Raw genomic sequence first — 56,556 nt, forward strand, 5'->3', positions numbered from 1 at the left:
CCCGACATCGCCCGGACGAGGCCGTGAGCGGGCGGGCTTTCAGCCGATTGGGACGAGGTCTTGGCCATGGGCCGGCATCCTTCGGAACCGCGTCGAAGACGCATGGGATGGCTGTCGCGCCTGGCAGGCCCAAGCAATCGGCGAGAGCAGCCAAGCGTCGTTATGCCGGTCCCGGCAGGAGGGCGGATGAGCAGGGAATCCCAAAGCTAGTCATGGAATCCCGTTTTTCGATTTCGGGCGCAGCGCCGGCCGCTTGGGGCTGGCGTCAATGCGGCGCGGCGCGGAGGATCTGGCCGAGGAATTTCTGCGTGCGCTCGTTCTTCGGCGCCAGGAAGAACTGCTCCGGCGGCGCGACTTCGACGATCTCGCCGGCATCCATGAAGAGCACGCGGTCGGCGACCTTGCGGGCAAAACCCATCTCATGGGTCACCACGAGCATGGTCATGCCGCTTTCTGCGAGCTCGACCATGACGTCCAGCACCTCGCTGACCATTTCCGGGTCGAGCGCCGAGGTCGGCTCGTCGAACAGCATGATCTTCGGGTTCATGCAGAGCGAGCGTGCGATCGCGACGCGCTGCTGCTGGCCGCCGGAGAGCTGGACCGGGTATTTCATCGCCTGCTCGGGAATATGCACGCGCTCCAGGATCATGCGTGCCGCCGCCTCGGCCTCGGCCCTCGGGACGCCGCGCACCTTCATCGGCGCCAGCGTGCAGTTCTCCAGCGCCGTCAGGTGCGGGAACAGGTTGAAGCTCTGGAACACCATGCCGATCTCGCGGCGAACGTCCTCGATGCCGCGCAGATGGGCATGCACCTCGGTGCCGTCGACGACGATCTTGCCGGCCTGATGCTCCTCGAGCTGGTTGAGGCAGCGGATCAGGGTCGATTTTCCCGATCCGGAGGGCCCGCAGATGACGATGCGCTCGCCGCGCGCGACGGTCAGGTCGATGTTCCGCAGCACCTGGAAATCGCCGTAGAACTTGTCGACCTTGCGCATCTCGATGATCGCGTCTCCGGCCGCATTGGCGGCGGCCGCCCCGGTCGCTGGTGTGGTCATCGGTCTCGTCTCGTTGCTTGCGAATTCTGCGGTGCGCCCGGCACGAGGCCGGGCGCACCGTCAAGAGGTGCTCAGAACTTCGGCATCGGCGGCAGCTTGGTCAGCTCGATGCCGAACCAGCGCTTGTTGATGGCGGAGAGCTCGCCGTTCTTCTCGATCTCGGCGATGAACTTGTTGGCGAACTCGGCCAGCGCCGTGTCCGACTTGCGGAAGGCCATGCCGTTGGCCTGCTCGCGCATCGTCAGCTTCGGCTCGATGTTGAGCTGCGGATAGTCCTTGTTGAGCTGGGCGAGGATGGTGTTGCTCGCGCCCATCGCCTGGACCTGGCCGGAGATCAGGGCCTGCAGGGCCGTGGCGTCATCGTCGAAGCGCTTGATCTGCGTGCCCTGCGGCGCCGCGGCGGTGATCGCGGTGTCCTGCGTCGAGGCGCGGGCGACGCTGATCGTCACCGGCTTCAGGTCGTCCGCCGTCTTGATGTTCAGGCTCTTGGGCGCCAGCACATAGATCGTCAGCGAGCTGTAGGGGTTCGAGAACAGCACCTGCTTGGAACGTTCGGCGGTGATGCCGAAGGTCGCGATCAGGACGTCGACCTTGTTGGTCAGCAGATAGGGAATGCGGTTCGGCCCGGTCACCGGGACGAGCTCGAGCTCCACGCCGAGCGCCTTCGCCATCAGCTTGGCGACGTCGGCATCGTAGCCGGCCGGCTGCTGCTGAGCGTCGGTGCCGCCGAAGGGCGGATAGTCGGTCAGAATGCCGACCATGAGCTTGCCGCGCGCCTTGATCTCTTCGGGCGTGGCGGCGCTGGCCGGGGCGGCGCCGAGGGTTGCGGCGGCGAAGCCGGCGAAAACCAGCGCGCCGAGGCTGCGGCGGACGATGGACTTGAACGGGGACATTGGACGTTTCTCCTCATACTGCTTTTGGGTCGGGTCTTGCGTCGCCGCGCTCAACGTGCGGCGACCAGGAGCTTGCGCTCCATTCGCTTGCTGTAGGCCGAGAGCGGCCAGCAGATCAGGAAATAGGCGAGCGCCACCAGCGCGAAGATGGTGAAGGGCCGGAAGGTCGCATTGTTGATCACCTGGGCGGCGCGGGTCAGCTCGACGAAGCCGATGATCGAGGCGAGAGAGGTGCCTTTGATCAGCTGCACCAGGAAGCCGATCGTCGGCGGAATCGAGATCCGCACCGCCTGCGGGACGATGACCAGCGCCATTTTCGGGATGTAGCGCAGGCCCAGCGAGGTCGCCGCCTCCCATTGCCCGCGCGGCACGACCTCGATGGCGCCGCGCCAGATCTCGCCGAGGAAGGCGCTGGCATGCAGCGACAGGCCGAGCGCCGCGGCCGTCCAGGGGTCGACCGACCAGCCGAACAGCCCCGGCACGAAGAAGGCGAGGAAGAGCTGCATCAGCAGCGGCGTGCCCTGGAACAGCTTGATGTAGCCGTTCGCCGCCAGCCTGAGCCATTTGAACTCGCCGGTGCGGGCGAGCGCGATCAGCGCGCCGCCGACCGCGCCGCCGAGGAAGGCGACGAGCGAGAGCAGCAGCGTCCAGCGCACCGCCATAAGGATGTAGATGATTTCGTTGGGTCCAAGTTCGCGCATCGTCTTGGCCTCAGCGGGTTGGCTTGCGCAGGAAGCTGCGCTCGATCATCGCGAACGCGCTCCAGAAGAAGACGGACAGGCCGAGATACATGCAGGTGACGATGAAATAGACCTCGAAGCTGCGGAAGGTGCGCGACTGGATGTCGCCCGCGACGGCGGTCAGCTCGTTCGCCGCGATCACCGAGCAGACGCTGGAGTTCAGCATCAGCAGGATGAACTGGCTGGTCAGCGACGGGTAGATCGCCTGGATCGCCGGCTTGAAGATGATGTAGCGGAAGATCTGCAGCGGCCGCATGCCGAGCGACTTGCCGGCCTCGACCTGGCCCTTCTGGATGCTCTCGATGCCGGCCCGGATGATCTCGATGCCATAGGCGCCGACATTGACCACCAGCGCGATCAGCGCCGCGGTGTTGGACGAGAATTTGAGGCCCAGCGAAGGCAGGCCGAAATAGATCATGAAGATCTGGATCAGGAACGGCGTGTTGCGGATCAGCTCGATATAGCCGTCGACGATCCAGCGCAGCCAGTTCGGGCCGGAGGTCTTGGCGAGGGCGCCCGCGACGGCGACGATCATGCCGATCGCCATCGCAGCCGCCGAAAGCACGAGCGAATTGATCAGCCCCTGGAGCAATTCCGGCCAGGCTTCGAAGACGGCCGCGAAATCGAACTCATAACTCATGCAGCGCGCCCCATATGGGGATGAGCAAATTGTCTGCAGTCATTGCGTCCCCTTCTCCCTATCCATCGAACGGCGATCGCCTCCGCGGCGGCGAACCTAGCTACAGCCGCGGAATCAGCAAGCCGCCATCGGCATTGATCACCGTGCCCGTGGCATAGGCGAAGCTGCCCCCCGCCAGGCCGACCACGCAGCGCGCCACGTCCTCACCCTCGCCCCAGCGCCCGGCCGGGATCAACCCCTCGGCGATGCGGGCGTCATACTTCGCCGCGACCTTGGCGGTCATCTCGGTGCGGATCACGCCGGGCCGCACCTCGAAGACCGGGATGCCCTCGGGCGCGAGCCGCACCGCAAGCGCCCTGGCCCACATCGAGAGGCCGATCTTGGAGACGCAGTATTGTGCCCGGTCGATCGAGACAAGCTCGGTGCTGGCCGAGGTGATGAACACGATCGCCGGATGCCGGCTTTTCCCGTGGCCGATCATCGTCTTGGCGACTTCCTGGCTCAGGAAGGCGGCGCCGCGCAGATTGACCCCCATGACGAGATCATAGGATTCCGGCGTGATCTCCAGCATGTCGCCGCGCATCGGCGCGCCGATGCCGGCATTCGAGACGAACAGGTCGAGCCAGCCGAACTCGCGCAGCACGGTTGCGACCAGATCGGCATGGCTTTCGATCGCGGTGACGTCGTGCCGCATGAAGAGCGTGCGGGCGCCGGCCTCCGTAAAGGCGGCCTTTGCCTTGGCGACCTCGTCGTCCTCGGCGATGTCGGTGAAGGCGATGTCATGGCCCGCCTGCGCGAGGCCGAGCCCGATGGCGCGGCCGATGCCGCGCCGCGCGCCGGTGATCAGGGCAACGGGACGTACCATCTCACGAACCCCGATAGCTTGGTGGACGCTTGTCCTTGAAGGCGCCAACGCCTTCCTTGACGTCGTCCGTGTAGGAGACGAGCGAGGTCGCCAGCGTCTCGAGGACCGCGGCGCGGTCCTCGTCCTCGGCGGCGTTGATCAGCTGCTTGGCCACCATGTTGGCCACCGGCCCGCGGGTCAGCACGCGCTCGGCCACGCGTTTCGCCGCCGCCAGCGCGCCGCCCTTCTCGACCACCTCGTCGACGATGCCGAGCGAAAGCGCCGTCTCGGCCGTGACGATCTCGCCGGTCAGCGCCAGGCGCCGCGCGACGCGCCCGCCGAGCCGCTTGACCAGCCGCTGCGTGCCCGACCAGCCGGGGATCATGCCGAGCCCGCTTTCGGGCAGGCCGATCTTGGCCTGGACCTCGCAGATTCGGATATCGGCGGTGACGGCGAGCTCGAGCCCGCCGCCGAGGGCATGGCCGTTCAGCGCCGCGATCATCGGCGGCTTCATCCGGGCGAGCTTGTCGAAGACGCGATGGCCGGAGCGCACCCAGCCCTGGCCCATCTCCAGCGGCGAGAGCCCGCCCCAGGCGACGATGTCGCCGCCGGCGCAGAACGCCTTGCCTTCGCCGGTCAGGATGACGGCCCGGACCGAGCGGTCGGCGTCGATCGTCTCGGCATGGCGGCCGAGCAGTTCGATCATCGTATCGTCGAGCGCGTTGAGCTTCTCCGGGCGGGCGAGCGTGATGATCGCCAGCCCATCGGCGATATCGAGGGTGACGGGATCGCTCATGCTGCCCTCCGCGGAACGGTAAGGCCGAGCAGGGCGTCCTCGAACAATGCCGCGTCCATCAGCTTCGGCGGCTGCGGTACCAGCAGGGGGAATTCCGACTGGGCCAGGATGTCGCGCTGGAGATCGACGCCGGGCGCGATCTCGCTGACGACGATGCCGTCGGCGGTCAGCTTCAGCACGCAGCGCTCGGTGATGTAGGTGATGTCCTGGCCCTGGGCGATCGCGCGCGGTCCCGAGAACGAGATGTGCTCCACCGCCTCGACCAGCTTCTTGACCTTGCCTTCCTTCTCGATGACGAGCTTGCCATCGGCGATGCCGAGCTTGGCGCCGGCGCTGAAATAGCCGGAGAAGACGATGCGCCTCGCCCGCGCGGTGATGTCGATGAAGCCGCCGGCACCGGCTGTGACATGCGGGCGGACACCGAGCTTCGAGACGTTGACCGAGCCCTGCTTGTCGATCTGCAGGAAGGAGAGCAGCGAGAGATCGAAGCCGGCGCCCTGAAAGTAAGTGAACTGATAGGGCGAGGGCACGATCGCCTCGGCATTGGAGGCGCAGCCGAACTGGAATTCGAGCAGCGGCACGCCGCCCACCGCGCCCTGCTCGATCACCCAGGTGACGGCGCCATGCTGGCCTTCCTCGATCAGGATGCGCGGCACATTGGCCGAGATGCCGAAGCCGATATTGACCGCATCGCCATGGCGCAGCTCCTGCGCCACGCGGCGCGCGATCACCTTGGCGACGTCGAAGGCCGGCGTCGCGAAGCTCGACAGCGGCCGGGCGACCTCGCCCGAGATCGCCGGATCGTAGACCGTCTGCGTCGTCTGCATCTGGTCGGGCGCCACGACGATGGCGTCGACCAGGATGCCGGGCACGAAGACCTGCTGCGCCTTCAGGCTGCCGGCCGCGACGACGCGCTTGACCTGCGCGATGACGATGCCGCCATTGTTGCGGACGGCGAGTGCCTGGTCGAGCGGGCCGAGATAGCCGCCCTCATGCTCATAGGAAAGATTGCCGCGCTCATCGGCCGTGGTCGCGCGGATGATCGCGATCTGGGGGATGATACTGCGGAAATAGAGCCAGTCCTCGCCGTCGAAATCGACGCGGGCAACGATCGGCTCGGCCGCGGCGCGCTCGTTCATGGCGCAGCCCTGGTTCCGGGGGTCGACGAAGGTCTCCATGCCGATCTTGGTCAGCACGCCCGGGCGCTTTGCCGCCGCCTCGCGATGCATGTCGAACAGGATGCCGCTCGGGACGTTATAGGCCGGGATCTCGTTGCCCGTGACCATCTTCCAGATCGCCGGCGGCTCGGCGCTCGACGGTCCCGACGGATAGGAGCCGCCGAGGATGCGGGCCAGCAGGCCGGGCCTGGCGAGATGGTCGATGCCCTTGACGCCCCACATGTCGCCGGCGGCGATCGGGTGCATCGTCGTCAGGTTCTTCGGATGGCCGCTGGTCTCGAAGCGGCGGCCGATCGCAGCCAGCACGGCATCCGGGCAGCCGAGCCCCGAGGACGAGGAGACGGTAACGATCGCCTCGTCCGGGATCAGGGCTGCGGCTTCGTCGGCGGTGAGGATGCGGGGGAACGCCATCGTGCTTTCGTCCGGTTGGGTGAGGGGTTCAGCCGGCCGCCGTCAGCGCGTGCTGATAGGCGCCGCAGGATTCGCGGATGACGAGATCGGCCGGGCCGACATGGCTGGTCGGCGGGGCCGAGCGGTTGGTGATGCGTTCGAGCAGCATGGCCGCTGCGCGCTCGCCGAGGCCGACGGCATCGACGGCGATCGTGGTCAGGGCGGGCGAGACATGGCGCGCCTCGCTGGTGTCGTCGAAGCCGACAATGGCGATGTCGCGCCCGACGACGAGCCCGCGCTTGGCGGCGGCGAGCATCGCGCCGATGGCGACGACGTCGTTGTAGCAGACCACGGCGGTCGGCCGGCCGGGCAGCGCCAGCGCCGAGCTCATCGCGCTGAAGCCGCCATCGCGCGTCGGCATGCTTTCGAGGTTGAGGCTGGCATCGATCAAGAGCCCGGCCTTGGCCATCGCCTCGCTGAAGCCCCGATGGCGATCCTGCCGGACCACCATCGAGCTCATGCCGCCGAGATAGGCGATGCGCCTGTGCCCGAGATTGAGGAGATGGCGCGTGATCCGGGCCGAGCCCGCGACATTGTCCGGCACCACGGAGCTTGCCGCCACGCCCGGCAGGCGGCGGATCGCGACGAGCAGCGCCGTCTCCTGCCCGCTGGCCAGCGCCAGCTCTTCGGGCGTGCTGTCGAGCGCCGGGCAGAGGATGATGCCTCCCGCTCCGTGCTCGCGCATCATCCGCATCACCTGCGCCTGCCGCACGACGCTTTCGGAAGTATTCGCCATGAAGGCGACATAGCCGGCCATCTGCAGCACGGTTTCGACGCCGATCGCGAACTCGGCGAAGAACGGATTGGAGAGATCGTTGAGGACGAGGCCGACGATCTTGGAATGGGTGTTGCGCAGATTGGCGGCGCCGCGGTTGTAGACATAGCCGAGCTTGTCCATCGCCTGGCGGATGCGCTCGCGCGTCTCGGGCTTGACGCTGCCGCGGCCGGTCAGGACGAGCGAGACCGTCGATTTCGAGACGCCGGCAGCGTCCGCGATCTCGATGATCGTCACCTTTTCCCTGCTCTCCGCCCGCTGCGGCATGGTTCCATCCCGTTCGCCCTGGGGCGCTCCTAAATTTGGAACGTTCCATATCATCGTGAAAAAGAGATGGCAATATCTCTCTTTAAATCAGCCAAAGAATGAATTATAGCCAATATCAGAAGCCAATAAGTGGAACGTTCCATTAAATCGGGAGGAAGCGATGGCCCTGATCACCCTGCCGCAGGCCGATGGCGGCACGGAGCGCTACACGCTGGCGCCGCCCTCGCAGTTCCCCCGGAAACACGCGCCGTCCCGGACGCGGACCGTTTTCGCGGCGGCCCATGTCGTCGCCGATCCGCGCCGGCTGAACGAGCCTTGGCGGGTGCCGGCTCTCGATTGGGACGCGACGCTGGCTTTCCGGCGCCATCTCTGGGGCCTCGGCTTCAAGGTCGCCGAGGCGATGGATACTTCGCAGCGCGGCATGGGGCTCGACTGGGGCAATGCCGCCGAGCTGATCGCGCGCGTGCTCGCCGAGGCGAAGACGGTGCCGGGCGCCGACCTCGCCTGCGGCGCCGGCACCGACCAGCTCGACCTTAACGCGGTGAAGACGCTCGACGAGGTGATCCGCGCCTATGAGGAGCAGATCGCCCATGTCGAGAAGCATGGCGGCAAGATCATCCTGATGGCGAGCCGGGCGCTCTGCCGGGTGGCGAAGGGGCCTGACGACTACCTTGCCGTCTATGGCCGCCTGATCGGGCAATGCCGCGGCAAGGTCATCCTGCACTGGCTCGGCGAGATGTTCGACCCGGCGCTCGCCGGCTACTGGGGCAGCCGCGATTTCGAGCCGGCGATGCAGGCCGTGCTGACGCTGATCCGCGAGCACGCCGCAAAGATCGACGGCATCAAGATCTCGCTGCTCGATGCCGGCAAGGAGATCGCGATGCGCCGGCTCCTGCCCGAAGGCGTCGCGATGTATTCGGGCGACGACTTCAACTATGCCGAGCTGATCGGCGGCGACGAGCAGGGCTTCTCGCATGGCCTGCTCGGGATTTTCGACCCGATCGCGCCGGCCGCCGCGGCCGCGTTTGCGCGGCTCGATGCCGGCGACAAGCAGGGCTTCCATGCCATCCTCGACCCGACAGTCGCCTTGTCGCGCAAGCTCTTCGAGGCGCCGACCCAGTATTACAAGAGCGGCGTCGTCTTCCTCGCCTGGCTGAACGGCTTCCAGGAGCATTTCCGCATGGTCGGCGGGGCGGAATCGGCCCGCGGCATCCTGCACTATGCCGATCTCTTCCGCCTGGCCGACCAGTCCGGGCTCTTCGGCGATCCGGAGCGCGCGGCCGGGCGCATGGGCCATTTCTGCGCCCTGAACGGCATCGCCTGAACCACGGGGAGAAGATCGCCATGCACGCGCCGCTCCAGGACGCCGCGCTCTATGAGCAGATCCGCGACACCGCCCGCCGCTTCGCCAACCAGGTGGTGCGGCCGGCAGCCGCCGAGCTCGACCGGAGCGAGGCCTTCCCGGCCGAGATCTATCGCCAGATGGGCGAACTCGGCCTGTTCGGCATTACCGCCGATTCCCAACATGGCGGCGCCGGGCTCGACGCCTATGCCTATGCTCTCGTCATGGAGGAATTGTCGCGCGGCTATGCCTCGGTCGCCGACCAATGCGGCCTCGTCGAGCTGATCGGTACGCTGCTGACGCGCTATGGCACGCAAGAGCAGCGCGCCCGCCATCTGCCGGACATCCTGCTTGGCAAGACCCGCGTCGCCTATTGCCTGACCGAGGCGGAGGCCGGCTCCGACCTTTCCAATGTCAGGACCACGGCGCGCGAGACCGCCGACGGCTACGTCATCGACGGCGGCAAGCTCTGGATCCACAACGCGCCGGTCGCCGATCTCGGCTTCGTGCTGGCCTCGATCGACCCGGCGGCCGGCCATCGCGGCATGAGCATCTTCATCGTCGACCTCAACGCGCCCGGCGTCTCGCGCGGCGCCAAGGAGCACAAGATGGGCCAGCGCGCGAGCCAGGTCGGCGCGCTGAACTTCGACGCGGTCACGGTGCCGCGCGAGGCCCTGCTCGGTCCGAAGGGGCGCGGCTTCCACATCATGATGAGCGTGCTCGAGAAGGGCCGGGTCGGCATCGGCGCGCTCGCCGTCGGCATCGCCCAGGCCGGGCTCGAGGCGGCGCTCGGCTATGCCCGCGAGCGGCGCCAGTTCGGCAAGCCGATCCTCGAGAACCAGGGCCTGCAATGGATGCTCGCCGACATGGCCAAGGACATCGCCGCCGGCCGGGCCTTGGTCGAGCGCGCGGCCCTGCTGATCGACCATGGCGCGCCGGCGACCTCGGCCTCGTCGATCGCCAAATGCTTCGCCAGCGACATGGCCGTGGCCCAGACCGCGAACGCCGTGCAGATCTTCGGCGGCTCCGGCTACATCCAGGGCTTCGAGGTCGAGCGGCTCTATCGCGACGCCAAGATCACCCAGATCTACGAAGGCACCAACCAGATCCAGCGCACGATCATCGCCAGGGAGCTGATCAGGAATGGCTGCGGCGCCGAAGCCTAGTTCGCCGGGCGCAAGCTCGTCAGGAGCGCCTTGCTCCAGAGCCAGAGCGTGATCCGATCAGGTTGAATCAACCTGATCGGATCACGCGTGCTCTAGCAATCCTGGCCGCTTCCTTCGCCCAGCGGGTCGCGGCCTTCCTGCCGGTCCCGGTAGAGCGTCGTCTGCACCAGCAGCAGCAGGGTGACCGGCGTGGTGACCGTCACGAAGAGCCCGATCAGGATCTCGTGCACCACCGGGCGCGTCTGGCCGATCGAGAAGTACAGGATCGAGGCGAGGAGGATGCAGGCCATGCCCAGCGTCGCGCCGAGCGTCGGGGCATGCACGCGCTCGTAGAAGCTCTTGAAGCGCAGCAGGCCGAGCGAGCCGATCAGCGCGAGGCTCGAGCCGGCGAGGATCAGCAGGGCGGTCAGCACCGCCGCCCAGGCGGGCAGGTCGTGGAGCGTGATCATTCGATCACCTCCCCGCGCATCAGGAACTTCGCCATCGCGACCGTCGCGACGAAGCCGAGCAGGCCGATCGCCAGCGCCGCCTCGAAATACAGCGTCGTGCCGGAGCCGATGCCGAAAACCAGCAGCAGCAGCATCGCGTTGAGGTAGAGCGCGTCCATGCCCAGGACGCGGTCCTGTGCGCGCGGCCCGCGCAGGATGCGATAGGAGGCGGCGACCATGGCGAGAGCCAGCAGGATCTGGCCGGTGATCAGGGCGAAGGCGAGGATCGCGGCGCTCATTCGAAAATCTCCAGCAGCAGCCGTTCATAGCGCCACCCGATGAGCGCGGACCAATCGTCGCCCTCGCTGAGGTCGAGCACATGGATCACCAGGATGCCGGTGGCGGGATCGTAGCTGACCCAGCTCGTGCCCGGAGTGGCGGTGATGATGCAGGCCAGCGCCGCCAGGCCATAGGGCGAGCGCAGCCGCAACGGAATCCGCGTGAAACCGGGCGTCCGCCCGGGATCATCGCGCAGGATCGTCCGCGCGACCTTGAGATTCGAGCGCACCATATCGGCGCCGAACGCGCAAAGGAGCCGCAGGATCGCGTCCGGCCGAGCAAGCTTCAGCGGCGGCGCCTCCAGCCGCCTGAGGATCAGCGGCCCAAGCAGCCCGAGGATGGCGCCGAGCAGCAGGTGCCCCGGCGAAACGCTCTGGTTCAGCAGCAGCCAGAGCGCCAGCAGGCCCAGCGATGTCGCGGGAGAGGGCAGCCAGCGGCTCATGGCCTGCCTCCGCCGGCGGCCGGCGCGGCGCCAGGCGCGGCCAGGACCCGTTCGATATAAGCTTGCGATCCGTCCAGCCCGGCCGCCGTCACCTGCATGAAGCGCATCGCCGGGCCGGCCTGCAGGGTCAGGGTCAGGCACAGGAAGAGCAGGATCGCGACCGGCGCCAGCTCGATCACCCGGACGCGCGGCGCCTCGCGCTCGATCACCGCCCAGAAGGAACGGATGCCGGCGCGGACCATGGCGATCAGCGTGACGAAGCCAGAGAGCAGCAGCAACGCCACCAGCGTCCAGGCGACCAGCGGGACGCCGCTCCCGTTCGCCGGGACGCTCCCGGCGAGTGCGCCGGCCAGGATCGCGAATTTGGCGACGAAGCCGGAAAGCGGCGGCAGGCCGGAGAGAAGCAGCGCACAGGCGATGAAGGCCGCTCCGAGCACGCCCAGCATCGCCGGGACGGCGACACCGGCATCGCTGTCTTCGCCCGGCTCCTCCTCGTCCTCGATGCCATAGGCCTCGAGCGTGACGGCAAGGACGTCGTCCGCCGGCGCCCGGCCGCGCTCGATCAGCTCGACCAGCAGGAAAAAGGCGCCGATCGCCAGGGTCGACGAGACGAGATAATAGAGCGACGCGCCGATGATCGCCGGGTCATTGGCGCCGATCACGGCCAGCATGGTCCCCGACGAGACCACGACGCCGAAGCTTGCGAGCTTGGCCAGGTCCTGGGCGGCGAGCATGCCGATCATGGCGAAGATGACCGTGGCGACGCCGCCGGCGAGCAGCCAGCTCCCGCCGAACTGGGCCGAGCCAGCGGCCACTTCCGGCCCGGCCAGCAGGAAGCCGAGGCGAAGCACGGCATAGATGCCGACCTTGGTCATCACCGAGAACAGCGCCGCCACCGGCGCGCTCGCCGCCGCATAGGTGCCGGGCAGCCAGAAGCCGAGCGGCCAGGTCGCCGCCTTCACCAGAAAGGCGACGCCGAGGATGCTCGTGCCGACCTCGAGCAGGGCGCGTTCGCGGGCCGGGAGGCCGGGGATCCGGGCGGCAAGGTCGGCCATGTTGAGCGTGCCGGCTGCGCCGTAGATCAGGCTGACGCCGACCAGGAAGGCCAGCGCAGCCACGAGGTTGACGGCGATGTAGTGCAGCCCGGCGCGGACGCGGGCAGGGCCGGAGCCGTGCAGCGCCAGGCCGTAGGAGGCGGCGAGCAGCACCTCGAAGAAGACGAAGAGGTTGAACAGGTCGCCGGTCAGGAAGGCGCCGTTCAGCCCCATCAGCAGGAACTGGAAGAGCGGGTGGAAATGGCTCCCGGCGCGATGCCAGCGCGCCAGCGAGAAGACCAGGGCCGAGCAGGCGAGAATCGCCGTCAGCAGCAGCATCAGGCTCGACAGCCGGTCGGCGACCAGCACGATGCCGAATTGCGCCGGCCAGTCGCCGAGGCGATAGACCTTCACGGCCGCGGCGGGATCGGTCCCGGCGCTGGTCATGACCAGGTTGATGGCGATGGCGAGCAGGGCGAAGGTCGAGGCGAGGTTGAGCACGGCCGCGACCGTCCGGCTGCGCCCGTCCAGCAGCAGCATCGTCGCGCCGGCGACCAGCGGCAGGACGATCGGCGCGATGACGAGGTGGTCCTGCCAGTTCACGAACCGCCCTCCCGGCCGTCGACATGGTCGCTGCGGGTCACCCCGCGCGCGGCCAGCAGGACGACGAGGAAGAGGGCGGTCGTGGCGAAGCCGATGACGATCGCCGTCAGCACCAGCGCCTGGGGCAGCGGGTCGGCATAGGCCGAAATGTCTCCGTTCGCCGCGGGGTCGAGCACCGGCGGAGCCCCGACGCGCAGCCGCCCCATCCCGAAGATGAAGAGGTTGACCGCATAGGAGAGCAGCGCGAGGCCGATGATCACCTGGAAGGTGCGCGGCCGCAGCAAAAGCCAGATGCCCGATCCGGCGAGCACGCCGATGGCGAGGGCGACCACGAGTTCCATCAGCGGCTCCTGCCGGTTGCCGCCGCGGCGCGGGCGGCCGTGGCGCGGTAGACCCGCAGCGACTGGTGCGCCAGCGCGATCAGCATCAGGACGGTGGCGCCGAGCACCAGGGCGAAGACGCCGAAATCGAAGAACAGCGCGCTGGCCAGCGGCAGCTTGCCGAGCAGCGGCACTTCGGTATAGGCGAAGGCCGAGGTCAGGAAGGGCCGGCCGAACAGCCAGGCGCCGGCCCCGGTGCAGGCAGCGACGAGCAGGCCCAGCCCGATCCAGCGCATCGGCAGGATGCGCAGCCGGGCTTCGACCCAGCGCGCCCCGCCGGCCATGTATTGCAGGATGAAGGCGATGGCGAAGGCCAGGCCGGCGACGAAGCCGCCGCCCGGCTGGTCATGCCCGCGCATGAACAGGAACACCGCCATCATCGCGATCACCGGGAACAGCAGGCGCATGACGAGGCCGGGCACCAGCAGGTAATGGGCGGTGATCGGATCCTTGCCGCTGCCCTGGATGTCGGCGTCGTAGAGGTTCTGGAACTGCTTCTGCTCGGGCAATTCGATGCTGTCGCGGGCCGGGCGGAAGCGGCGCAGCAGGGCGTAGACCGTGATCGCCACCACGCCGAGCACGGCGATCTCGCCGAGCGTGTCGAAGCCGCGGAAGTCAACGAGGATGACGTTGACGACGTTGCGCCCGCCGCCTTCGCTATAGGCGCGCTCGAGGAAGTTGCTGGAGATGCTGCCCGCGAGCGGCCAGGTCATCACGGCATAGGACAGCGCAGCCAGCCCGGCGCCGCCGGCGACCGCGATGGTGAGGTCGCGGAAGCGGCGCAGCCGGGCGGAGAACGCCGATTCGGAGCTGATCCCCTCGATGCGCTTGGGCAGCCAGCGCAGGCCGAGCAGGAGCAGCACGGTGGTGACGATCTCGACGAGGAGCTGCGTCAGGGCGAGATCGGGCGCCGAGAACCACGCGAAGGTCAGGCAGGTCGCCAGGCCGGTTCCGCCGGTCAGGATGACGGCAGCGAGGCGATGGTACTTGGCCTGGTAGGCGGCGCCGAGCGCGCAGGCCCCTCCGACGACCCAGACCAGCATGAATGCCAGCTCGGGCGGCTGCGTTCGCTCCGGATCCAGCGAAACCGGCCACCCCAGGGAGTTCCATGCCGCGAGCATGATGGCGACGCCGATCAGGAGCCGCATCTGCGGCTGCAGCCGGGCGGTGCTGACGATCAGCTCCAGGCTCTTGGCCCAGCGCCAGGACAGGAACACGATCGCCCGCTCGAAAAGGCGCTTGCCTTGCAACTCGCGCAGCACGGGCGCGCCTTCGATGTTGCCCGACAGATAGCGCAGCATCGAGAGATAGATCACGATGCCGCCCGCGAGCGCGACGAAGCTCATCAGCAGGGCCGGCGTGAAGCCATGCCAGACGGCCAGGCTGTAGCTCGGCGTCTCTCCGCGCAGCACCGACTCGACGGCGACGGCGAGGACGCCGCCGACCGTCTGCGTCGGCGCGATCCCGACCAGCAGGCAGATCAGCACCAGCAGGCCGACCGGCAGCAGCATCCAGAAGACCGGGTCATGCGGCTTGCGCGGCAGGTCGGTCGCCGGCGGGCCGAAGAAGACCTGGTGGATCAGGCGCAGCGAATAGGCGACGCTGAACATGCCCGCGACGGTGGCGATATAGGGCAGGGCATGGTCGAGCGCGGTGTCGACATGCTCCTCGATCGTCTCGGTGAAGAACATCTCCTTCGACAGGAAGCCGTTGAGCAGCGGCACGCCCGCCATCGCCGCCGCGGCGACCATCGCCAGCGTCGCCGTGATCGGCATGGCGCGGTAGAGGCCGCCGAGGCGCCGGACATCGCGGGTGCCCGCCTCATGGTCGATGATGCCCGCCGCCATGAAGAGCGAGGCCTTGAAGGTCGCATGGTTCATGATGTGGAAGATCGCGGCGACGGCCGCGAGCGGGCTGCCGAGACCGAGCAGCAGGGTGATCAGGCCGAGATGGCTGATGGTCGAATAGGCCAGCAGCCCCTTCAGATCCTGCTGGAACAGCGCCAGGAATGCGCCGATCACCAGCGTCGCGACGCCGATCGGCGCCAGCACCCAGAACCAGTATTCGTGGCCTGCCATCGCCGGCCAGAGCCGCGCCAGCAGGAAGACGCCAGCCTTCACCATGGTGGCGGAGTGCAGATAGGCCGAGACCGGCGTCGGCGCGGTCATCGCGCGCGGCAGCCAGAAATGGAAGGGGAACTGGGCGCTCTTGGTCAGGGCCCCGAGCGCGACCAGGATCAATGTCGTCAGGTAGAGCGGATGGGCGACGATCTTCTGGCCCGAGGCGAGCACGACATCGAGATCGTAGCTGCCGACGATATGGCCGAGCAGCAGCATGCCGGCGAGCAGGCACAGGCCGCCGGCGGCCGTGACGGTCAAGGCGATGCGCGCGCCATCCCGCGCACTCTGGCTATGATGCCAGTAGGCGATCAGCAGGAAGGAGAACAGGCTGGTCAGTTCCCAGAACAGCACGATCTGGATGAGGTTTCCGCTCAGGACGATGCCCAGCATCGAGCCCATGAAGGCGAGCAGGAAGGAGAAGAAGCGCGGCACAGGATCGGCCGGCGACATGTAGTAGCGCGCATAGAGGACGACGAGCAGCCCGATCCCGGCGATCAGGACGACGAAGCTCCAGGCCAGCCCGTCGAGCCGCAGGACGAAGTTGAGACCGTATTCCGGCAGCCATTCGAACTGCGTCCGCAGCACCGCGGGCTCGGCGACGGTCGGCCACAGCACCGTGGCGATGACAAGGATGCACACCGTGACGATGCCGGCCAGCCAGGCCTCGGCATTGCGGGCATTGCTCGGCAGGACTGCAGCGAAAAGACTGCCGATGAACGGCAGGGCGACGATCAGGCTGAGCAGTAGGGCATCGTCCGGCATGATCGACGGGGGATCCTCTCAGTTGGACTGCCGCAAACTCCAGCCTTGCCCGAATCCGTCCATTATGGTTGACTCGGGTCGCCGAAGGCAATGGGCTAACGCCATGAATCTACGTCCTGAACTGTGTCGCGCCGCGCGCGGGCTGCTCAACTGGACCCAGGACCGGCTCGCCGCTTCTGCCGGTGTCTCGCGCAGCACGGTGCGCGATTTCGAGCGCGAGCGTCACGAACTCCAGCGCGCATCGGAGGCTCTGGTCCTCGCCGCCTTCGAGCAGGCCGGGGTCCGCTTCCTGCCCGGCAATCGCGAGGGGCCGGGCGTGCGGCTGCGCCGGACCCAGGAACGGATCTGAAATAAGCTGCCTGAACGCGCGTCCCGGGCACGTATGGTGACCGCGCCGGCCCCGGCCTCGGCTGCGAAGATCCGCCGCAGCAAGAAGCCTTGGCCCGCGCCCGTCAGATGGCGTCCTGCGGCGGCTTTCGCCGGCTTGGCTTCTGCGGGTGTGGCTTTTGCGGGTTTGGCTTCGGCACGGCCTCGATGGGCGGCGCGATGCCGAAATCCTCGGGCCTGAGGGCAAGGTCGGCCAGCGTATAGCGGTCGAGCGTCATGACGAAGGCGTTCAGCGCCTCGTTGAGGACGCCGCGCAGACGGCAGCGCGGCGTCACCAGGCAGCGATTATCGGCGCCGAAGCACTCGACCAGGGCAAAATCCGGCTCCGTCGCGCGCAGCACCGCGCCGACTCCGATCTCGCGCGGCGGCATCGCCAGCGCCAGGCCGCCGGTGCGTCCACGAATGGACTTCAGGAACCCCGCATGCACCAGCAGGTTCGCGACCTTCATCAGATGCGCCCGGGAAATGCCGTAAGCGGCAGCGGTCTCCTCGATGGTGACCAGCTTGCCGTCGCGCGTCGCCGCATACATCAGGAGGCGCAGCGAATAGTCGGAGAAGTTCGTCAAACGCATTGCGGCTTCCGACGGGTTCGTGAGCAGCGGCAGCTGGGCGGCTCCGAAAGATGCAGGCGAGCCGCATCTTTCGCAACCGCCGGGGCGCCCCGGACAAAGTCTGCGCCGACGGCTGCCAGCGCTGCTGCCGATCGCGCGGCGCGTGCTCTAGGCGGAGCCGGCCGGAAGGCTCGGCCGGCTCGGCAGATGCAGGGCCTTGTCGCCGATGTTCAGGCCGATCTGCAGGCTGTCGGCGACGCGTCTCGCACGTCCGATGAAGAGGGCGGCGGCGGGGCCGGCGCAATGGGCAGCGACGACGCCCTCGAACAGCGCGAGCCAATGTTCGAAATGCACCGGGGAGAGCCCCAGGCCGAGATGCGCGATATGGGGTTTGCCGCCATAGCGGCCGCTCATCAGGGTTAGCGACGACCAGAAGTCGACCATGGTGGCGAGATGGGCGTCCCAATTGCCGATGCGCGCCTCGAAGATCGGCCCGAGCAAGCCATCCTGCCGGACGCGGTCATAGAAGGCGTAGACGATCTGCGCGACCAGCGGTTCGGAGACTTCCTGCGGCAGGGCCGGGGTCAAGGCGATAATCCTTAAGATGCATTATAGATGCATCTTTTATAGATCGACGGAACGGCGCTGTAAATCCACCCCGTCGCTGCCAAGCGCCGGCGAACGCCGGGGCAGCCGGTCATCGTGGCCGAATCTTGTTTCGTATGGCGGTGGGCAGGGTGACGTGACAGCGCGTCCGTGCAACAATATACAGTCAATTCCCGAGCCGCCTTTTTCGTGCCGGAGCGAGTGCGAAGCGAATGGTTGACTGGACGCCCGACCTGACGCGCAGCGACAAGCCGCGCTATCTGGCGATCGCCGAAGCGATCGCCGAGGACATCGGCAATGGCCGGCTTTCGGCCGGGGACCGGCTGCCGCCGCAGCGCCAGCTGGCCGCCAGGCTGGCGATGGATTTCACCACCGTGGCGCGCGGCTATGTCGAGGCCCAGCGCCGTGGCCTGGTGGCCTCGCGCGTCGGCCAGGGGACTTTCGTCAAGGCGCCGCTCCGCCAGCAGAGTACGGCGCGCGGCGGGGTGCCGGCACTGGCCGATCTCTCGATGAACCTGCCCCCCGAGCCCGACGATCCGGCCCTGCTCGCGCGGATGCGCGAGGGGGTTGCCGAGGTCAGCGCCGATCTGGTCGCGCTGCTGCGCTATCAGGGCTTCGGCGGCTCGCGATCCGACAAGGCGGCGGCAGCGTCCTGGCTTGCCCGGCGCGGGCTTGCGCCCGCACCCGAGCGCCTGTTCGTGGTGCCGGGAGCCCATTCGGCGCTGCTCGGCATTCTAAGTGTTCTGGCCCGGCCGGGCGATGTCGTCCTGGCGGAGGCGCTGAGCTATCCCGGCATCCGCTTGATCGCGGCCCAGCTTGGTATCCGGCTGGTCGGGCTCGCCATGGATGGCGACGGTGTCGAGCCCGGGGCCTTCGACGAAGCCTGCCGGACGCTGCAGCCCAAGGCGCTGTATCTCAACCCGGTCCTGCACAATCCGACGACCCTGACGGTGCCGGAAGCGCGGCGTGCCGAACTTGCGGCAATCGCCCGGCGCCATCGCATCGCGATCATCGAGGACGACGCCTATGGCTTCGTCCCCGCCGCCCCGCCGCCGCCTCTGGCCGCGATCGCCCCGGAACTGACCTGGCATGTCGCCGGCCTGTCCAAATGCATCGGTGCCGGCCTGCGCATCGCCTATGTCGTGGCGCCGGATGCGCGCTCCGGCTGGCCCTTCGCCGCGGCCTTGCGCGCCGCGAGCGTCATGGCCTCGCCGCTGACGGCGGCGATCGCGACGCACTGGATCGAGGACGGTACCGCCGACGCGATCCTGCGCTTCCTCCGCACTGAGACCGCCGCCCGGCAGAGGCTCGCGGCGGAGATCCTGGCGCCCGGCAGCTATCGTGCCGATCCGTTGAGCTTCAACCTCTGGCTCGAGCTCCCGGCTCCCTGGACGCGCTCGGCCTTCGCCGGCCACATGCAGTCCACCGGCATCGGCGTCGTCGCCAGCGATGCCTTCGCCGCCGATGGCAACCCGCCCGAGGCGGTGCGGGTCTGCCTGGGTGGACCGCAGGGCCGCGACGCCATCCGCGGCGCCCTGGAGTTCATGGCCCACGCCCTTGGACACCCCCCGGAGGTCAGCTCGACCTTCCTCTGATCGGTGAGGCATAGGGTCGCAAGTCTCTCTGAGGCGAGATTGAGTGCATACAATATCGGCAATGACTGCTATGGTACGGTCATTGCCGATAGAGATTTGCACGCTCGCCCCGGAGGGGAACATGGCTACTCGCGATTGGCCCAAGCTGTCGCCGTTCAAGACCGGACTGCGCGGGCGCTGCCCGCGCTGCGGCGAGGGCAAGCTGTTCGACGGCTTCCTGACGCTGAAGCCGCGCTGCGAGGCCTGCGGCCTCGACTATGGCTTCGCCGATCCGGCCGACGGCCCGGCCTTCTTCGTCATGATGTTCGTCTGCATCCCGGCGCTGTCCTTCGCGCTCTGGCTCGAGCTCGCCTATGAGGCGTCGGTCTGGGTGCATCTGGTGACGACGCTGCCGATCGTCCTGCTGACCTGCATCCCGCCTTTGCGACCGCTCAAGGGCTGGCTCGTGGCGTCGCAGTTCTTCTTCAAGGCCGAGGAGGGCCGGCTCGCCGTCGCGCCGCGCCCCGTCGAGTTGCCCGTGCGCCGCTAGAGCATCGGACCGAAAAGTGGAATCCCGCTTTTCGGAAGAATCCGATGCTACAACAAAGAGATAGATCGCCACTGCGCGTCCGGTAGGACGCGCGGCGATCCAAAGGCGCATCATTTCCGCAGCGAGGCGATGATCTCGATCGCGCGCTCGACATCGCCGGCGCTGACGTCGAGATGCGTGATCATCCTGACGGTAGTCGGCCCGAACGCGCCGGCGCCCAGACCCTTGGCCTTGGCCGCCGCCACAAAATCGAGCGCGTCATAGCCGGCTTCGGCGACGTCGAAGAAGACGATATTGGTCTCGATCCTGTCGTCGGCGAGCTTGATGCCGGGCAGTTGCGCCAGCCCGGCGGCGAGCGCTTTGGCATTGGCGTGGTCCTCGGCCAGCCGTTCGACATGATGGTCGAGGGCGTAGAGCCCGGCCGCCGCCAGGAAGCCGGATTGCCGCATCGCGCCGCCGAGCCGCTGCTTGAGCCGCCAGGCCTCCTGGATGAAGTCCCGTGATCCGGCCAGCACCGCGCCGACCGGCCCGCCGAGACCCTTGGTCAGGTCGATCCAGGCGGAATCGAAATCCTCCGCATAGTCGCGGGCGCTGACGCCGGAGGCGACGACGGCGTTGAACAGCCTTGCCCCGTCGAGATGGGCGGAGAGGCCGCCGGCGCGCGCCGCCGCCACGACTTCCCGCACCGTCTCGAGCGGCCAGACCGAGCCGCCGCCGAAATTCGAGGTCTGCTCGACGCAGAGCAGCCGCGAACGCGGCATGTAGCGGCTCTCCGGCCGGATCGCGCCGGTGACGTCCCTGGCGCAGAAGATGCCGCGCTCGCCGTTCAGCCCCCTGAGCATCACGCCGGCGAGCGCGGCCGGGCCGCCGCCCTCCGAATTGACGATATGGCTGGACTGGTCGCAGAGCACCTCGTCGCCCGGCCGGCAATGCACGGCGAGCGCGATCTCGTTGCACATCGTCCCCGAAGGCAGCAGCACCGCCTCCTCCTGCCCGAGCATCTCGGCGACGCGCTCGCAGAGCCGCGTCACCGTCGGATCCTCGTTCTTCTGCTCGTCGCCGACCTCGGCCGCCATCATCGCCGCGCGCATGGCGGGCGTCGGCCTGGTCTTGGTGTCGCTGTAGAAGTCGAGGAAGGCGGTCGTCATGGTTCGGCCTTTTCGGAAAGGGCCCGGCTGGGGCTGGCTGGCTGGACCTGGTTCGCCGAGCCCGGCCCCGGCTGGCGCGCGATCTCGGTTGGCGGGATCATGAAGCTGTCGAAGAACGCGCTGATCCGATCATGCGCGTCCAGAGGCAGGACCTGCGCGACGTACTGATCCGGCCGAACGACGATCAGGCAGCCCGCCTCCCGGTCGATGCCGCGCAGGTCGAAGATGTCCTGACCGCCGGAAAGGTCGGGGCAGAAGACCTTCTCGTAATCGCGCAGGCCGTGGCGCCCCTTTCTGGGAAGGAGCAGCGCGTGCATGCTCGGAAGGTCGAGATCGCGATGGCCACGCTGGAGGATGGCGCGGATATCGACCAGCGCGTCGATGTCGTCGTGCTGTCGCGTGTATTTCCTGGCCGGCGAATGGCTGGATTCGGCGAGGAAATCGCACAGGGCGCCGATCCGGCCTGTGGGCGAGGCCTGGTCCTCGGCACCGGCGAAGGCGAAAAGGCGCCAGCGGCCATCGGCCTTCGCCACATGCCCGAGATGGACGGGCCTTGCATCCGCCAGGCGGATGACCGGTGCGGAGTGGAAGCGGGCGCCTACCGCAAAACCCCTGGCGAGTTGCTGATGTGAGGAATCGCCGGTGAGGAGCGACGGCGCATAGCGTGTCGCCGTTCCCGCCGTATAACGTCCGTGCTTGACGAAGTAGTCCTGCACCTCGGCGGGCTCGACACCTTCGCTGCTGGGATCATCGGCGGCTTTCAGCGGCGCGCTGAGCATCTTGGCCCATTCGCGGTCGAAATCGATTAGCTCCCCGGCGATGGACTGGCGTTCTGCCGAATAGGTATGCAGCAGCTCCGGGGGGCTGCTGCCTTGCAGGACGGATGCCAGTTTCCAGCCGAGATTGAAGCTGTCCTGCATCGACACGTTCATACCCTGCCCGGCCTTCGGACTATGCGTGTGGCAGGCATCGCCGGCGATGAAGATGCGCGGCAGGCGTTCCGCGACCTGCTCTTCCGGCACGTCGTCGAACTTCTCGCAGAGACGCTGGCCGATCTCGTAGACCGACCACCAGGCGACCTCCTTCACCTCGATCGCATAGGGATGCAGGATGCGCTGCACCGCGGCGATCAGGTATTCGATGGTGATGTTCCGGCTGCCGACGCGCTCGTTCTCGTTCAGCTTGTCGAGCTCGACATAGATCCGGACGAGGTAGCCGCCCTCGCGCGGAATGAGCACGATCGTGCCCTCGTTCGCGGACTGGATCAGCGCCTTCAGCCGGATGTCGGGAAAGTCGGTCACGGCCAGCACGTCCATGACGCCCCAGGCGTGATTGGCAGCGTCGCCATGCAGCGAGCGCCCGATCGATTTCCGCACGACGCTGCGCGCGCCGTCGCAGCCGACGACATAGCGAGCCTTGACCATCTCGATCTGGCCGGCATGGGATGGGTCGAGGCGCTCCAGCCGCGCCGTGACCGGGTGGGATGAGCCCGCCCCCGGCTCGGTCGCGAGATCGAGCAGGCGCCGCGCATAATGCGGCTCGAGCCGGCTCGGCGCATTGCGCATGGCTTCGAGATAGAAGTCGTGCACCCGCGCCTGGCTCAGGATGACATGGGGGAACTCCGACAGGCCGTCCTCGACATCCTGGACCCGCCCATGTCGAACGATGCGTTCCCTTTCGACGGCATGCGGCTTCCAGAACGAGGTCTCGTTGACCCAGTAGGCTTCCTTCAGCACCTGTTCGGCAAAGCCGAAGGCGTGAAACATCTCCATCGTCCGACAGGCGATTCCGTCGGCCTGGCCCATCTGCAGCGGGCCATCCTTCTGATCGACGATGCGCGTCCTGATCTCGGGAAAGGCCGCCAGTTGGGCGGCGAGGGTCAGGCCGGCCGGGCCGCAGCCGATGATCAGGACGTCGACTTCATCGGGGAGGGAATCCGGGCGCGAGAATGCCGGATCGCGATCGGAAGCCTGGGCCACCGCCGGATTCCCGGTTCGGAATCCGTTGAGATGGAACTGCATGCTGCACCCACTGAATCAGGACAAGGAGCTGGAAGGCAGCTGACCATAGCCGCCGCGTCGTCGATAGGGTCTTCGATCAGCGCCGGTTGAGCAGGATCATCTTCTCCTGCGTCATGTCGCGCATGGTGTAGGGGATGCCGCCCGTGCCGTAGCCGGATTCGCGCCGTCCGGCGAAGGGCATCCAGTCGGTCCGGAAGGTGGTCGGGTCGTTGACCATCACGGCGGAGGCGTCGAGCCGCTCGGCGGCGCGCAGCGCGACGTCGATGTCCTGCGCGAAGACGCTGGCCTGGAAGGCGACCGGCAAGGCGTTCGCCCGGGCGATCGCCTCGTCGAGCTTCGCATAGGGGTAGACGCAGACCACGGGTCCGAATATCTCGAGCTGCGAGACCTTTGCGTCGGCTTTCGGGTCGAGCAATACGGCCGGTTCCAGCGTCGTCTCCGAGAGCCGCTTGCCGCCGGTCGCGAGCTTCGCGCCGCCCTTGACCGCTTCATCGATCCATTCGGCGACCCGGTCGGCCTCGCGCGGCTGGATCAGCGGGCCGATTTCGGTCTCCTTCAGGGTCGGGTCGCCGACCTTGAGCTTCCTGACGCGTGCGACCAGCCGCTCGGTGAATGCGCTCGCGATCTCCTGGTGGACGAAGATGCGCTGTGTCGACACGCAGACCTGGCCGGCATGGTAGTAGCCGCCCTTGACCATCGGCTCGATGATCCTGTCGAGATCGGCGCTGCGGTCGACGATCGCCGGCGCCACGCCGCCATGCTCCAGCGCCGAGCGGGCGCCATGGCTGAGCTTCGAATGCAGGTACCAGCCGACCTTGGCCGAGCCGATGAAGCTGAGGAAGGCGATGCGCCTGTCGGTCGCGAGCTTCTCGGCGAGCTCGGTCGTCTCGGGAATGAGCGTCTGGCACCAGGCCTCGGGAAGCCCGGCCTCGTGCACCAGCGCGACGAAGTCGCGGCAGCATAGCGGCGTCGTCCCGGCCGGCTTGACGATGACCGGGCAGCCGGTCGCGATCGCCGGTGCGACCTGGTGCACGATCAGGTTGAGCGGGTGGTTGAAGGCCGAGATCGCCGCGACGATGCCGATCGGTTCCCTTGTGGTGAAGGCCCAGCGCCCGGCCGCGGCCGCCGACAGCCCCATCGGGATTTCGCGCCCGGCGAGATTGCGCAGTTCGTCGGCGGCGTTGTGGACGCCGTCGATGGCGCGGGTGGTCTCGACGATCGCATCCGCCAGCGGCTTGCCGCCCTCGCGGGCGATCTGGCGGGCAAAATGCTCGCGCTTGCCGTCGAGCAGGGCGGCGAGCCGGCGCAGGATCGCCATCCGCTCATGCGGCTTCAGCCAGCCGTCGCGGTCGCGGAAGACCTTTTCCGCCGCCTTCAGCTTGGCTTCGAGCGCCGCAGCGTCATCGGTCGCGATCTTCTCGACCGGCGCCCGGTCATAGGCCTGTACGACTTGCAGCATCGTTTCCTCCTCAGTATCCGAGCACGTTGCTTTCCCGGGGAACCACAGCGTCATGCCGGACAAGCGGCGAAGCCGCGTCGCTCGGAATCCATCATAGAACGCCGGGGCACTACGATGGATTCCGGCGCTCCGCGGAGTTTATCCTTGGGCTGGCCAAAGGCCGGACCCGAGGGCTGCGGCCGGAATGACGATCGGTTCCCGGGACGCGAAACTGACTCAGGCGCATTCGACATCGGGCCTGCGGTTGCGCAGTTCCTCGACCAGCACGCGGGTATTCTCGGAATAGTCGATCGGCACCTCGACGAGATGGACGCCGCCGCCCGCGAAGGCGGCCTCCAGCATCGGCGCCAGTTCCTCGACCGCGCCGACCCGCGAGCCCTTGGCACCATAGGCCCGCGCATAGGCGACGAAATCCGGGTTGCCGAAGGTCATGCCGTAATCGGGGAAGCCGTCGACCGCCTGCTTCCAGCGGATCATGCCATAGGCGCTGTCGTTCAGGATCACCACGACGAGGTTCAAGCCCAGCCGGACGGCGGTCTCCATCTCCTGCGAATTCATCATGAAGCCGCCATCGCCGCAGACCGCCATCACCCGGCGGCCGGGATTGAGCATCGCCGCCATCATCGCCGAGGGCAGGCCTGCGCCCATCGTCGCCAGTGCATTGTCGAGCAGCAGCGTGTTGGCGACATGGGTGCGGTAGTTCCGCGCGAACCAGATCTTGTACATGCCGTTGTCGAGACAGACGATGCCGTCCTCCGGCATGACCTTGCGGACGTCGTGGACGATACGCTGCGGCGTCGGCGGGAAGCGGTCCTCCTCGGCGCGGTCGTTGATATGCGTCAGGATCTTCTGGCGCAGCTCCAGCAACGCCGGATCGGCCTCGAGCTTGCCGCCGAGCCGTTCGGCGAGTGCGCTGACGGTCGTGCCGATATCGCCGATCACCTCGGCGTCGGGATGGTAGACCTGCTCTACGCTCGCCGATTGATAGCCGACATGGATCACCTTCGGCCCGCCGGCGCTCTTCATCAGGAAGGGCGGCTTCTCGACCGTGTCATGGCCGATCGAGAGGACCAGGTCGGCCTGGTCGACCGCGCGGTGGACATAGTCGCCCTCGGAGAGCGCGGCGGTGCCCATATAGAGATTGGAGCCGCCGGTGACCGCGCCCTTGCCCATCTGGGTGTTGAAGAAGGGCAGGCGGGTGCGGCTTACGAAGGCCGACAGCACCTCGACGAGGCGCGGCCGGTTGCCGGCGGCGCCGATCATGACGAGCGGGTGCTTGGCGGCGAGGATCAGCGCCGCTGCCCGGTCGAGCGCCGCCGGATCGGCGATCGGCCGCTCCAGCGGGTGCACCGGGATCAGCGGAACCTCCTCGATCTCCTCGGCCGCGATATCCTCCGGCAGTTCGAGATGGACGGGACCCGGCCGCTCCTCCATCGCGACGCGGAAGGCATCGCGCACCACGGAAGGAATGCTGGCGGCGCTGACGATCTGCCGCGTCATCTTGGTCAGCGGCTTCATCGAGGCGACGACGTCGACGATCTGGAAGCGCGCCTGCTTGGCGCTCATGATCGGCTTCTGGCCGGTGATCAGGATCATCGGCATGGCGCCGAGATGGGCGTAAGCGGCGCCGGTCGAGAAGTTCAACGCGCCGGGTCCCAGTGTCGCGATGCAGACGCCGGGCCGGCCGGTCAGCCTGCCATGGGTCGCGGCCATGAAGGCGGCGGCCTGCTCGTGCCGGGTCAGGATCAGCTCGATCTTCGACTTTCGCAGCGATTCGACGACATCGAGGTTTTCTTCGCCGGGCACGCCGAAGATGCGGTCGACGCCCTCGTTCTCGAGCGCCGCAACCAGGAGGTCGGATCCCTTCTTCATCGCCCGCAGCCTTTCCCAGTCGCATCGCCTCTTCGAGCCGAGGCTAGGCGCTTGCGCGGCGCCGGAAAAGCGCGGCGCGGTCAGGGGGAGCCTGCGCCGGTCGCGGGGAGCAGTCGGATGGCAATGACGAAGCATTTGCGGGGAGCTGCCCGGAAGCTGTCAGATTGCTTTCCCCATTCGTCGTAGCCCGGAAGAACCTGGTCTGGCAGGGTTTTCGGAGGGATCGAGGATTCCGCCTGTCGCCGACGCCGGCTGCTCATCGGAGGTACCCCTCCTGACGCGCACAATGTATTGGCTGCGCGACTCCTCGATGGAGCGTGTTGAATTTCAATTTGTAAAATATATATAAATTGTCCTATAATTTGTGGTAGATTTTTACCAATTCATGGCAACATGCCAAGGATGATGACGATTTTTAGGTGACAAGTATGCCTGATTTACTTGGGGTTTGATTTGAGGGTCGAGGCGTTAAGATTTTCATACCGTGATTCGTATTCAATCTGAGTACCAAGGTTGACGCTGCATATTAATTCAATCTTGCAGCGCTGAATATTAATATTTTAATCAATTATTCGTGTTCGGGGCAGGGCAGACTTGTCAGAAGCCTTCGAGGGGGATATTTTTCGGTAATTATAAAATAGTATAGTAGATGTTAATACATGCGGAGTTTGAGATGCGGTAGTAAGAGGGGCGTTCCATGAGTGGGGTAAGAACTGCTTTCATCGACCGATGTGCTCTTTTTTCCGAGGGCGTACGAGAGATACTGGGGAACAGGGGGTTCGATATCGTAGCATCTACGCATGATTTCGAAAACTTTGTTCGCGATTATAGTAAGCTTGATAATATATCGCTCATCATTATTTGTATAAGCGATGATTATGAGGCTATGGAAAGAAATATCAGGAGCTTTAGAGAGAAATATCCGTTTGCAAAAATAGTGATACTATCCGATGACTATAACATGCAGCAAGTTCAGATGGCTTTCAGGCTTTCTGTCTGCGCATATTTGCTTAAAAGAATTAATTTTGTGACCCTTGTGAAGTCCCTTGAGCTTGTAATGCTCGGGGAGAGTCTGTTTCCGGCGGATGTGCTGATGGAGATCGGGAAGGAGCATGGCGTCGAAATCCAGGTCGAGAAGGAAGTGATCGCCTATTCTCCGCCGTCCTCGCATTCGGGCCGTGGTCTGTCCACCCGCGAGACGCAGATCCTCAAATGCCTGATCCAGGGCGATTCAAACAAGGTGATCGCCCGTCGCCTGCAGATCGGCGAGGCGACGGTCAAGGTTCACATCAAGGCGATCCTGCGCAAGATCCGGGTTCAGAACCGGACCCAGGCGGCGATCTGGGCGGTCAGCCATCTCGAAGCGGCACCGCCCGTCGAAATGAGCGGGTTCGTCAATGGCGGCGGCGCGATCGCCGCGGCCCTCTGAGCATCGGACCGAAAGTGAAATCCGTTTTCGGAAGACTCCGACGCGACGATAAAAGGATAGATCGCCGTTTCCACGTCCGGGCGGACGCGCGGCGATCTAGAGCAGGATGCGAAAAAGTGGGAACCGGCTTTTCGCAAGAATCCTGCTCTAAGCTTTTGATAAGAGCCGGGTGCTTTCAGATGGAAGCGCTTCGCGATTCCATCTGAAAGCACCCGGCTCTAGCAGGAACCTCCGCTGAGGAACTTCAGGCTCACTTCGCCAGGTAGAGTTCCCGGAGCTGCGCGGCGATCGGCGTCCAGTCTCCGATCTGGATGGCCATCGCATAGGCTCCCAGCGCCGTGTGCCGCCAGCCCTGTTCGGAGAGCAGGGAAGCCTTGTGAAAAGCTTCCGCGACCGCGCACGCCGTCAAGCTGTGCATGACGATGCCGGCATTGGCGCTGGCGACCTGTCCCGCAAGCCCGGTTTCCTGCGAAACCACCAGCGGAAGCCCGGCCAGCGCCGCTTCCAGCGCCGCGATCGGCACCCCGTCGAAGCGCGAGGGTTGCACGAAGAAGTGCCACTCGGCCATCTTCCGGCGCTTCTCCTCGCCGAAGCAGGGCCCCTGGATTTCGATCGCATCCGCCACGCCCAGCGTCGTCGCCATGGCTGTGAGCACGTCCCGCGCCGGGCCGGTCCCGATGAGGACGAGGCGGCCGCGGCCGCCTTCCCGGCGATAGGCGGCGAAGCCCTCGACGAGCAGGTCGAGCCCCTTGTGCAGGATCTCGTAGCGGCCGCAGAAGCCGAAGACCGGAAACTTCGCGAAGCCGACGACACGCTCCGGTCGCGGCGGAGTGCCGTCGAGCAGGCTGGAATAGGCGGCGTTGGGGACGACGCGAACCCGCGCGCCGGGCGCCAGTCGAGCGATGATCTTCGCCTCCGCCACCGAAACCGCCTGGACGAAGCGCGCCTGCACGAGCGCCCGGCGTTCGACCAATCGCAGATAGGCCGCCGTTCGCCAGTTCGCGATGCGCCCATTCGATTCGAAGACATGGGAATAGCGGCCGTGAACGGTGACGCCGAAGGGGAGCCCGCGCCGGCTCAGCGCCCGCGCCAGCGAGGGCAGCAGCAACTGGCGTGCGGTATGGATGTGGAAGATCGTGGCGGGGCCGGCCCCCGCTGCCATGGCCGCGACGATCGGCTCGGCCAGGGTGAAGACCCGCCCGGCGAGACGTGGCCCGTCGAGCGGGAGGATCAGCGTCGGCAGGTCGACCGCCTCGCCACCGCCGTCCTGGTCCGGGCTGCGCAGGAAGAGGATTTTCGCATTGTCGCCGGCGGCGATCTGCTCGCGCGCCATGCGGCGCACGACATGGTGGACGCCGTTGGCGGCCGAGGGGTGCGGCCCGGCATCGTCGATGACGACATGACGAATCTCGAGACTGGCGCGGGCCGGCGCCGGCGGCGCCATGCCCGACGCCTCAGGCGACAGAAGGTCGGCCATGGGCGATCATCCTCGTCAGGAACCAGTGTGCGATCAGCAGTCGAACCAGATTGGAGCCGCCGAGCGCCGCGCAGCCGCCGGCCAGCCCGTAGCGCTGCGTCAGCGGCAGGAACAGCGCGGCGGCGGCGAGCGTTCCCGCGGTGCTGACGAGGAGCGCCAGCCGGGCGGCATCGACGCCGTGCATGAAGGAGCAGATCATGTCGGCGCAGTAGCCGAGGAGCCAGCTGACCGCGAGAATGCGGATCGGCAGGATCAGGCCCAGATAGGCCGAATCGGGTCCGTAGAGCAGAAGCAGGACGAACCCCGGCGCGCTCAGCAGCGCGACATAGCAGGGCAGGAGCAGCAGCGTGCCGACCAGGGCGTAGTCCCGTGCCGCCTTCCAGGCTGCACGGAAGCCCTCCCCGGATTTGCGGGCGGCCGCCTGGGGAATGACGTTGCACAGCCCCAGCAGGACCGGGTTGGCGAGGTTGACCACGTTGAGCGCGGCCTGGAAGGCGGCGGTCGCTGCGGCGCCGAACATCGCGGTCAGCCCCCAGAGAAAGAGCTGGATTCGCAGGGCCCCGACGAAATTATTGGCCAGTGACCAGCGCCCGAGCGACCAGAATTCCAAAAATGTCGGCCGCAGCGAAGCCAAAGGCGGGATATCGGCCCGCACCTGCCGGCAGGTGACCAGCATCGCGATCGCCGACGCGGCCGCCATGCAGGTGAAGACCTCCGGGAGCGCCAGCGTTCCATGCCGGAGCAGGAGCAGCACGCCGAGGGGGGCGCCGAGATAGGCGATGCCGTCCCCGGCGAGCGCGTCCCGGTGGCGGAACTCGCCGAACAGCACGCGTCGCAGGGCTTCCTGTCCCTGCCAGGCCACGAGATAGAGGCAGACCGGGCCCGCAAGGTCGGAGCGGCCCAGCGCGACGAGCCCGGAGGCGACGAGCAGCAGCAGCGGCAGCAACAACAGCGGCAGCAGGCAGAGGCTGCGTCCGGCAAGGACCGCGCGCCCGTCTTCGGGCAGCTGCGCGATGCGGATCGACATCGGATAGAAGATCACCGAGCTGATCGAGAGCTGGACCAGCAGCAGGATGCCGAAGATCAGCGCGAAGATCCCGTACTCGACCGGCGCGATGTGGCGCGCCAGCGTGATGTTCAGCAGAAATGCGCCAAGGCTGACCACGCCTTGATCCAGCAGCGTCCAGGAGGCGTGGCGCAGCAAGGGCCTAGCTCGCCTTGGCCAGCTTTGCCGGCGTTGCGGGGGGCGAAGCTGCATGGCTGCGCGCAGCTTCGCCGGCGCGGCAGAGATCGCCATAGGCCCAGCGCAGATAGGCGCCGGTGATCGCCATCCCTTCCGCGAAGCCATGGCGCGGCCGGTAGCCGAGCAGGCGCATCGCCTTGTCGTTGCTGGCCAGTGCCTGGGCCTGGTAGAGCGCGAGGATGCGTGGATCGGGCAGGTGGCGCATGCCGAAGCGGCGCCCGCCGCCGCCGCCGAAATAGGCCTGGGTGACGAGCTTGTGGAGGCCGGCGGGCAAGGCGTCATAGCCTGCCTGCAGGGCCTGGCGCGCCGGCGGCCAGCGGACGATGATCTGGACCAGGCGCTTCGGGTTGGCCAGCACGGCCTTGATGTCGCGAACCACGCCGCTGTTCTCGCCTTCGATCCGCGCGCTCGGCCAGTGGACCGGCGGCGCGACCTGGAGGGCCTGGGCGATCGAGGCGAAGAACTTGCCCCAGCTCACCGGCTCGGGTCCGGAGATGATGAAGCGCTCTCCCACCGCTTCGCGGCGTTGCGCGGCGAGCAGCAGGGCGTCGATCAGGTCCTCGATGTAGAGCGCGTTGCAGATGCCCTCGCCCGCATCGGGCAGGACGACCTCGCCGGTGATCAGCATCTGCGCCGGCGCGTCCGCCCAGGGCCGCGAGAACGGGCCGTAGACGACGGTCGGCTGGACGATGCTGGCGGGAATCCCTTCCTCGCGGGCGGCCTTCAGCGTGCGCGCCTCGAGGTCGAGCTTGTTGCGGGCATAGGGCCAGGAGACGTCGCCGTCGCGGGTCTGCTCGGTCAGCTCCCCGTCCGGAAACGGCTCGTAGACGGAGAAGCTGCTGAGATAGACGAAGCCCTTGGCCTTGTGCCGGGCCGCGCCGGCCAGCAACTGCTCCAGCCCATCGAGATTGGCCTTGCGCGAGCGGTGGTCATAGGCGCAGTGGAAGACGTAATCGACGCCCTCGAGCGCGCTGGCCGTAGCCCCGGCCTCGCCGAGCGCGCCGTTGATGATCTCGACCGGCAGCCGGGCGAGGCGCGTGGCCTGCCCGAAGCTGCGCACGAGGCAGCGCACCTTGACGCCCTGCTCGACCAGCCGCTCGGCCAGCCTTCCGCCGATGAAACCCGCCGCGCCGGTGATCAGCGCCGTGCTTCCCGCCGGCAGGCGGGGGCTGTCGTCCCGGTCGGCGGCCGCGTCGGCGCGCCAGTCCAGGACCAGCGGCTCGCGGCTGGCATAGCAGCGCTCGATCAGCGCGACCGCGCGCGTCCCTTCGACCCCGGTCACGCCGGCCGCGGTCTCGCCGGCGACGCTGCGGGCGAAATCGCGGAGCTCGCTGTCGAACAGCGCGGGAAAGAGCTGCAGCGGAAGATCTGCCGCCGATCGTCCCTCGAAGCGGAAGGCCAGGGCATTGGGCGAGCCGGCCAGGACGAGGTTCTTCGAGACATGCAGCTCGACGAAGCCGGCACTGCCATGGATCTGGATCGTATCGCGCAGATCGCGGGTACGGCTGAGCTCGACCGTTCCGGTCGCGCCCGAGGCCATCCGGCAGTCGAGCAGGCAATCGGCCTCGACGCCCTGCGCCGCGTCATCGCGATAGCTCAACTCGGCGACGTCCCCCAGCCACCAGAGCAGCAGGTCGAGCGTATGGACGCCGGTATCCATCAGCACGCCGCCGGCGGCCAGTTCGCGCCGCAGCAGCGCGTCGGAGCTGGTGGCCCAGTTGAAGACGAAGCCCTCGCGGATGCTGAAGCTGCGGATCGTGCCCAGCGTGCCGGAATCGAGCAGCGCCTTGAGCCAGCGCGCGCCATGCAGATAGCGCCGCAGCAGCCCGACCCTGAGCGTCAGCCGGCGCGCCTCGGCTTCCCGCACCATCGTTTCGCATTGCGCCAGCGTCACCGCGAGGGGCTTCTCCATGAAGAGATGCTTGCCCGCCGCGAGCAGTTCCGTGCCGATCGGGCCGTGGAAGACATGGGGGACGGCGACGATGGCGGCGTCGAAACGGTCGGCCGCCTCGTGCCAGTCGGCGACGCGGACGATCTCGCGGCCATGTCGGCCGAGCTTGCCGGCGAGCAGGGCCAGCCGCTCGGGCGAGCGGTCGACCAGCACTGAAGGCAGCCAGCCGATGCGGCGCAGCGCGGGCAGGATATGGTGGTCGACGACAGCGCCGCAGCCGATGATGGCGAGGCGCTGGGGGGTGCCAGGGCTCATGCTCGTATTCCTCAATGGACCGTGTGGAGCGCGGACAGGAGCGTTCGCGCCGGCGCCGTTGCGCGCGCGTCGAGCGCACGTTCGTATTCGGCGAGCGCGCGCTCGGCCGCGTTGTCCCAGGTGAAATGCTGGGCGACCCGGGCCCTGGCGCGCTCGCCCATCTTTGCGAGCCGGTCGCGGCGGCATGCCAGGGCGGCGAGGGCCTCCCGGAGCTGGCGCACATCGCCGGCCTCGACCAGCTGGCCGCTGCCCGGATCGAGCTGGTGGGGGATGCCGCCGACGCGCGAGGCCAGCACCGGCACGCCATGCGACATCGCTTCCAGCACCACGAGCGGAAAGGTGTCGGCCAGGGTCGGGAAGACGAAGAGGTCGGAACGGCGAAACAGCGCCTGCACCTCGCGGTCGGACAGGCGCCCGGTCACGATGATCCGCTGATCGGCCCGGCGCGTCAGGGCAGCCAGGGCGTAATCGATCTCGGCGCGCTTCTCGCCGCCGACGATCAGCGTATAGGGGCAGGTCAGCCCGTCGAAGGCCTCGAGCAGGACGGGCAGGCCCTTGTTCGGCGTATGGTTCGCCAGGAACATGCAGGTCATCTCGCCGGCCCGGCGCCCGGGCACGCCGAGCCGGGCGCAGGCGGCAAAATCCTGGCTGGGATCGAACGGGCCGGGCAGGGAGACGCCATTCGGCACCACCGCGAAACTGCCGGCAAAACCCATCGCACCGACGATCTCGCGGTCCGCCGGCGACAGGCCCAGCACGGCCGCCGCCCCGCGGACCGCCTGTTGCACCGGCCGCGTCACCAGCGCCTGCCAGACCAGGCGGCGCAGGCGGCCGAAGCCATAGATGCGGGCGCCGTTGGCGATCTCGTTGAAGCCGTGGGTGGAGACCACATAGGGGACGTTGGCGCTGCGGCAGGCGCGGGCGATCCGCGCCATTTCCAGGGCCGGCATCGGGTTGTGCAGGTGCACGAGGTCGAAATCGCCGGAGCGGATTCTGTCCGGGATGTCGGAGCTGTAGAACAGGGTGCGGTAGCGGTTCGGGACGCGCTGCCAGGGCAGGAGCGGCGGCAGCCTCACCGCGACCGGCGCGCGGCGGATTCCGGGTGCTTCGGCTTCCCGCGTCTGCGCGCCCATCATGCTGGCGACGGTGATGTCGCAATGCCTGGCGAGCGCGAAGCTGAGTTGCTCGGCTGCCCGGCCGGCGCCGCTGACGCTCAGATGCGGCGGCGCCACGATCGCGGCGAGAACCTTGATCATTGATATTTCTCCACCAGGGCGCTGGCCAGATCGGGTGCGCGCCACAGGTCGCGCAGCGCGTCGTCGATGGTGAGGGCCGGGGTCCAGCCGAAATGCCGGCGGATCTGCGTGGTGTCGGCGGCGAGGAACGGACGATCGACAGGCCGGACCCGGCTGCCATCCTGCTCCAGCTCGAACTCGATCTCGGCGATGGCGCGCAGCTTGTGAAGGATCTCCTCGACCGAGTAGGGCTGCGACGTGCCGAGATTGACCGTGACCGTGCTCTCCGGCTGGAGGCGCCTGGCGGTTGCGATCGTGGCGAAGCCGCGCGCCGCATCCTCGACATGGATGTAGTCGCGCTTCGGCCAGAGATTGCCGAGGCGGACCACCCGGCGGCCGGCCTTGAGCTGCGCGACGATCTCGGGCAGCAGATGCGGATTGGTCTCGCCCGGGCCGACCACGTTGAACAGCCGCACGATGACGGCGGAGAGCGAGCGCTGCTGCGCCAGATAGCGGACATAGTGCTCGCCATGCAGCTTGCTCAGCCCGTAGATGTCGTTCGGCTCGAGCGCCGCGGAGCCTTCGCAATGCGGGGCGAGGTCCGGCTTGTAGACGGCGCCGCTGCTCGCATAGACGAAGCGCGTGCCCGGCTGCGCCGCCAGCAGGACGCTGGCGAGGCCGAGCAGATTGGTCCGCAGCGCGAGCATCGGATCGTTTTCGCATTCCGGGATGTAGTGGACCGCGGCCAGATGGACGATGACATCCGGGCGGAACTCCCGGGTAAGCCGTGACATCGCCAGTTCGTCGGCGATGTCCAGCCGCTCGAAGCGGATGCGTTGGAGATCGGCCGGCGTGAAACGGATCTCGCCGTAACGGAGATTGTCGACGACGCAGACATCGTGCCGCTCGTAGAGCTGGCGGGTCAATTGGCGGCCGACATAGCCGTTTCCGCCGGTGATGATGATTCGATCGCGCAGGCCCAAGATCGCCTCCCGGCATTCAGTCGAAATTGGCGTAGTATTTGCGAACCCTGTAGGCGGAGGAGGGCGCGCGGAAGCTGCGGAAGCTTTCGTAGCGCACCATGTCGACCTGGGTCAGGATGACGCCGTGCACCCTGACCGCCCCGTCGCAGAGCCGCTTCAGGGCTGCGCCGACGGAAGCCTTCGGCGTGTCATGCCAGCGTGCGGCATGCAGGACGATATCGGCGAACTGGGCGAGGATCAGCGCGTCCGCGGCCAGCAGCACCGGCGGCGCCTCGATCAGGACGACGTCGAAGGCGGAGCGTGTCTCCGCGACCAGGTCCGCCAGTGCCGCGGGCGCGAAGGCCGTCGCGCCGTCCGAGAGGCCGCCGCGACGCTGCACGATCGACAGATGGCACGGCTCGCCGACAGCAACCGGCACGCGCCGCCGCAGCAGCGGGTTGCGTGGCGCCATCTCCACCGGTGTCCATTGCGAACCGCTTTCGAGGGCCCTCTTTCGCGCGACGCTGCCGGCGATCATGTCCTCGAGGGCGACTTTGCTGGTGCCGTCCGGCTCGCTGCGCGGTGACGCATCGACGACCAGGACGCGACGTCCCATCTCCATCAGGCAGCGGGCGAGCCCCTCCAGTACCTGTGTCTTCCCCTGTTCCGGCAGTGCCGATGTGATGAGCACGACCTTGGCGGTTCCCGGTTCGGCGAGGCGCTGGGATGCGATGACCGCCCGTAGTGTCTCGCGCTGCGTGGCGGCGTTGACGCGGGCGTCGCCCGGCTGCACGGCCGGCAGGAGCCCGATGCAGGGACAGCCGGTGGCGGCCAGGACATCCTCCTCCTTGCGGAAGCCGAGATCCCGGCGCTCGAGCAGAAAGGTCAGGACGACGCCCAGCGCCGCAGCGGCCAGCCCGGCAAGGCCCAGGATCAGCCCGGTCCTCGGGCCCGACGGGATCCGGTTCGGCTCCGCCGCCGCCATGATCTGGGCCGCGACGGGCTTCAGCTCCGACAAGGCTCGCGCCTGCATATGGCCTTCGTTCAGGCTCTTGAGGCGTGCGCGGAGTGCCTCGACCCGGCCCTGCAGGGTCCGCAGCTCGGCTTCCCTGCCGCGCGTGTCGATCAGCGCCGCCTTGGCCTTGCCGGCGCCAGCCTCCAGTTCCTCCTCGATCCGGCGGGCGTTCTTCACGTCCTCGGAGAGGCTCGCCAGCGCATTGGTGACTTCCTCCTGCAGGCGCGTTTCCGCCTCCTGCAGCAGCGTCCGCGCCTGCACGACGGCAGGGTGGCGCTCGCCGGTCGCGGCCGCGAGCCCGCTGGCCTGCCGGCGGGCGGTTTCGCGGCTTTCGATCAGCCGCTGGATTTGCGGCAGAGCCGCGATGTCGGAGGGGATATTGCCCTCGGCGACGGTCTGCCTGGCGCGCTCGAGCCGTGACTCCTCGTTCACCCGGGCCAGCGTCGCCGCGTTCGCCTGGCTCGAGATCTCCCGCATCCGCTGCTGGAGCAGGGCCGCCCCCTCGGTGCCGGTCTCGACGATGCCCGTGTTGCGGCGATATTCGGCGGCGGATGCCTCGGCCTGTTCGAGGCTCTTCCGGCTTGCCGCGAGTTGGTCGGCATACCATTCGGCCGCCCGGCGCGCCGAGGCCGAGCTCGTTTCGCCGCGGTTGGCGAGATAGGTGTCGGCGAAGCGGTTGGCGATCTCGGCCGCCTTCTCCGGCGTGTTCGCGGTATAGCCGATCTCGATCAGATAGGAGCGGCTGTCGTTGCGGACCGAGAGGTCGCGCATCAGGCGCTGGAACTGGGTTTCGATCTGGGCCGGTTCGGAGCCGGCTTCGTTCGTCTGGATGCCGGGCTTCGCCCGGGCTTCCGCCGCGAGTTGCTCGGCCACCTGCCGGGCGATGGTGCGCGAGCGGACGAACCTCGCCTCCGTCTCGACGAGCGCGCTGGCGTCCAGCGGCAGGCCGGCATTGCGGCCGCCCCCGGCCGGATCGTCCCGGTTGAAATCGATCTGGACGAGCGCGGTGGCGGTATAGCGCTTTTCGCTCGCGAACAGCACCACAGCCGCGACGAGCAGCGCGAGCGCGATCAGGCCTGCGATCATCCGCCGGTGGCGCCACAGGGCAAGGCCGGTCTCGTAGCCGACATGCTCGAAATGCCGGGGCGCGGTGTCTTCCAGTCTGATGGGGGTCTGGAATGCCCAGTTCATCACCTTCACGAGGTCCTCTGCGAGGAAGCAATGCGCTTGCCGGGGTTGAATGGAACGGCTTGCGGAGCCGGATGTAAAAGACGCTGTGGAGGTAGTCCGAGCGGGGCGGGTCCCTCCCGCGCGCGCTCCATGCGGGTCCGAACGCCTGCAAGGGCGCGGGGCGTGTCCATGTTCATGCGCGCTGATAGATGTCTTCGAGGCGGACGATGTCGTCCTCGCCGAGATAGTCGCCGCATTGCACCTCGACGAGCTCGACCGGCGTGTTGCCCGGGTTCTCGAGGCGATGGATGGCCCCGAGCGGGATGTGGGCGTGCTGGTTCGGGGTCAGCAGGCTGACCTCGTCGCCGACCGTCACCTGCGCGGTGCCGCGCACCACCACCCAGTGCTCGGCCCGGTGGCCATGCTTCTGCAAGGAGAGCCGCCCCTTGGGGTTGACGACGATACGCTTGACCTGAAAGTCGTCGCCGTGATCGGTGACCTGGTACCAGCCCCAGGGGCGGTGGACCCGGCAATGGCTGTCGGCTTCCTGACGCCCGGTGCGGCGCAGGCCCTCGACGATCTGCTTGACCTCGCCGCTGCGGTGACGGTCCGCCACCAGGATCGCGTCCCGGTTGACGATGACGATCAGATCCTCGACGCCATGCACCGAAGTCAGCGGGCCGTCGCTCGAGACGAAGCAGCCATGGGCGTCCGAGAGGACGACCTCGCCCTGGCTGACATTGCCCGCCAGGTCCCGGTCGCTGACCGACCAGAGCAGATCCCAGTTGCCGACATCCGACCAGCCGCAGGCGAGCGGGATCACGGCCGCCCGCGAAGTCCGTTCCATCACGGCATAGTCGATCGAAAGCTGCTCGGCCTCGGCATAGGACGCCGCATCGAGCGCAAAGACGCCGGAAGAAATCGCGCCTCGCTCCACGGCGAGCCCGACGGCGGCGGCGCTCGCCGGCTGATGCAGCGCGTATTCGTCGATCAGCGTCCGGGCGCTGGCCATGAAGTTCCCGGAATTCCACAGGAACCCGTCCAGCACATAGCGCCCGGCGCGCTCGGCATCGGGCTTCTCGACGAAGCGCCGGACGGCTCGCGCGCCGCTCGCCAGCTCTTCGCCCGGCTCGATATAGCCATAGCCCGTGGCAGGCTCGGTCGGCCTGATGCCGAACGTCACCAGCCGCCCGTCCTGGAGCGCCGGCAGGCCGGCCAGCACCGCGGCGCGGAAGGCCTCGCCGTCGCGGATCTGGTGGTCGGAGGCGAGCACCAGCAACGGCACGTCGGGATCGGCCCGCCCGGCCACGGCCGCCGCGGCGATGATCGCCGGTGCCGTGTCGCGCCGCGCCGGTTCGAGCACGAAATCGGCCAGGATGTCGATCTCGGCGAGCTGCTGCTCGGCGATGAAGCGATAGGCCTGGTTGGTCATGATGAGCGGCCTGCCGAACTCCGGTCCCGCCACCCGCAGCAGCGTCTGCTGGAAGATGGAATGGCCGTCGACCCGCAGGGCGAATTGCTTCGGGAAGGATTCGCGCGACATGGGCCACAGGCGCGTGCCCGCGCCGCCGCACATGATCAGGGGCCGGATTTGGCAGCTCATGTTTCGCTCCAGGGTTGAGGGAGGCGGAATGGGTTGGGTCAGCGCATCGCGGCGGCCGTCGGCGCGATGCCCGGCTCGGTCTCGCGCAGCCTCTCGACCCGGAGGATGTCGCCCGGCTCGAGCAGCGCGCCTTCGACGATCGGAAAGGTCTCGCTGCGCTGGTCGACCTGGCGCGTCACGAACAGGGCGCGTCGCGGCACCCCGCCGGCATCCTCGACGAAGCCGACCTGGCGCAGCCGGAGTTCGCGGGTGAGGCGTGCGGCCGGCAGCGTCGCGTCCAGCTCGGCGAGGCGTTGCAGGCCATCCTGCATCTCGGTCCAGACGCGGCGCTGGAAGGCTTCCCGCGCTTCCCGGATGCGCAGGCCGAGCTCGCCGATGGCCAGCCCGATATTCGACATATCGGCGTTGAAGCGCGCGATGTTGCCGCGATTGCGCGCTTCCTCGCGCTGCAGCTCGATCCCCGTATAGCGCCGGGCCAGCCCCGATTTCAGCAGCGCGTTGTAGTCGAGGAGATGCTGCTGGATCAGCTCGAGCTGGCGGTTCTCGGCGTTGAGCTGCTCCTGCACAAAGCGCTTGTTCTCCAGAAGCTTCGGCTCCTGCTGCTGCAGCATCTCGATCTGCTGCTTCAGGGCGGCGGTCTGGAAGGCGTGCAGCTGCGCCTCGCTCGCCTTGACCTGGGCCAGGAGCTCCTCCGAGCCGCGACCGGCCTCGAGGCTGCTGAAATCCGGCTCGCGCCCGTCGCGCTGGGCCTCGAGGCGGATGCGCCGCGCCGTCAGCGTCAGCCGGGTCGCCTCGAGCGTCCGCACGCGCTCGTCGGCCTGAACGAAATCGGCCCGCAGCGTGGCCCGGGCCTGCTCCTCGGAAACGGCGAAGCCGCCGGCGAGGGCAACGGCGCCGATCACCGAAACGCCGTAGCGGTAAGGGAAGCTGCCGGCGACGCGGACATCGCCGACGACATAGATCGGACGCGGCTCGGTGAGCCGCACGGAGACGACGGGGTTCTGCAGATAGCCTTCGGACAGGCTCTTGGCGATGCGCTGCTCGATCTCCTTGAGGGTGAGCCCGCGCACCGATACCGAACCGACCAGGGGCACCGCGACGCTGTAGGTGGCGTCGATCATCGTCTCGCCCGACATGTCGGCCTGGCCGAAGACGGTGATGCCGATGCGGTCGCCCGGCGCCACGCGATAGGCGACGGCCTCGGCCGCTGCGGCCGGGGATACCGGGGATGCATGCAGCGCGATCGCGCAGAGTGCCGCCAGCCAGGGCAGCCGCGGCGTTCCGGCCCTGATCCGCAGCGGGACCGTTGCAAACGGCTGGGGACCGGCCGCCAGGTCGATTTTCTGGGAGACGGACATCGCTCGAGCCCTTCCTGAGGTGCCGCCGGGCCGGCAGGGTCATCGCCTGAAGCCGGAGCAACCTGGTGCCTTCTCGGTATCCGGTCGTCATGGCGACGCCGGATGTCCTGGGCACGCTAGAGCACTGCGTGGGGTTCGATCAGGAGCATTCGGGCGAAGACGAAGGCGCGAAAGGACTACCCCTCCTTCGGGTTCCGGCAAGCGACTAGAATCGTTGGCTTGTTGGTCCCTCGCATCATGTCCCGACAGCGTCGGGATGCGGAATCCGGCGACCCTGGTCGGCGGGTTCGGCAGGGCTCCGCCATTGCGCCTCCCCCAAAGGGGCGGGCGCCTCGCAGCCGGTGCGATGAGGTACCTCCCAAGACGGGCGTCGCCTGGTGGGCATGCCTCGAAATAGCAATTGTAGAACTTCGAATTTCTAAATACTTAACAAGCGGTTAATCAAAGTAGAAAATTGAATTATCGCGTCAAGCAGACAGAAGAATCTCCAGAGATCAATTTTCTGAGACTCAGCTGTTTATCGCTCTATAGAGCGAGGCGACGCATCAACAGGAACAATCCGGAGAGAAAAATGAAACGGGTTATGGTTTCTGGAGGAGCTGGGTTTCTAGGTTCTCATCTCTGCAGGAAGTTGCTGGCTCAGGGAAACGAGGTCATTTGCGTCGATAATTATTTCACAGGGACGCGAAACAATGTTTCAGAGCTATTCGATAACAAAAATTTCGATATCCATCGGCACGACATAACCTTTCCGCTCTATATCGAGGTCGACGAGATTTACAATCTCGCCTGCCCGGCGTCTCCGATTCATTATCAGCATGACCCGGTCCAGACGACGAAAACGAGCGTGATGGGCGCGATCAACATGCTTGGCCTCGCCAAGCGCCTGCGCTGCCGCATCCTCCAGGCCTCGACCAGCGAAGTCTATGGCGATCCGGAGGTCCATCCGCAGCGCGAGGACTACCGCGGCCTGGTCAACATCAACGGCCCGCGCGCCTGCTACGACGAAGGCAAGCGCTGCGCCGAGACCTTGTTCTACGATTATCAGCGCCAGCACGGCATCGGCGTCAGGGTCGCGCGGATCTTCAATACCTATGGCCCGCGCATGCACCCGCAGGATGGCCGCGTCGTCTCGAACTTCATCATGCAGGCGCTGCGCAACGAGCCCATCACGCTCTATGGTGATGGCAGCCAGACGCGCTCCTTCTGCTATGTCGACGATCTGGTGGATGGCCTCGTCAGGCTGATGAACGTCGACGGCGACCTGGTCGGCCCGGTCAATCTCGGCAACCCGCACGAGATCAGCGTTCGCGAGCTCGCCGACATCGTCATCGAGCTGACGGGCTCGCGATCGGCCATCGACTTCCGCCCGCTTCCTGCGGACGATCCGCGGCAGCGCTGCCCCGATATCGGCCGTGCCTCCGAGCTCCTGCACTGGAAGCCGCGGGTCGAGTTGCGCGAGGGGCTCTCGCGCACCATCGCCTATTTCGACGAACTCATGGCCAGGACCCCGGCCCCTCCGCAATCGCTGGAGTGGAAGGTCGTGGCATGAACGCTCCGATATCCCGCCCCACCTTGCCGCGCGCCGACATCCTCGGCGTCCGGGTCGCCGCGATCGACCTGCCCAAGGCTCTCGACACCATCGAGTCCTGGATCGCCTCGGGCAAGCACCACTATGTCTGCATCACCGGCGCCCACGGCGTCATGGAAAGCCGGCGCGATCCGACCCTGCGGGCGATCCACAACCAGGCGGGGATGGCGACGCCGGACGGCATGCCGCTGGTCTGGATCTCGCGCCTGCTCGGCCATGCCGGCACGAAACGGGTCTATGGGCCCGACCTGATGCGGGCGCTCAGCGCGCTTTCGGCAAAGCGCGGCTACCGGCAGTTCTACTATGGCGGCGACACCGGCGTTGCCGACGAGCTCGCCGCGACCCTGACCCGCAGCAATCCCGGCCTGGTCGTGGCGGGGACGCTCTGCCCGCCTTTCCGCCCGCTGACGAGCGGCGAGGATGACGATGTCGTCGCCCAGATCAACGCGGCCAAGCCCGACATCGTCTGGGTCGGGCTGAGCACGCCGAAGCAGGAATACTGGATGGCGAGCCATGGCGCGCGTCTCGACGCGGCGGTCCTGATCGGCGTCGGAGCGGCCTTCGATTTCCTGGCCGGCCGCAAGGCGCAGGCGCCGCTCTGGATGCAGCGCAGCGGCCTCGAATGGCTGTTCCGGCTCTCGCAGGAGCCGCGGCGGCTCGGTGGGCGCTATCTGCGCATCGTGCCGGGCTTCCTCGCGGCGGCAGGCGCGGACCTCGCCAGGCGCAGCGCAACCAGCTTCTGGGCCGGGACGAGGCGCCGCCTGCGCCGCCTCATCGCCGGCTGAGCCCCGACAGAAAATCCTCATCCAAGTCGTGGAGATCGACATGCCTGACAAGATCGCACTGGTCACCGGCGCCGGCGGTTTCATTGGACACCACCTCGTCTCATACTTGGTCGAGCAGGGCCGGCAGGTCCGCGGCGTCGACATCAAGGCACCGGAATATGCGCCGAGCCGGGCGCAGGAATTCGCGCTGCTCGATCTGCGGATCGCCGGCAATTGCGAGAAGGCCGTCGCCGGCGTGGACGAGGTCTACCACCTCGCGGCCGATATGGGCGGCATCGGCTACATCACCTCGTCCCATGCGGCGATCACGCTGCACAACACGCTGATCAACGTGAACATGGTCAAGTCGGCGCGGGAGGCCGGCGTCGGGCGCTTCCTGTTCTCCTCCTCGGCCTGCATCTATCCGCAATACCTGCAGCACAAGCCCGATGTGACGCCGCTGCGCGAGGACGACGCCTTCCCGGCCGATCCGGAGGAGGGCTATGGGCTCGAGAAGCTCTACATGGAGAAGATGTGCCAGTACTTCACGGAGGACTGGGGCTTTCCGACCCGCACCGTGCGCTTCCACAACGTCTATGGGCCGCTCGGCACCTATGAGGGCGGCCGCGAGAAGGCGCCGGCGGCGATCTGCCGGAAGATCGCCGGGGCAGAGGACGGCGCCACCATCGAGATCTGGGGCGACGGCCAGCAGACGCGCTCCTTCATGCATGTCGACGACTGCGTCGAGGGCATCGTCAGGATCATGCAGTCGGACTATGACCGGCCGCTGAATCTCGGCACCGACGAACTCGTCTCCATCGACGAGCTCGTCGACATGGTCGCCGAAATCGCCGGCAAGCGGATCGTCAAGCGCCATGACCGCTCGCGCCCCCAGGGCGTGCGCGGGCGCAACAGCGACAATTCCCGCCTGCGCGAGGTGCTTGGATGGGAGCCCCGCATCGCGTTGCGGGAAGGTCTCCAGCCGACCTATCGCTGGATCGCGCAAATGCTCGCTGAGAAGGCCGACGCCCCGCAGGTGCAGGCGGCGGAATAGCGCGGGCAGCCGTCAGGGGAAGCTCCAGGGCAAGCAGGAGGAAGCGCGTCATGCCTCTCGCCGCATCATCGGCGGCCTCGCCGGAACTGAGCGCGGCGCGGCGCCCGCCGGTTCCGCGCGAAGCGCGACGGAGTGGCCAGTGGTCGCGACGCCGGGTCGCGGTGATCGCCGGGCTGGTGACGGGCGATCTGCTCGCGACCGGGCTTGCGGTCGCCCTGACGGCGCAACTCGCGCCGGCGACGAGCTGGAACGCCTGGGATGGCGGCCTGGCCGTCCTGGCCATGATGGTTCCGCTGCATGCCCATCTCGGCCTCTATGGCTGCTGGGGTCCATGCCCGATCGAACGGCTGCGGCTGCGGGCCCAGGCCGCGCTCATGCTCGCCGTCATGGCCGGCCTGGCGCTCGCCGTCTGGAAGACGCCCGAAAACCTGGCTGCCGCCGCGCTGCTCGGCGCGGCGCTGTTCGTCGTCGGCTACTATACGGAAGCGCTGGTCCGCCTCGTCCTGATGCGGGCGGGCCTATGGGGCGCGCCGACGATACTGATCGGCTCCCCGGAAATCTGCATCGCCATGGCCAAGCGCCTGCTGCGCGACCCGAAACTGGGGCTGCGTCCGATCGGCCTGATCGGTAGCCGGCTCGACCGAGGCGGCGGCGAGGATGCGCCGGTTCCGATTCTGGGCCCTCTCGCCGATGCCGCCCGGCTTTCGGGGCTAGCCGAAGTCGCCATCGTGGCGGCGGCCGATCTCGCGCCGGCCGAAGGCAGGGCTGCAATATCCCTTTCCGATCTGCGCGCCCCGCATGTGGTCGTCGCCGAAAATGCCGGCGGGCTGCCCAATCTCGGCCTGCACACGCGCAATCTCGGCGGGGCGCTCGGTCTCGAAGTGCGCTTCGACCTGTTCAGGCCGGGGCATCTCGCGGTCAAGCGCTGGATCGACCTTGCGGTCGCCCTGCCTCTGCTGTTGCTCGCCGCGCCGCTGATCATGGTCCTGGCCCTGGCGGTCAAGGCCGCCGATCCGGGCCGGGCCTTCTATCGGCAGCGTCGCGTCGGCCGCGACGGACGCGAACTCAACGTGCTCAAGCTGCGCACCATGTATGCCGATGCCGAGAGTCGGCTGCGCGAGCATCTCGACAAGGATCCGGCGGCACGCGCCGAATGGACCCGCTTCTTCAAGCTGCGGAACGATCCGCGGATCCTGCCGGTGATCGGGCACTTCCTGCGCCGGTCCAGCCTCGACGAGCTGCCGCAGCTCTGGAACATCGTCTGCGGCGAGATGAGCCTGGTCGGGCCGCGGCCGTTCCCGGACTATCACATGGCGAGCTTCGATGCAGGCTTCCAGTCGCTGCGCGTCAGCGTGCCGCCGGGATTGACCGGTCTCTGGCAGGTCAGTTCGCGCAGCGGCGGCGATATCGAGGTGCAGCAGGAGGAGGACCTCTTCTACATCCGGAACTGGTCGCTCTGGCTCGACATCTACATCCTCCTCGAGACGTTCCCGGCGGTGCTGACTTCCCGTGGGGCGCGCTAGATGACTGGACGCGGTCCTTCGCGGCGAGCAGGCTCCCGGCACGGTTGCCGGGAGAAGGGCTGAGAGATGATGCGGAGAACCGGCCGACATGGCCGCCCGGACTGCGACGCAGGCGCTCTCGGCCCGAGGCGCCGCTTCGCGACAGGCGGCGGTGCAAACCAGGGCGACTGGCCTGCGCCAGGCTGACCCGGCAAGGAACGATTGCGTGCAAACGTCAAGGCGTCTCGAACTTCAATGGCTGAGGGCCTTCGCCGCGAGCGAGGTCGTGTTGTGCCACTCCGATCTGCTGACCAAGCATTTCTCGAACCTGGCCATCGCCCGCTCCTGGTACCAGCCGTATTCGGCCCTCGGCGTCGAACTCTTCTTCATTGTCTCCGGTTATGTCATCGGCATGCGGGTGGGGGCCGCGGACAAGGGGGGCGCCTTCTTTGCGGCGAGAGTGATGCGGCTCGTGCCGATGTACTGGTTCTTCACCAGCATCGCGGTCATTACCTTCCTGCTGAATCCGGCCTGGCACCTCCATGGTTTCAGCCTCGACCCCGTCAGCATGGCGAAATCCTATCTGATCCTGCCGCAGCAGGGATTTCCGATCCTCGGCGTCGGCTGGACGCTCGAGCACGAGCTGCTGTTCTATCTCGGCGTGGCATTGATGCTGGCGACGGTCGGGGCGGGCAGCGCTGCGCGGCTCGGCCTGGGTTGGCTGATGACGGGGCTCGGGGCCATCGCGCTGGCGCTCGGCTCGCCGCCGGGCCCGTTTCCCGGCGCCAGCAGCAATCTGGGCGTTGCCGTTCTGACCCATGTCGTCAGCCCGTTCATGCTGGCTTTCGCCATAGGCTGGCTGGCGCGCGAGCTCGAAGGGCGAAAGCCCCTCGCGATCGCCCTGCAGCTTCTGCCTCTGGCGCTGCTCCTGCTCTGGGCTGTCTGGATGGCGCCGCCGGGCAAGCTGATGCCGGCCTGGCGCATCGGCGTCGCCGGCCTCGTCTTCGCGGGCTTCATCCTCTGCCGGCATGCGCTGCAAACGGACAACCGGCTCGGCCGCACCATGGTGATGCTCGGCGAAGCCTCCTTCAGCATCTACCTGTCGCACTGGTTCGTCCTCTCGGCGGCCGGCAAGCTGCTCGGTCAGGCCGGATTGCCGGACAGCTTCGACATTCCCGTGCGCATCGCCGGGGTAGCCATGTCGCTCGCCATCGGCGTGGCGCTCTATGTCACGCTCGAAAAGCCGGTCGATCGCTGGTTGCGGCCGGGCGGGCGCCTGCGCAGCCTGAGGCTCCTGCCTGGACCGGCCGGCTCGCCTGTCCCCGTTCGGAAAAAGCCCGGCTAGAGCAGGATGCGAAAAAGTGGAAACCGGTTTTTCGCGATCATCCTGCTCCAACTCCTTGATGAGAGACGGATTCAGCTTTCAGACGGAAGCGCTTCGCGTTTCCGTCTGAAAGCATCCGGCTCTGAGCAGAGGCTTCAGCGCGGGGGGCTCGCGACTCCGGTCAGGCTGCCCCCGCCCTCCTGGCCCCGCGCGCGAAAGCCGGCGAAGTCCGTTTCCAGCGTGCCCCAGACGAAGCGAGGCGCCGGGGAGCCGGGGGGGACACGGTAGACATTCCGATCGAACAGGTTTCCGCCGCGCTCGATGATCGCAAAATTCGCCGCCGCTTGGTCGGAAACCGAAACGCCGCCGGCGGCGCCGCGGCCCAGGAAGGTGATGTCGTTGTCGGTGACGCGGTTGCCGCGCGTCTTGTAGAAGCCGCCGCCGACCTTCCAGCGGTTCTGGTCGATCAGCATGATGGCGCGGCCGGGATCGCGCACGACCAGGACATTGTCGTGCACTGCAGCCTCCTCCGAGGCGGCGATCAGGATCTCGGCGCCCCAGTACCAGGATTTGCCGGCCTGGTTGTTCTGCCACAGCCGGTTGCCACGAATGACGGCCTTCGAGGACAGTTCGAAGAAGATTCCGGCAGCGCTGTTATAGGCGACGCGGTTACCCTCGAACGTCACGTTCTCGCAGCGCTCGTCGCACCACAGGCCCGGGCCGTCATTATGGTGCACGTCGTTGTCGCGAAAGGTGACGTTGCGGCTCTCGGTGATCTTGATCCCGCCGGCATCCCATTCCGGGTCGAAGCCGTAGCGGTTGTTCGCCCAGATCGCATTGCCTTCGAACAGGATGTCGGAACCGTCGGCCGTCGCGCCGATCTGGCCGTTATGGTGGATCTTGCTGCGCAGCACGGCGCCGCGCGGACCGACCGAGACGCCGGCGCCGCTGTTCAGCCTGAACTCGGAATCCTCGATCCGCCAGCCTGGGCCGTCGCCGCGAATGGCGCCTTCCTGCGCCGGATTGGCGTATTTCTCGATGGTCAGGCCGCGGATCGCGACGTTCCGGGCGGTTCCGAACAGGGCGTAGCGCGCCGCCGTGATCTCGACCAGCCGCCCTTCCGGCGCGTCAGCCAGCAGGAACTGGCGGCGCTGCCTGTCGTGGAAGAAGCTGCCGGGCCGAAGCTGTGAGCGATCCGCCACCTGCCGCAGGGGCTCGCCGTCGAGGAAGACGATTTCGGGCCAGCCGCAGGCCTCATAGCCTGGCAAGCACATGCCCCGCTCCGGTCCGGGATCGCGCGGGGCGGCGCTCGCCCAGACGCCGCCGGAATAAGTGAAGTCGGTGAGGATGGCCGCGCCGCTCAGCACCGCGCCCGGCTCACCGGAGAACCGCTGCCCGTCTTTCGGTTGCGCCGATTGCATCCGGTGCAGGCCCGAGACGATGCAGAAGCCGGCTCCAGGCGGCGCAGCTTCCACGGCACGCGACAGCGAGGCGCCCGGGGCGATACGGATGGCAAGCAGCGGGCAGGCAGACGCCGCCTGCGGCCGATCCTGTCCGGATGGCGCGGCGGCGAGCAGCAGCGTGGCCGCTGCCGCGGCCTTCAGGACTGCGGTTGCCATGATAGCGGCCGGCTGCGGGCGAAATCCTGCAACATCGCGCAAGCGATCCCCAGGCCGATGATGCACCAGAACCAGATTCCGAGCATCGGCCCCTCGAGCGCCACGTCGAAGGAGGCGTTGATCAGCATCGAGAGCCCGTAACAGCCGATCCACAGGAACAGCCTGGCCCCCGTCGCGTCACCCTGGCGCCGGGCCTCGATCCCGCCGCGCAGCAGCATGGCGAACCAGCTCGCCAGCAGCAGCAGCCAGAGCGCCAGTCCCGGCACACCGGCCCGCGCCAGGATGCCGAGATGGGCATTGTGCGGCGCGCGTACGAGATTCCCGCTGTTTTCTTCGCCGACCACGTAACCGTCATCCTCGGCGAGGTTCACGCCAAACCCCTTGCCGGTCCAGAAATACGGGCCGCGCAGCGTGTAGTCCTGGATGGATTGCCACCAGCGCAGGCGCCAGGTCTTGGTGCCGTCGAGATTGGAGGACTCGCTGTGCCCGAGCAGGCTCTCGACATTGTCCACCAGTTGCGCGGGACCGATCACGCGACCGCCTGAAAGCTCGACCTGCAGTCCGAGCGCCATGACGATGGCGAGCACCGCCGCACCACCGGTCGCGATCGGCAGCAGCTTGCGCAACTGGCCGCCCAGCACGGCGGCGGCCAGGACCGGAATCAGGAAGGCCAGCATCGCGCCGCGGCTGATGGCGATCATCAGGAAGCCGACGGCCACGCCCAGGGTCCAGTACCAGGGAACACGGCGCAGCCCGAGCAGGACGAAGACCGCGGCGCCGCAAAGGTGCACGGATGCTTCGCCCATGCGGACATAGACGACCGGCAGGCCGGAGAAGGGCCAGGCCAGCAGATGCGACAGGTGGCTGGTGGAATAGGCCAGCCCCGCTCCGGCGAGGCCATAGAAGAGCGCGAACCGGCTGTAGATGCCGAGCAGCCGGCCGAGCCGCGTGGGCTTCTGCAGCAGCAGGGCGATGACGATGAAGGCGAAGGCACCGTAAAGGGCGATCACGCTGTCGCGCAGCGCGTCGAAGCCCCAGGTCCCGATCCCCTGCAGCGTCCGCAGCGCGACCCAGCCCATGAACGCCAGCAGCATGAGGCTCGGCAGCGTCATCAGCATGGCGAGCCAGCAGCGCGAGGCCATCAGGGCGAGCATGCCCAGCAGAAGCGCGACCTCGCCGATGAACAGCGGTGGGGAGCCGACATAGGCGAAGCCCTTACCGAAGGTGGCGTACCCCGCCAGCACCAAGCAAAGAAACCAGAGATAGAGATCGCCCGCATCGACCCGCTCGCGGGGCGCCGCTTTAAAGTTCGCAGGCATCTCGATCGAGAGGTGTAGCGGCATCTTCGTCGCCTCTCATGCGGTCGTTGGACAGCCGTGACCGCGCGACTTTCGCAGGCAGCCGCAGAACCATAGAAGCCGCGCCCCCTCTCGCCGTCGAGCGAGCGGCGGAGGTACCCCGGTCGGCATGGGCGGCTTTCCCAAGGCCCGCTCAGTTCAGCCTGCGCAGCAAGTCGCCGGCATGACGGCGCAATCCCAGGGGAAGCCGCAGATAGCATTCGCGCAGCACCGGCCTGATCCGCGCAAGATAGGAGACTGCAAGATAGCCGCGGGTGGATGCCGGGACGAGATAATCGCTGATCGCGATCTCCGCGTTTGACCATTCCAGCTTGTGCCGATGGGCTGGCGCCAGGAAGTCGAAGACGTCGATCGACAGCTCCGGGCAGTGCTCCAGCAGATGCCAGAGCAGGAGCCGGCCGGGGGCATGCTTCGAGAAGCGCAGATCATGGCTCTGGACCAGAGACCAGTAGCGGCGCTGGCTCAGGGCACCGATCTCGACCGCCACGATCTCGTCGCCGGCGCGCAGATAGGCCGCCAGAAGGCAGCGCTCTTTCGCGAGCCGCTGCAGGCAGCCATGGTTCGCCCCATGCGCGTAGCCGGTGCTGACTGATGCATTCTGTTGCTGCCAGGCACGCGTCAGCGAGAAGGCGTGGTCGAGCAGCAGGCATTGCTCTTCCGGCCGCCGCACCAGCTCGAAGGTCACCGGTCCGTGCTCGCCCAGCTGGTGCTGGAGGCGGCGCAGGGTCTGGTGTGTGCGGCTCGTGCGCTGCCCGTCGGCGCCGCTCGCGTCGAGGCTGCGGAAATCGAGCAGCGGCGCGCTCGCTTTCGTGCCTTGTACCCGGTGCGGCGCCAGCCGGGCGGCGAGGACGGTGCCGTCCCGAATGCGGCGCAGTTCGATCGCGTCGATGTCGTGCCAGGAGCGGATCTCCGCCCACGCCATTTCGAGCAGGGCTTTGCGGTTCTCGCGCCGGTCGATGAGCACATCGCCATATTGCGTCGCCGGTTCGCCGACATTGTGCAGGACACGAAAGACGGACAGCCGCCTGACGGTCAGTGGCCACAGCAGCACCAGCTTCTGGCCGCGCCAGATGGTGGCGATGCGCGGCGTCTCGACCACGCCGCAGGCTTCCGCGGCGTCGATCCAGGCGCGGCACCACTCGGCGCTCTGGAAGAAGGTCGCGTCCGGACTGCGCCGCTCGAGATCGCGCCAGGGCTCGATCAGGGCGATATCCCAGGCGACTTCCTCGAAGCGCAGCATGGCATCCGGCCACTCGATCGAGGACAGGAAGTGGATTGAAGGCACGGGCTCGTTCATTCTGTTTTCCCCGAGCAAAGGCACCTCATCGCTCGGCTCGCGCCGGCCCGCGCTGCGACAGGAGGCGGCCCGCCTGCTGGGACTGCGCGCGCAAATGCAGCAGCACGCGGCGCAGTGCGCCCTTGGCCATCCGGCCGAGGAAGCGCCAATAGCCCCTGGCGCGCCCGAGCGGCCCGTCCGCGAGGGAGCGCGCCTTCAGGGCGAAGGCCGCCCGGCACGAACTCAGATCGACCGCGCGTTTGTGCGGGTCGGCATAGAAGCAGGCGAGCTTGCTCGCGCTCATGCCCGGCGTCGAAAGCCAACGCGGCACACGCACCGAGCGGAGCCGCTCGACATCACTGGCCCGGGCGAGCCCTCCTCCTGCGGTGACGATGTCCGCCGACCGGGTCCTTGCAGACTCGTTCACGCGGTTCGGCGGCGCCTGGCGTCGTCGAAGCCGCTGCGCAGTCGGTGATAGAGCTGCCGGGCGGCCTCCTTGTCGCCTCGAAGCCGCAGCGATGACGGCCGGCTCCAGGAAGGCATTGGCCGCAAGGGCGCGGCCCACCAGGTCGCGCCACTCCCGTTCGAGCGTGGCGAGCCGCTCCGGCGTGGTGATCTCCACGGAGATTTCGGCGGCGGCCAACTCCTCCATCGCGCGGCCGCCGGCGCGACCGCGCGGCTCGTGCAAAAGATCGACGGAGTCCTGCTGCACTGGCGCTCCCCCCGAAGGCGTAGCGCCACTATACGGTTCTGTTTGCGGACTGCGCCGCCGGCAAACGGATTAATCCCTTATTGTCGCGATCGCGCCGGTCGGGTCGACAGGGGCGGCTTACACGGCGATCGGCCCGTTGCGATATGGTCGAGGGGTGCGGCCCCGAAAGCGGGAGCGGGACGGGCTGCGACCGCTCACGAAGCGCGCTGCGCCCGATGCGTATTACCGTGATCAGACGCGGCGGGCGCCTGATTACGCATGCTCCCGGCGCGATTCGGAAGGAGTGTTCGCGCTCTCGAGCAAACCGATCCTGATCCAGGGGAGGATTACGAAAAAGCGGAAATCGGCTTTCCGCGGTGATCCTGCTCTATAACGCCCTGATGAGGAGCGGATTCGGTTTTTAGTCAGGGTCGCAAGGTGATTCCAACTAAAAGAATTCGGCTATAGCGCAAATGTTTCGAGCGAAAGGAATTCGCGCCGGATCAATATCCAGAGCATGCTCTGGTCACAAAAGTGGTTCCCACTTCTGCGGAACATGCTCTAGGATCATCCGGCATGAGCGCGCCAAGGGGTGGATAACCTATGCCCGAGCATCGTCTTCGATCGGCTGGAGAGCCGCGTGGAAACCGGCTCCGCCGGATACTGACAGGCATCGGGCCGGCGGCGCTGTGCGCAGCCTTCCTCGCTGGCTGCGCTTCGACGAGGGTCGATCAGGCGGCCGCCGTAACCGCACCTGGCCCGGCCAGCACGACATTCCCGCGGGAGCGCCTGATCGGCAGCTGGGGCGTCGCTTCCTTTCACACGGAGAAGGACCGCAAGCGCACCGAGGCGGAAGCGCGGGCGCAGTGCCGCCAGCCCTATGTCATCGCCAAGGGGCCGAGCGACGGCGTGATGATGCATGCCGCCGACGATCCGAAACTCTATGAGCTGAGGCTGAAAGCCGGGGCCGGGGGCAAGACCTTCCTCGGTTTCGAGGCTCCGGCCGGCGATCCGCAGGATCGCGAGATCCTGTCCGCGACCGAAAACGTCGTCACGATGCGCTTCGTCGATCCGGACGCCCACAAGCGCTACGGCACTTTCATCTATGTCCGCTGCCGCCGCTGAGTTTTCGATGTTCCGTCCGTCCGGAGAGCAGGCCATGTTCGTGCCGATTGCGTCGCGTGCCGTCAGGCGAAGGTCAGGCTGGAAGGCTCTGCTGTGCCTCGCGGCGCCGCTTCTGGCCTGGGTCGCCATCAATCCGGCCCTTGCCCAGGGTGCCAAGAGCCCGCCGCCCGAGACGCTCGATATCGGAGACGAGCCGGGCCGGGTCTCGAGCGAGGAGGCGGTCGTCAGCGAAGGGCCCTATGCGCGGCAGGTCGTCTTCTTCCGGACCAATGAACCGCCGGGCACGCTGGTCGTGCATACCTCCGAGCGCTTCGTCTATCTCGTCCAGGGCAACAACCGAGCGCTGCGCTATGGCATCGGCGTCGGGCGCGAGGGCTTCCAGTGGTCGGGCCTGGTGCGCGTCAGCCGGAAATCGGAATGGCCCGACTGGCGCCCGCCGCCGGAAATGCTGGCGCGACAGCCCTATCTGCCGCGCTTCATGGCCGGCGGCCCGGGCAACCCGATGGGCGCGCGGGCCCTCTATCTCGGCTCCACGGTGTTTCGGGTCCACGGCACGAACCAGCCGGAGACCATCGGGCACGCCATTTCGTCGGGCTGCTTTCGCCTCGCCAATGGCGACATCATCGATCTCTATGACCGCGTGCCGCTCAACACCAAGGTCGTCATCCGTCACGGCGCCAGCCTCTAAGCCTGCCGCCTGTCCGCCTTCCCGATGCACCAGCACGGAGCCAGCCACCATGCCGTCCAGGTTCGCAACCTCGATCCCTCTCGCCGTCGGCTTCGCAGCGGCGCTGGCTTCCTGCATCGCCGGCGGCGCGCAGGCCGGCACATTGGAGACGGTGAAGCAGCGCGGCGCCCTGCAATGCGGCGTCAGCGAGGGATTGTTCGGCTTTTCGGAGCGAGACGGCCAGGGCAAGTGGTCGGGCTTCGACGTGGATTTCTGCCGGGCCGTCGCGGGGGCGATCTTCGACGATCAGAGCAAGGTCAGCTTCGTTCCGCTCTCCGCGGGCGAGCGCTTCAAGGCGCTGAAGGAGGGCCGCATCGACCTTCTCTCCCGCAACTCGACCTGGACGCTCGAACGCGAAGCCGGGCTCGGGCTCTCCTTTGCGGGCATCAGCTATCATGACGGCCAGGGCTTCATGGTGATGCGGTCGATGAATGTCAGTTCCGCGCTCGAGCTCGACAACGCGAAGGTCTGTGTCGAGGCCGGGACCACGACGCAGGCCAATCTCGCGGACTTCTTCCGCGCCAACGCCATGAAATATGAGGAGAAGGCGCACGCCAGAAGCTCCGACGCGCTTGCGGCCTTCCAGGCTGGCGAGTGCAACGTCCTGACCCGGGACCAGTCGGCGCTCTATGCCGAACGCCTCAAGCTTTCCAAGCCGTCCGACGCCGTCATCCTGCCCGACGTGATTTCCAAGGAGCCGCTCGGCCCGGTGACGCGGGCGGATGATTTCGCCTGGTTCAACATCGTGAAATGGGTCCATTTCGCGCTGGTGAACGGCGAGGAACTGGGCGTCTCGTCCGGCAATCTCGCGCAGGCCGAGGCCTCGACCAAGCCGGATGTCCGCCGCTTCGTCGGCGCCGAAGGCGGGTTCGGCAAGATGCTGGGCCTCGACGACCGCTGGGCGCTGCATGCGGTGCGTGCTGCCGGCAACTACTCCGAGATCTACGAACGCAATCTCGGAGTGGACTCGAAGCTCGGCATTCCGCGCGGCCTGAACCAGCTCTGGAATATGGGTGGCGTGCTTTACGCTCCGCCGCTGAGGTAGCGGGCGCAGCCGCGCAATCCAGGCCGGGCGACAAATCGGTTCTCTTTCGATGCGGCGGCGTGCTCCCTGCTGACCGCGGGGGGCGGCTATGCCGCGCCGGGCGCGGGTGCTGGCCCGGCCATGCAGCTTCCTGTCGACTGGCAGGCATGTTCGCGAAGCAGGGTGAGCGTATCGATCAGCCTGCCGGGAGGAATGAAGAGGTTTCCGCCGGCCTTCTGGCGTGTCCACTCCAGATCGCTGGCCTCGAAGATCGGCAGGAACCGCTTGTTGAAGGTAATCTTCTGCAGGCGGGGCGGCTGCGCCTCCAGCCCGAGAGAAAACACCCACGAAGCCGACTCATGCGTTCGTGAAAAGCTGATATGGGAGCTTTGCCGGCCCCTGGGGTGACCGGTCTGCCAGAGCTTCGACAAGCCGAAATGCAGCGCCGTTTGAACGACGGCCACGAGCTCTTCGGTCATTTTCCAGCGCAGAGCCAGATAGGATCGACCGTTCTGGCTGACGGTCAGCGCGCCACACTCCTCGGCGAGGAGAATGCCGCTTGGCTCATCGTGAAAACAACGCGACCGCAAGATTCCGGATCCCTTCTTACCCATGCCGCTTCGCGGCCGTGCCGCGCCTGCTCGGGCGACAACCGAACGAAGCTCGCCGGCCGATCGGCTTGACATTCGTCGTTTCTATTTATATCCATCCGGATGGTTATTTTCAATGAGGGCAGATGGGCCGCCACCGCACTATCGACCGCGCAGCCGTTCTCGACGCCGCCGAAAAGGTGGTGAGCCGGGACGGCGCGGCGCATTTGACGCTGGAGGCCGTCGCGGCCCAGGCCGGGATCAGCAAGGCCAGCGTGCTCTACGACTACAAGACCAAGCGCGCCCTGATCCGCGCGGTGATCGAGCGACGCGTCGCCGTCGAGACGGACTACATCCAGACCTTCGTCGACGCGCTGGCCGGCGAGCCGGACGCGCTGATCCGCGGCCGGCTCGCATCCGCCTCCCGGATTCGCTCCGACCAGGAGCGCGCCGTGGCGTTCAACCTGTGCGCAGCGCTGGCCCAGGATGCCACGCTGCGCGAGCCGATCCAGCAGATCAACCGCGAGCAGATCGCCGAGATCGCCAGCCAGTCCACCCATCCGCGCGGAGCCATGCTCGCCTTCCTGGCCGCCCAGGGACTGATGATGATGGAATGGTTCGAACTGCATTGCTGGTCCGCGGACGAGCGCGAGCGCCTCGTCGCCGAGATCGGCTGGCTGGTCGACCAGTCTCCGACCTTGCCGGCTCGCTAGCCGGCTGACCTGCCGCGGCAGGGCTGACCTCCGCCCTTATTCATCCGAACCGTCCCTACGGATCCTCCGCATGACCTTCCAGATCTCGCACCTTGGCCGCGGCCTCCTGCTCGGCGCGCTCCTGCTGACCGCCGCCTGCACCGAAGAAAAGGCGCCGGCGAAAGGCGCCGGGGCACCGCGGTCGATCGCCGTCGGCGTGGTCACGGCCGAGCCGCAGGCGCTGCCGGTGACCAACAACCTGCCGGGCCGGATCGCGCCGACGCGGATCGCCGAGGTGCGTCCGCGCGTCTCCGGCATCGTCGTCGAACGCGTGTTCCAGCAGGGCAGCAGGGTCGAGCAGGGCGATGTGCTCTATCGGATCGACCCGGCGCCGTTCCGGGTCCGAGTGGAGAGCGCCGCGGCAACGCTGAAGCGAGCAGAGGCGGCCCAGCTGCAGGCCCGCCAGCACGCCGATCGGATCATCGAGCTGCGCGAGCGCAATGTCGCCAGCGCCCAGCAATCTGAAAGCGCGACCGCCGGGCTGGCCCAGGCGGATGCCGATGTCGCGGTCGCCCGCGCCGGCCTGACCGCGGCCCAGCTCGACCTGCAATATTCCGAGGTCAAGGCGCCGATCAGCGGCCGCATCGGGCGCGCTTTGATCACCGAAGGGGCTCTGGTCGGCACCGGGGCGGCCGACATCCTGGCGACGATCCAGCAGCTCGATCCGGTCTATGCCGACTTCACCCAGTCGGCCGGAGATCTGCTGGCCCTGCGCCGGGCGCTGAAGCTCGGCGCGCTGAGCAGCGCCAATCCGGGCGCCGCCACCGTCCAGCTGCTGTTCGACGATGGCAGCGTCTACCGGCATCGCGGCCAGCTGCTGTTTTCCGAAGCCACGGTCGATGCGACGACCGGGCAGGTGACGCTGCGCGGCCAGTTCCCCAATCCGGAAGGCGACCTGCTGCCCGGCCTGTATGTCCGCGTCGTGATCGAGCAGGGCGTCCAGGCCGATGCGCTCGCGGTCCCGCAGCAGGCGGTCCAGCGCGACGGCGCCGGCCAGGCGCAGCTCTATATCCTGAAGCCGGACGGCACGCTCGAGCTTC

At 67.4% G+C, this 56,556-nt stretch carries 49 protein-coding genes (1 of these 49 only partly in view); 16 read left to right on the plus strand and 33 right to left on the minus strand.

Features of this window, described 5'->3' with window-relative positions; all coding sequences use genetic code 11:
* Positions 1–265: 265 nt before the first annotated feature.
* The 8 genes from V6M56_RS12515 to V6M56_RS12550 form a co-directional block, all read right to left on the minus strand.
* Positions 266–1,054: an amino acid ABC transporter ATP-binding protein gene (locus V6M56_RS12515; RefSeq protein WP_332684142.1), complete on the minus strand. Its 789-nt coding sequence runs from the start codon at positions 1,052–1,054 to the stop codon at positions 266–268.
* 71 nt (positions 1,055–1,125) lie between these two features.
* Positions 1,126–1,947 (minus strand): transporter substrate-binding domain-containing protein, encoded by an 822-nt coding sequence (locus V6M56_RS12520; protein WP_332684144.1) that lies wholly within the window; start codon positions 1,945–1,947, stop codon positions 1,126–1,128.
* A gap of 50 nt (positions 1,948–1,997) precedes the next feature.
* Positions 1,998–2,648, minus strand: a complete 651-nt coding sequence (locus tag V6M56_RS12525; protein WP_332684146.1) for an amino acid ABC transporter permease — start codon at positions 2,646–2,648, stop codon at positions 1,998–2,000.
* A 10-nt stretch (positions 2,649–2,658) separates the two neighbouring features.
* A complete protein-coding gene (locus V6M56_RS12530) occupies positions 2,659–3,327 on the minus strand; it encodes an amino acid ABC transporter permease (protein WP_332684148.1) in 669 nt (222 codons plus the stop codon).
* Between the two features lie 100 nt (positions 3,328–3,427).
* The gene (locus tag V6M56_RS12535; RefSeq protein WP_332684150.1) at positions 3,428–4,192 is read right to left on the minus strand and encodes a 3-ketoacyl-ACP reductase; all 765 of its coding nucleotides are present in this window, start codon (positions 4,190–4,192) and stop codon (positions 3,428–3,430) included.
* 1 nt (position 4,193) lies between these two features.
* Complete coding sequence (locus V6M56_RS12540) at positions 4,194–4,967, minus strand: enoyl-CoA hydratase/isomerase family protein (RefSeq protein ID WP_332684152.1); 774 nt, start codon at positions 4,965–4,967, stop codon at positions 4,194–4,196.
* Positions 4,964–6,556, minus strand: a complete 1,593-nt coding sequence (locus V6M56_RS12545) for an acyl CoA:acetate/3-ketoacid CoA transferase (protein WP_332684153.1) — start codon at positions 6,554–6,556, stop codon at positions 4,964–4,966. The genes V6M56_RS12540 and V6M56_RS12545 overlap by 4 nt, the downstream gene beginning before the upstream one ends.
* A gap of 28 nt (positions 6,557–6,584) precedes the next feature.
* A complete protein-coding gene (locus tag V6M56_RS12550; RefSeq protein ID WP_332684155.1) occupies positions 6,585–7,637 on the minus strand; it encodes a LacI family DNA-binding transcriptional regulator in 1,053 nt (350 codons plus the stop codon).
* Between the two features lie 160 nt (positions 7,638–7,797).
* Here V6M56_RS12550 and V6M56_RS12555 point away from each other — a divergent pair, with 160 nt between their 5' ends.
* The gene (locus V6M56_RS12555) at positions 7,798–8,961 is read left to right on the plus strand and encodes a dihydrodipicolinate synthase family protein (protein WP_332684156.1); all 1,164 of its coding nucleotides are present in this window, start codon (positions 7,798–7,800) and stop codon (positions 8,959–8,961) included.
* Between the two features lie 20 nt (positions 8,962–8,981).
* Positions 8,982–10,145, plus strand: a complete 1,164-nt coding sequence (locus V6M56_RS12560; RefSeq protein WP_332684158.1) for an acyl-CoA dehydrogenase family protein — start codon at positions 8,982–8,984, stop codon at positions 10,143–10,145.
* A gap of 92 nt (positions 10,146–10,237) precedes the next feature.
* Here V6M56_RS12560 and mnhG read toward each other — a convergent pair whose 3' ends face one another.
* The 6 genes from mnhG to V6M56_RS12590 are packed head-to-tail and all read right to left on the minus strand — an operon-like array spanning position 10,238 to position 16,253.
* Entirely contained in the window at positions 10,238–10,594 is a 357-nt protein-coding gene (mnhG, locus tag V6M56_RS12565; protein WP_332684159.1) for a monovalent cation/H(+) antiporter subunit G, read from the minus strand.
* Positions 10,591–10,872, minus strand: a complete 282-nt coding sequence (locus tag V6M56_RS12570; RefSeq protein ID WP_332684161.1) for a K+/H+ antiporter subunit F — start codon at positions 10,870–10,872, stop codon at positions 10,591–10,593. Before V6M56_RS12570 ends, mnhG begins: the two co-directional genes overlap by 4 nt.
* On the minus strand, positions 10,869–11,354 hold the full coding sequence (locus V6M56_RS12575; protein ID WP_332684163.1) for a Na+/H+ antiporter subunit E: 486 nt from the start codon (positions 11,352–11,354) through the stop codon (positions 10,869–10,871). The genes V6M56_RS12570 and V6M56_RS12575 overlap by 4 nt, the downstream gene beginning before the upstream one ends.
* Positions 11,351–12,991, minus strand: a complete 1,641-nt coding sequence (locus V6M56_RS12580; RefSeq protein ID WP_332684164.1) for a monovalent cation/H+ antiporter subunit D — start codon at positions 12,989–12,991, stop codon at positions 11,351–11,353. Before V6M56_RS12580 ends, V6M56_RS12575 begins: the two co-directional genes overlap by 4 nt.
* Positions 12,988–13,332, minus strand: coding sequence for a Na+/H+ antiporter subunit C (locus V6M56_RS12585; RefSeq protein WP_332684166.1), 345 nt, complete (start codon positions 13,330–13,332; stop codon positions 12,988–12,990). Before V6M56_RS12585 ends, V6M56_RS12580 begins: the two co-directional genes overlap by 4 nt.
* Positions 13,332–16,253, minus strand: coding sequence for a monovalent cation/H+ antiporter subunit A (locus V6M56_RS12590; RefSeq protein ID WP_332684168.1), 2,922 nt, complete (start codon positions 16,251–16,253; stop codon positions 13,332–13,334). The genes V6M56_RS12585 and V6M56_RS12590 overlap by 1 nt, the downstream gene beginning before the upstream one ends.
* A gap of 103 nt (positions 16,254–16,356) precedes the next feature.
* Between V6M56_RS12590 and V6M56_RS12595 the strand changes: the two genes are divergently transcribed.
* Positions 16,357–16,602: a helix-turn-helix transcriptional regulator gene (locus V6M56_RS12595; protein WP_332684169.1), complete on the plus strand. Its 246-nt coding sequence runs from the start codon at positions 16,357–16,359 to the stop codon at positions 16,600–16,602.
* A 103-nt stretch (positions 16,603–16,705) separates the two neighbouring features.
* On the opposite strand, the gene V6M56_RS12600 is transcribed toward V6M56_RS12595, so the two are convergent.
* Together V6M56_RS12600 and V6M56_RS12605 are read right to left on the minus strand one after the other, a co-directional pair.
* Positions 16,706–17,212, minus strand: a complete 507-nt coding sequence (locus tag V6M56_RS12600; protein ID WP_332684170.1) for an RrF2 family transcriptional regulator — start codon at positions 17,210–17,212, stop codon at positions 16,706–16,708.
* Positions 17,213–17,359: 147 nt separating this feature from the next.
* Positions 17,360–17,779, minus strand: a complete 420-nt coding sequence (locus tag V6M56_RS12605; protein WP_332684171.1) for a group III truncated hemoglobin — start codon at positions 17,777–17,779, stop codon at positions 17,360–17,362.
* Between the two features lie 230 nt (positions 17,780–18,009).
* Here V6M56_RS12605 and V6M56_RS12610 point away from each other — a divergent pair, with 230 nt between their 5' ends.
* Both V6M56_RS12610 and V6M56_RS12615 read left to right on the plus strand, forming a co-directional pair.
* Positions 18,010–19,392: an aminotransferase-like domain-containing protein gene (locus V6M56_RS12610; protein WP_332684173.1), complete on the plus strand. Its 1,383-nt coding sequence runs from the start codon at positions 18,010–18,012 to the stop codon at positions 19,390–19,392.
* A 121-nt stretch (positions 19,393–19,513) separates the two neighbouring features.
* Positions 19,514–19,921 (plus strand): DUF983 domain-containing protein, encoded by a 408-nt coding sequence (locus tag V6M56_RS12615; RefSeq protein ID WP_332684174.1) that lies wholly within the window; start codon positions 19,514–19,516, stop codon positions 19,919–19,921.
* A gap of 110 nt (positions 19,922–20,031) precedes the next feature.
* Here the strand turns inward: V6M56_RS12615 and V6M56_RS12620 are convergent, their stop codons facing one another.
* The 4 genes from V6M56_RS12620 to V6M56_RS12635 all read right to left on the minus strand — a co-directional run bounded on the left by V6M56_RS12620 (position 20,032) and on the right by V6M56_RS12635 (position 26,421).
* On the minus strand, positions 20,032–21,069 hold the full coding sequence (locus V6M56_RS12620) for a threonine aldolase family protein (protein ID WP_332684175.1): 1,038 nt from the start codon (positions 21,067–21,069) through the stop codon (positions 20,032–20,034).
* Complete coding sequence (locus V6M56_RS12625) at positions 21,066–23,090, minus strand: FAD-binding monooxygenase (protein WP_332684177.1); 2,025 nt, start codon at positions 23,088–23,090, stop codon at positions 21,066–21,068. Before V6M56_RS12625 ends, V6M56_RS12620 begins: the two co-directional genes overlap by 4 nt.
* A 76-nt stretch (positions 23,091–23,166) precedes the next feature.
* A complete protein-coding gene (locus tag V6M56_RS12630) occupies positions 23,167–24,549 on the minus strand; it encodes an aldehyde dehydrogenase family protein (RefSeq protein WP_332684178.1) in 1,383 nt (460 codons plus the stop codon).
* Positions 24,550–24,765: 216 nt separating this feature from the next.
* Complete coding sequence (locus tag V6M56_RS12635) at positions 24,766–26,421, minus strand: acetolactate synthase large subunit (RefSeq protein ID WP_332684180.1); 1,656 nt, start codon at positions 26,419–26,421, stop codon at positions 24,766–24,768.
* Positions 26,422–27,382: 961 nt separating this feature from the next.
* Between V6M56_RS12635 and V6M56_RS12640 the strand changes: the two genes are divergently transcribed.
* Positions 27,383–27,850 carry a response regulator transcription factor gene (locus V6M56_RS12640; protein WP_332684181.1) on the plus strand — a complete coding sequence of 156 codons (468 nt, stop codon included), beginning with the start codon at positions 27,383–27,385 and terminating at the stop codon, positions 27,848–27,850.
* 250 nt (positions 27,851–28,100) lie between these two features.
* Here the strand turns inward: V6M56_RS12640 and V6M56_RS12645 are convergent, their stop codons facing one another.
* The 8 genes from V6M56_RS12645 to V6M56_RS12680 form a co-directional block, all read right to left on the minus strand.
* The gene (locus V6M56_RS12645) at positions 28,101–29,327 is read right to left on the minus strand and encodes a glycosyltransferase (protein ID WP_332684183.1); all 1,227 of its coding nucleotides are present in this window, start codon (positions 29,325–29,327) and stop codon (positions 28,101–28,103) included.
* A complete protein-coding gene (locus V6M56_RS12650) occupies positions 29,305–30,531 on the minus strand; it encodes an MATE family efflux transporter (RefSeq protein ID WP_332684184.1) in 1,227 nt (408 codons plus the stop codon). The genes V6M56_RS12645 and V6M56_RS12650 overlap by 23 nt, the downstream gene beginning before the upstream one ends.
* A gap of 4 nt (positions 30,532–30,535) precedes the next feature.
* Complete coding sequence (locus V6M56_RS12655; RefSeq protein ID WP_332684186.1) at positions 30,536–32,776, minus strand: NAD-dependent epimerase/dehydratase family protein; 2,241 nt, start codon at positions 32,774–32,776, stop codon at positions 30,536–30,538.
* A gap of 11 nt (positions 32,777–32,787) precedes the next feature.
* A complete protein-coding gene (locus tag V6M56_RS12660; RefSeq protein WP_332684187.1) occupies positions 32,788–34,032 on the minus strand; it encodes a glycosyltransferase family 4 protein in 1,245 nt (414 codons plus the stop codon).
* Complete coding sequence (locus V6M56_RS12665; protein WP_332684188.1) at positions 34,029–34,994, minus strand: NAD-dependent epimerase/dehydratase family protein; 966 nt, start codon at positions 34,992–34,994, stop codon at positions 34,029–34,031. The genes V6M56_RS12660 and V6M56_RS12665 overlap by 4 nt, the downstream gene beginning before the upstream one ends.
* Before the next feature lie 16 nt (positions 34,995–35,010).
* Positions 35,011–37,179, minus strand: a complete 2,169-nt coding sequence (locus V6M56_RS12670; RefSeq protein ID WP_332684261.1) for a GumC family protein — start codon at positions 37,177–37,179, stop codon at positions 35,011–35,013.
* 172 nt (positions 37,180–37,351) lie between these two features.
* Complete coding sequence (locus tag V6M56_RS12675) at positions 37,352–38,761, minus strand: mannose-1-phosphate guanylyltransferase/mannose-6-phosphate isomerase (RefSeq protein WP_332684190.1); 1,410 nt, start codon at positions 38,759–38,761, stop codon at positions 37,352–37,354.
* Between the two features lie 38 nt (positions 38,762–38,799).
* The gene (locus tag V6M56_RS12680; RefSeq protein ID WP_332684191.1) at positions 38,800–40,119 is read right to left on the minus strand and encodes a polysaccharide biosynthesis/export family protein; all 1,320 of its coding nucleotides are present in this window, start codon (positions 40,117–40,119) and stop codon (positions 38,800–38,802) included.
* A 571-nt stretch (positions 40,120–40,690) separates the two neighbouring features.
* Between V6M56_RS12680 and V6M56_RS12685 the strand changes: the two genes are divergently transcribed.
* The 5 genes from V6M56_RS12685 (at position 40,691) to V6M56_RS12705 (ending at position 46,375) form a co-directional block, all read left to right on the plus strand.
* On the plus strand, positions 40,691–41,671 hold the full coding sequence (locus tag V6M56_RS12685) for a UDP-glucuronic acid decarboxylase family protein (RefSeq protein ID WP_332684263.1): 981 nt from the start codon (positions 40,691–40,693) through the stop codon (positions 41,669–41,671).
* Positions 41,668–42,495, plus strand: a complete 828-nt coding sequence (locus V6M56_RS12690) for a WecB/TagA/CpsF family glycosyltransferase (RefSeq protein WP_332684192.1) — start codon at positions 41,668–41,670, stop codon at positions 42,493–42,495. Before V6M56_RS12685 ends, V6M56_RS12690 begins: the two co-directional genes overlap by 4 nt.
* Before the next feature lie 40 nt (positions 42,496–42,535).
* Complete coding sequence (locus tag V6M56_RS12695) at positions 42,536–43,528, plus strand: NAD-dependent epimerase/dehydratase family protein (RefSeq protein WP_332684193.1); 993 nt, start codon at positions 42,536–42,538, stop codon at positions 43,526–43,528.
* Positions 43,529–43,578: 50 nt separating this feature from the next.
* The gene (locus tag V6M56_RS12700; RefSeq protein WP_332684195.1) at positions 43,579–45,051 is read left to right on the plus strand and encodes an exopolysaccharide biosynthesis polyprenyl glycosylphosphotransferase; all 1,473 of its coding nucleotides are present in this window, start codon (positions 43,579–43,581) and stop codon (positions 45,049–45,051) included.
* 205 nt (positions 45,052–45,256) lie between these two features.
* A complete protein-coding gene (locus tag V6M56_RS12705; RefSeq protein ID WP_332684196.1) occupies positions 45,257–46,375 on the plus strand; it encodes an acyltransferase family protein in 1,119 nt (372 codons plus the stop codon).
* A 134-nt stretch (positions 46,376–46,509) separates the two neighbouring features.
* On the opposite strand, the gene V6M56_RS12710 is transcribed toward V6M56_RS12705, so the two are convergent.
* From V6M56_RS12710 to V6M56_RS12725, 4 genes are all read right to left on the minus strand, one after another.
* The gene (locus tag V6M56_RS12710) at positions 46,510–47,973 is read right to left on the minus strand and encodes a right-handed parallel beta-helix repeat-containing protein (protein ID WP_332684197.1); all 1,464 of its coding nucleotides are present in this window, start codon (positions 47,971–47,973) and stop codon (positions 46,510–46,512) included.
* Positions 47,955–49,292, minus strand: a complete 1,338-nt coding sequence (locus V6M56_RS12715) for an O-antigen ligase family protein (RefSeq protein ID WP_332684199.1) — start codon at positions 49,290–49,292, stop codon at positions 47,955–47,957. Before V6M56_RS12715 ends, V6M56_RS12710 begins: the two co-directional genes overlap by 19 nt.
* Before the next feature lie 172 nt (positions 49,293–49,464).
* Positions 49,465–50,628, minus strand: coding sequence for a GNAT family N-acetyltransferase (locus V6M56_RS12720; RefSeq protein WP_332684200.1), 1,164 nt, complete (start codon positions 50,626–50,628; stop codon positions 49,465–49,467).
* A 25-nt stretch (positions 50,629–50,653) separates the two neighbouring features.
* Complete coding sequence (locus V6M56_RS12725) at positions 50,654–51,319, minus strand: hypothetical protein (RefSeq protein ID WP_332684201.1); 666 nt, start codon at positions 51,317–51,319, stop codon at positions 50,654–50,656.
* A 582-nt stretch (positions 51,320–51,901) separates the two neighbouring features.
* Between V6M56_RS12725 and V6M56_RS12730 the strand changes: the two genes are divergently transcribed.
* From V6M56_RS12730 to V6M56_RS12740, 3 genes are read left to right on the plus strand one after another with little or no spacing between them, the layout of a single operon-like run.
* Entirely contained in the window at positions 51,902–52,423 is a 522-nt protein-coding gene (locus V6M56_RS12730) for a hypothetical protein (RefSeq protein ID WP_332684203.1), read from the plus strand.
* Between the two features lie 34 nt (positions 52,424–52,457).
* The gene (locus V6M56_RS12735) at positions 52,458–53,111 is read left to right on the plus strand and encodes a L,D-transpeptidase (protein WP_332684204.1); all 654 of its coding nucleotides are present in this window, start codon (positions 52,458–52,460) and stop codon (positions 53,109–53,111) included.
* A 49-nt stretch (positions 53,112–53,160) separates the two neighbouring features.
* On the plus strand, positions 53,161–54,195 hold the full coding sequence (locus V6M56_RS12740) for an amino acid ABC transporter substrate-binding protein (RefSeq protein WP_332684207.1): 1,035 nt from the start codon (positions 53,161–53,163) through the stop codon (positions 54,193–54,195).
* 86 nt (positions 54,196–54,281) lie between these two features.
* Here the strand turns inward: V6M56_RS12740 and V6M56_RS12745 are convergent, their stop codons facing one another.
* On the minus strand, positions 54,282–54,788 hold the full coding sequence (locus V6M56_RS12745) for a hypothetical protein (RefSeq protein ID WP_332684209.1): 507 nt from the start codon (positions 54,786–54,788) through the stop codon (positions 54,282–54,284).
* 122 nt (positions 54,789–54,910) lie between these two features.
* Here V6M56_RS12745 and V6M56_RS12750 point away from each other — a divergent pair, with 122 nt between their 5' ends.
* Together V6M56_RS12750 and V6M56_RS12755 are read left to right on the plus strand one after the other, a co-directional pair.
* Positions 54,911–55,477: a TetR/AcrR family transcriptional regulator gene (locus tag V6M56_RS12750; RefSeq protein ID WP_332684210.1), complete on the plus strand. Its 567-nt coding sequence runs from the start codon at positions 54,911–54,913 to the stop codon at positions 55,475–55,477.
* Positions 55,478–55,547: 70 nt separating this feature from the next.
* Positions 55,548–56,556: the 5' portion of an efflux RND transporter periplasmic adaptor subunit gene (locus tag V6M56_RS12755; RefSeq protein WP_332684211.1), read on the plus strand. Its footprint extends 179 nt past the window's final position; the window shows 1,009 of its 1,188 coding nt (coding positions 1–1,009); its start codon is at positions 55,548–55,550; the stop codon falls past the right edge of the window.

This window comes from Allobosea sp. (assembly GCF_036675845.1).
Classification (GTDB): domain Bacteria; phylum Pseudomonadota; class Alphaproteobacteria; order Rhizobiales; family Beijerinckiaceae; genus Allobosea.

Bases quoted from the DNA above. Each gene is read 5' to 3' on its own strand.
- V6M56_RS12530 (WP_332684148.1), bottom strand. From the start codon at position 3,327: ATGAGTTATGAGTTCGATTTCGCGGCCGTCTTCGAAGCCTGGCCGGAA.
- V6M56_RS12660 (WP_332684187.1), bottom strand. From the start codon at position 34,032: ATGATCAAGGTTCTCGCCGCGATCGTGGCGCCGCCGCATCTGAGCGTC.
- V6M56_RS12730 (WP_332684203.1), top strand. From the start codon at position 51,902: ATGCCCGAGCATCGTCTTCGATCGGCTGGAGAGCCGCGTGGAAACCGG.
- V6M56_RS12550 (WP_332684155.1), bottom strand. From the start codon at position 7,637: ATGCCGCAGCGGGCGGAGAGCAGGGAAAAGGTGACGATCATCGAGATC.
- V6M56_RS12610 (WP_332684173.1), top strand. From the start codon at position 18,010: ATGGTTGACTGGACGCCCGACCTGACGCGCAGCGACAAGCCGCGCTAT.
- V6M56_RS12560 (WP_332684158.1), top strand. From the start codon at position 8,982: ATGCACGCGCCGCTCCAGGACGCCGCGCTCTATGAGCAGATCCGCGAC.
- V6M56_RS12685 (WP_332684263.1), top strand. From the start codon at position 40,691: ATGAAACGGGTTATGGTTTCTGGAGGAGCTGGGTTTCTAGGTTCTCAT.
- V6M56_RS12640 (WP_332684181.1), top strand. From the start codon at position 27,383: ATGCAGCAAGTTCAGATGGCTTTCAGGCTTTCTGTCTGCGCATATTTG.
- V6M56_RS12555 (WP_332684156.1), top strand. From the start codon at position 7,798: ATGGCCCTGATCACCCTGCCGCAGGCCGATGGCGGCACGGAGCGCTAC.
- V6M56_RS12710 (WP_332684197.1), bottom strand. From the start codon at position 47,973: ATGGCAACCGCAGTCCTGAAGGCCGCGGCAGCGGCCACGCTGCTGCTC.
- V6M56_RS12515 (WP_332684142.1), bottom strand. From the start codon at position 1,054: ATGACCACACCAGCGACCGGGGCGGCCGCCGCCAATGCGGCCGGAGAC.
- V6M56_RS12715 (WP_332684199.1), bottom strand. From the start codon at position 49,292: ATGCCTGCGAACTTTAAAGCGGCGCCCCGCGAGCGGGTCGATGCGGGC.
- V6M56_RS12585 (WP_332684166.1), bottom strand. From the start codon at position 13,332: ATGGAACTCGTGGTCGCCCTCGCCATCGGCGTGCTCGCCGGATCGGGC.
- V6M56_RS12630 (WP_332684178.1), bottom strand. From the start codon at position 24,549: ATGCTGCAAGTCGTACAGGCCTATGACCGGGCGCCGGTCGAGAAGATC.
- V6M56_RS12740 (WP_332684207.1), top strand. From the start codon at position 53,161: ATGCCGTCCAGGTTCGCAACCTCGATCCCTCTCGCCGTCGGCTTCGCA.
- V6M56_RS12670 (WP_332684261.1), bottom strand. From the start codon at position 37,179: ATGAACTGGGCATTCCAGACCCCCATCAGACTGGAAGACACCGCGCCC.
- V6M56_RS12745 (WP_332684209.1), bottom strand. From the start codon at position 54,788: ATGGGTAAGAAGGGATCCGGAATCTTGCGGTCGCGTTGTTTTCACGAT.
- V6M56_RS12695 (WP_332684193.1), top strand. From the start codon at position 42,536: ATGCCTGACAAGATCGCACTGGTCACCGGCGCCGGCGGTTTCATTGGA.
- V6M56_RS12545 (WP_332684153.1), bottom strand. From the start codon at position 6,556: ATGGCGTTCCCCCGCATCCTCACCGCCGACGAAGCCGCAGCCCTGATC.
- V6M56_RS12570 (WP_332684161.1), bottom strand. From the start codon at position 10,872: ATGAGCGCCGCGATCCTCGCCTTCGCCCTGATCACCGGCCAGATCCTG.
- V6M56_RS12720 (WP_332684200.1), bottom strand. From the start codon at position 50,628: ATGAACGAGCCCGTGCCTTCAATCCACTTCCTGTCCTCGATCGAGTGG.
- V6M56_RS12600 (WP_332684170.1), bottom strand. From the start codon at position 17,212: ATGCGTTTGACGAACTTCTCCGACTATTCGCTGCGCCTCCTGATGTAT.
- V6M56_RS12680 (WP_332684191.1), bottom strand. From the start codon at position 40,119: ATGTCCGTCTCCCAGAAAATCGACCTGGCGGCCGGTCCCCAGCCGTTT.
- V6M56_RS12700 (WP_332684195.1), top strand. From the start codon at position 43,579: ATGCCTCTCGCCGCATCATCGGCGGCCTCGCCGGAACTGAGCGCGGCG.
- mnhG (WP_332684159.1), bottom strand. From the start codon at position 10,594: ATGATCACGCTCCACGACCTGCCCGCCTGGGCGGCGGTGCTGACCGCC.
- V6M56_RS12655 (WP_332684186.1), bottom strand. From the start codon at position 32,776: ATGAGCCCTGGCACCCCCCAGCGCCTCGCCATCATCGGCTGCGGCGCT.
- V6M56_RS12645 (WP_332684183.1), bottom strand. From the start codon at position 29,327: ATGGCCGACCTTCTGTCGCCTGAGGCGTCGGGCATGGCGCCGCCGGCG.
- V6M56_RS12595 (WP_332684169.1), top strand. From the start codon at position 16,357: ATGAATCTACGTCCTGAACTGTGTCGCGCCGCGCGCGGGCTGCTCAAC.
- V6M56_RS12675 (WP_332684190.1), bottom strand. From the start codon at position 38,761: ATGAGCTGCCAAATCCGGCCCCTGATCATGTGCGGCGGCGCGGGCACG.
- V6M56_RS12520 (WP_332684144.1), bottom strand. From the start codon at position 1,947: ATGTCCCCGTTCAAGTCCATCGTCCGCCGCAGCCTCGGCGCGCTGGTT.
- V6M56_RS12620 (WP_332684175.1), bottom strand. From the start codon at position 21,069: ATGACGACCGCCTTCCTCGACTTCTACAGCGACACCAAGACCAGGCCG.
- V6M56_RS12735 (WP_332684204.1), top strand. From the start codon at position 52,458: ATGTTCGTGCCGATTGCGTCGCGTGCCGTCAGGCGAAGGTCAGGCTGG.
- V6M56_RS12535 (WP_332684150.1), bottom strand. From the start codon at position 4,192: ATGGTACGTCCCGTTGCCCTGATCACCGGCGCGCGGCGCGGCATCGGC.
- V6M56_RS12615 (WP_332684174.1), top strand. From the start codon at position 19,514: ATGGCTACTCGCGATTGGCCCAAGCTGTCGCCGTTCAAGACCGGACTG.
- V6M56_RS12690 (WP_332684192.1), top strand. From the start codon at position 41,668: ATGAACGCTCCGATATCCCGCCCCACCTTGCCGCGCGCCGACATCCTC.
- V6M56_RS12575 (WP_332684163.1), bottom strand. From the start codon at position 11,354: ATGAGCCGCTGGCTGCCCTCTCCCGCGACATCGCTGGGCCTGCTGGCG.
- V6M56_RS12750 (WP_332684210.1), top strand. From the start codon at position 54,911: ATGGGCCGCCACCGCACTATCGACCGCGCAGCCGTTCTCGACGCCGCC.
- V6M56_RS12635 (WP_332684180.1), bottom strand. From the start codon at position 26,421: ATGAAGAAGGGATCCGACCTCCTGGTTGCGGCGCTCGAGAACGAGGGC.
- V6M56_RS12590 (WP_332684168.1), bottom strand. From the start codon at position 16,253: ATGCCGGACGATGCCCTACTGCTCAGCCTGATCGTCGCCCTGCCGTTC.
- V6M56_RS12525 (WP_332684146.1), bottom strand. From the start codon at position 2,648: ATGCGCGAACTTGGACCCAACGAAATCATCTACATCCTTATGGCGGTG.
- V6M56_RS12625 (WP_332684177.1), bottom strand. From the start codon at position 23,090: ATGCAGTTCCATCTCAACGGATTCCGAACCGGGAATCCGGCGGTGGCC.
- V6M56_RS12540 (WP_332684152.1), bottom strand. From the start codon at position 4,967: ATGAGCGATCCCGTCACCCTCGATATCGCCGATGGGCTGGCGATCATC.